The following is a 57,671-nucleotide window of genomic DNA, read 5'->3' on the forward strand; positions in this document are numbered from 1 at the left end:
TTCAATCTTTAAAACTGGCTTACGTACACTCAAAAAAATTTCTTTTCTTGACTGTGTAAGCACTTATTTCTTTGCAGACCCGAAGGTCTTTGTCCGAAACAAGCACTCACACTTATCGGTTGTTCGTTTGTTAAAGAGCAGTTGCAACCAACTTCAAACTTTCGTAAACTCAGCGATTAATCGCTTCGTTTCGTCGTCTGCGTCAGCAGCAGAGGTACGAACTATACGCACTTCAGCCAGCATCGTCAACACCTCTCTGCAAGTTTTCTGACAGACAACCCAGAAAAAACAACCAAAACACCGGTAAGCCTTTGTTTGTAAAAACGAAATTTAGTTAGCAACCTAAATTTTAGTGGCACAACAAAAATCTGACCATCCTGCCTCAGTAGAAGAAAAAGCATTTATCCAGGCAACAAGACACTCGAAAGCGCGGCTTTCAGGCTCTCCAGCGTGAAGGGTTTTGCCAATAATACGGCGGACTCAGGCAAACTGAAGCGCTCGGCCAGCATATCTGCGGGCAATCCGGACATCAGCAGGACGGGCATCTGCGGATTCATCGCCAGGATTTGGTCTCTGAGCATGACGCCATTGCCACCCTGGCCCAGATCGACATCTGACAGCACGCAATCAAACCAGGTGTTCTCCAATAGCCGAAGCGCTTCTTCTACTGTCGATGCGGCCACTACCTGCATATTCATCTCGGCCAGAATATCGACCAGCGCCTCGCGGACATCGGCCTCATCTTCTACCAGCAAGATGCTGGAGGCGGGAACTTCATGGGGGGTAGGGACTGCACTTCCTTGCTGGGCAGGACGCTCCTCTTGATACCAAGGCAGTAGCAGGCTAAAACATGTGCCCTGCCCGGTTTGTGAATGCAACTGGATATCCCCGCCCGATTGCTTGATAAAGCCGTAGATAATAGAGAGGCCGAGGCCGCTGCCAGAACCGGCCTTGGTGGTGAAGAACGGTTCAAATACCCGGTCCCGGATCGACTCGGGTATACCGGTACCCGTATCCACCACATCCAGGCGGATCATGCCTTGATCGTTTAGCACATGCGTTTCGAGCGTCAGTTTGCCTACCTGACCCATTGCATCGCGTGCATTGAGCGCCAGGTTGAGGAGTGCATTCTCGAGCTGACCTCGATCTAGCCAGGCACAGGCGCTACCTGCCTGTAATTTGAGCTCCAGCTGGATGCCCGTACCGATGCTGTATTCAATCAAGTCGGCCAGCTCCTGCACCAGCCCGTCCACTTCCACGGCCTCCGGCTTCAAGGCCTGACGGCGGGCAAATGCCAGCAGGCGTTGGGTCAACATGCCGCCACGTTCGGCAGCTTGTCGCGCCCGTACCGTGTACTTCTGCAGCTTTTCATCCAATGCAGGGGTGTTTTCCAGCAAGTACAAGTTCCCCATGATAGCGGCCAGCAGATTGTTGAAATCATGCGCCACGCCACCGGTAAGCTGACCGAGCACGTCCATCTTTTGGGATTGCCTAAGCTGTGCTTCAACGGCACGGCGCTCGGTCAGGTCACTATATAAAGTAACAAAACCGCCACCAGGCATGGGATTACTTCTGAATTCAATGACCCGCCCGTCCGGATACGTCAGCTCGATCCGCTGGGAGTTACGTTGCCTTGCATCGTTGAGTGCATCCAGCGTAGGCAAGGCGGATGAAATATCCGGTGATGGCAACCAAGACTGGATGGTTTGCAGCGACACCCCGACCTTTACTTTGCTTTCCGATAATCCGAGCAGACTCACATAGCGCGGATTCCAGGTTAACAGGCAGCCGTCTTTGTCAAATACGGACAAGCCGTCATTAATATTCTCAAACACCGTCTCAAGGAGTTTACGCTGGGCCTTGAGATCGTTGGCCATTCGTCGAACCGCCAAGGTGTTATCCCTGAATACCTGGAATGCGCGCGCCAGTGCACCCAGCTCATCTTTCCGGCTCAAAGAAGGAACCGCCTGCTCGGTATCCCCCTCTGCCAACCGGCTCATGACTCGGGTAATCGCGCCCAAGGTCTTGACCAGCCGGTTGGCGACGCCCGCACCAAAGGCGGCCACCAGTACACACAACAGTGTCAGCACGCCAATCCCGAGGATACCCGACTGCACGGTTCTGCTGACGGAGACCGCCTGTCTATCGACCAGTTGCCCGACAGTGACTACATAGTGATCGACTTGCTGACCAAGACGCGCCGCCTCCGCCCGGGTCAAGGCCAGCAGGAATGCTTTTTTCTCGTGCAACTGAAACTGTTGCCTGCGAAGCCCGAAGATCCCCCTGTCGCCCTGAATATGCGGGTTCAATTCATTCAGGATATCCTGCTGCGCTGCCGGTATTTGCGCCATGACACTATTCACGTCTGCTTGCAGCATATCCAGCACGGCAGCATCCGACACACTTCCGGCGGCCTGCAAGTCGCGATAAATCACATCCAGCGGGGATTTTTGCGGCAAGGTCTTCCAGCCGTTATGCAACCGGTCGAGCTGATACAGATGCTCCCGCAGGTCTTCTCGCAAAAACAGGTCTTTTCGAGTGACTGCAATCAGTTCTTCAATGGCATGGTCCAGCGCCTCTAGCGCCGGCTCAATCTCCAGTCGCTCCGGGCCTTTTTGTGACAGGCCGCGCGCCAGTTTGGCGGCTTCGTATAGCCGGGCACGCAGCGCATCTGCTTCTGTTTGTAACTGGAACGGCAGGTTGGTTTCGGCCACATAAGGCGCCATGGCCGCCAATGATGATGTCCGCTGCGCCATTTCAAGCGAGCGGGCAATATCCGGCAGGACACGGGACTGGAAATCCTTTAAGGCATCCCGGGTATCCTTCATGCCCCACCACCCCACCAGCGCCAGCGCCATGGATGACAGGAACATGACCAGGAAGGCCAGTAGCAGGCGAACGCGAACGGTTTCTGGCAACCAGGAAAGCAATGATTTGACCGACCGCATGTAAAGCCCTTTGGTTAGATCGCTAAACGGTGTCTAGACCGGGACACTGCGTTTGATTTCAGGTGTAAATATATAACCAAGTCCGCGCTCGGTCCTGATAAGGGTGGGCTGCTTGGGATTGGGTTCGATTTTTCTGCGCAGCCGCACAATCAGAACGTCGATGGTGCGATCAAACACTTCGGTATCACCTCCGCGCGTCAATTCCAGCAACTGATCCCGACTGAGTACGCGGTGCGGGTGAGACAAGAAAGTTTCCAGCAGCAGAAACTCCCCCGGCGTCAGCGCACAGGTCTGTTGCTGTGCATCTTTTAATTCCCGTGCCGTCATGTCTGCCGTCCAGCCGGCAAAATAGTAGCAGTCGTGCGAGGAATCGATCACGCTTTCCATCGGCACATTGAGCTGCGTGGACCTTCTGAGCAAGGCACGAATCCTAGCCAGCAATTCCCGAGGATTGAATGGTTTCATGAGAAAGTCGTCGGCGGCGAGCTCCAGCCCCAGAATACGATCTGTTTCATCCCCTTTGCCCGTGAGGATCATGATAGGCACATTGGATTGCTGGCGCAGCGCGCGCGCCAGCGTCAGCCCATCTTCGCCTTTGAGACGCAAATCCAGAAGAATCAGGTCATATCTGGATTGACCAAGCTCAGCGAGCATGGCCTCGCCTGTCGCAACCGCGGTTGCAACAAAGCCACTACTCTCTAGCAAGTCAACCAGCATTTCTCTCATGGACACTTCGTCATCCACAATCAGAACTGACTGGGTCACCGGCTGCGTCATACATCCTCCAGACGTCAAAAAAACAAACTGCCACTCTGACACATATATATTCGTTATTTGATGAGATATGCCCACTCACGTTTGATACCCGCTATCTCATAACAGGAAATATGTCGTACATGATTTCAATTGTTTCAAAACTAGCAGATAAACGCGAAAAAAGCAGAACTTCTGTTGGCGCATATGCAAAACCCCCTTAAGCCAGCAGCTTAAGGGGGTTTTGCAAGGCAGGCGGATTGTGCAAATGGCTTATGCTGCCCGCCCCAAAATACCGCCCGACTCCTGATTCAGGATGCCATATACTTCTCGCAAGACATTATCCAGATTGGCTTGCTGCTCTTGGATTGAAGTCTCGACGGCTTCCAGCTCCAGCACGCGCTCTTCCAGAGTATCGGTTGCCTTGTGAATGCGCTTGACGTTCTCCAGCCGGCGACGCAGTTGCAACTGATGTTCTCTGACCTGGGTTTCCATGGGTGCCATAATGGCCTTTAACCATGCGTCTACATCCCGGTTGGCGATATCAAAAACATACACCACATTGTTGGCAATGGTTTCAAAGAATTTCTGGGTCAGCGTTTCCTGGCGGGTGGTCAGCATGGTGCCCAGGCTGGCAAAGTGGGCACGATACACTTTCTCCAGACGACTGATTTCCTTGTGGTACTTCAGTGTAGAAAAGGGAGATGGCGTCACTTTGGCCAGCCCGTGTTCCTGACTGAACTTCTGATACATGCCACCCATCATGGCCTGAATTTCGGTTACTTGTTCAGCCGCTTTGGCAAGACGCTGATTCACGGAACGGAAAAACTCATTCATGGCAGATGACAAGCCGCTGGACAGCATGCTTTTCTGCATGCTTTCACGGACAGTGTGAATCTCGTTTCTGAGGGCATCTTTGCCAAGGTGGCTGAACAGGATGTTGGTTTGCTGCGAGAATACGCTTCTCAGGGCCTGAAATTGCGCCAGGCCTTTTTCGAAACGCTGTTTTTCCTCGGCAATCTTGTCGAGCATGCTGACGATGGTATCTCTGTTTTTGCCTTTCAGTGCCCGCAGTTCTTCCAGTTGCTCTTGGATGCCATGGTTTCTGGCCTGCAGAATACTCCGCACATCACTCACCATGATCTCGATTTCATTCTGGGTAGAGTCACGCACGATATCCTGCTTGGCAGGAATCAACCCCTCGGCAATCGCCGCTTCCAGGGCTGGCATACGGCTTTTCACCAGCAGATTGGCATCGCCCTGGATTTTGGCAACCAGTGCTTTCTGTGCTGACACAGGAAATACCTGGCTGGTTTTTAAACCCAGCATTTCTGCACTGTTATTCACCTGTTTGGTAATTTCGGCGTCAATTTCCTGCTCGGTTTTCAGGGCATCCCACAAACCATCAATCTTGTTCAGCACCACGACCCGGCCGCCTGAACGCCCATGTCCAGCCACGTACTCTTTCCAGATATCCAGGTCGGATCGGGTCACCCCGGTATCCGCCCCCAGAATAAATACGATTGCATGGGCAGAAGGCAGCATGGACAACGTCAATTCCGGTTCCGCACCAATTGCATTTAGGCCCGGGGTATCCAGAATTACCAAGCCTTGTTGCAGCAAGGGATGCGGGAAATTAATGATGGCATGGCGCCAGCAAGGAATATCCACCGTACCATCCGAATGCACGGTGACCAGGCTGTCTTCGTCCGACTCGTTGAACAAGCCGTATTTTTTGGCCACATCAACCGGCACACGCTTGGTTTCCCCAACACGCTGGAATGCAGCCATCATGGCATCCGGAGAATTCAGATCCAGCGGGATGGTCAGCCATTCTTCAGGGTAACGTTTGTATTCTGCCGTGGTTGTTGCTCCGTCACGGGTTTCGATCGGCAACAGTTGAATGGCCACCGGGCGCATGGAGTCATACATCAACTCGGTTGGACACATGGTGGTGCGGCCTGCAGAGGATGGCAGAATGCGCTGTCCGTAACCGGCAAAGAAAATCGAGTTGATCAGTTCGGACTTGCCGCGTGAAAACTCGGCCACAAACGCGATGTTCAGTTTGTCATCACGCAGGCGATCAATCAGTTGCTGACTGCGCAACGCCAGCTGGGCATCGTTAAGATCCTGTTCGGTCAGCCAGCGCTGCAATTGACTTACGGAACGGACAATCTGCTCGCGCCAGTTATGATAGGCATGCAAGTCTGCCGTTAAAGCATCCTGGGTCACGATTGAGCCTCCACACATTGGTGTTGTTGTACTGCATTACGCTGTGAGCGATCGATTAGACGACTGACGATCTGTGCACGACAGTGCAATGAATATATTAGATGGGTTTGCAACGATGTTGGCATAACGATGCCGGCCTGTAAACACCGGCTATCGCGTAAACACGCCTTCCAGTCAACTTAGCTGGCAGTTTTCACAGAAAAAACTGCTTCGCTGTCCGATTTTCAGCGTCGAAACGGGTGTACCACAGACACGACATGGCTTGCCCGCCTGATCATACACATACAGCTGTAACTGGAAATAACCAGTCTCACCATTGCTGTTCAGATAATCCCTTAATGTACTGCCGCCGCTTTGCAGGGCAGATTCAAGCGTCGCCTTGATGCACGACACCAGTCGCTCACAGGCAGAAAAGTCCAGCTGGCCAGCTGGTGTCAGCGGGTGAATGCCGGCATGAAACAAGGATTCGGACGCATAAATATTACCCACCCCCACCACCACTTGCTGATCCATGATGACTTGCTTGACAGGCTGTTTGCGGCCTTTTAATGCGGACTGCAACGCCTGTGCCGTGAACGAGTCCGACAAGGGCTCCGGACCCAACCCTTTCAATAACGCATGTTCGCGCCAGTCATCCGGAATCCAAAGCATGCAACCAAACCGTCGCGGATCATGATAACGAAGCGTCACACCACCGGCATCTGCTCCGCCATCAAACTCAATATCGATATGGTCGTGTTTCTTCTCCGGCATGGGTTCGCTTAGCACCCTCAGAGAGCCAGACATGCCCAGATGACACATCAACCATCCGGCGCCCAGATCAAACAACAGATACTTGGCACGACGCTCTACCGCTTTCAGCACCCGGCCGACCATATAGTCAGCCAGCAACTCCGGCACTGGCCAACGCAAGCGGGCCTGACGCACGATCACCCGGGTGACCTGCCGTCCCTGAATATGCGGCAATATGCCTCGCTTTGTCGTTTCTACCTCGGGTAATTCCGGCATGATTTCAATACACCTGCTGAGTCAATTGAATGTGTTAGATATGAAGAATATTGGTCAGAACACGGGCTGCGCCAAACCCGCAGTGACAAAATCAATGATCAAACGGCAAAATTTCACGCATCACAGCACGTTTCAGAACCATTTACTTGTAAACTTCTCTAATATAAAGCTTGGATACCGCCCGACTTAGTATAGCGTGCCTGCTTGCATGCCTGTATCACAGCTCGGTCGTTTTTGCCTATTCACTAGATTGATACACTTTCATTGTTTCTGTTACCAGGTCGCGAAAGGACGTTTTGAATGAACCGGTTTGCACTTGCACTCGCCAGCTGGCTGGCCATACAAGGCGTAGCTACCGCCGCAGGTGCGGATAAAACGCCGCCAACACCCACGGCGGCCCCGACACGCCTCAGTGCGACCTACCTGCAGTCCGTTTATCGCTACCTGATCGCCGAAGTAGCAAAGCAGCGCGGCCAGGGTGATCTGGCATTACAGCTTTATAATCAATTACTCAAAGACTATCCCGATCCGGTACTGGCGAAAATCGCAGTGGAAACAGCGGCTCGCCAGGGACACTTGGGCAACGCGCTGGACTATGCCGTGCAATGGAACGCCATTTCACCCGCAGACCCGATCGCACAACAATGGCTGATCAGCCTGGCGTTGAGAAGCCCATCTCCCAGCAACTACAGCGACGACATCCAGCGCATCCTTCGTCAAGCGGGCCCCCGACTGGCAGAGACCTGGTTAAGCATTGCCGCAAGGGCTGCAGAAGGACAGCAAAAACTGGCACTCGCCAACCTGATTGATGAATGGGCCGCACCGTATGGCGATGTGGCTGAAGCCTGGTGGGCCAAGGCACTGGCTGCCCAAAACAGAGGTCAGCAAGAAGCTGCGCTGAACGACCTTGGCAAAGCCATGTCGCTCAAACCAGACTGGGAAGCCGCCGCCGTACAGCATGCCCGCCTGACGGCACAACGTGCCCCGGCCGACGGTCTGGCCGAGCTGCAGAAGTTCATCAAAACGCATCCGAATGCTAATGAAGCCAAACTGGCCAATGCACGCCTGCTGGTTGCTGATAAACAATACCCGGCCGCAAAAAGTGCCTTCATGGCACTACGCAAAGACATGCCAGAGAATCCGGATATCCCATATGCAATCGGCGTGCTGGCCATTCAGGATGCAGACGACAAGACGGCAGAAGCCGCCTTTAAGGATGCCTTGCAGCTTGGTTACGGTGACACAGATACCATTTACCTGATGCTGGGCGAACTGACCGAAAAGCGTGGGGCACTCAATGATGCCATCGAGGCCTACCAGAACGTGGATGGCAGCAGTTTTGCCATGGCACAACTGCGGATTGCCGACATCCTGAATAGCCAAAACCGGTTTGACGAGGCTTTGGCCAATCTGGATCAGGCCAGTACACAGCAACCCGCCATGCAAAACCAGTTTCTGGGCGCCAAACTGGTGGTCCTGCGCAAAGCCAAGCGCTATCAGGCGGCTTATGACCTGTTAACGGCCCGCCTGGCAATCGACAAGAACAATCCCGGCCTGCTGTACGAGCGCGCGATGATGGCCGACCGTCTCGACAAGCTCGACCTCTTGCAAAAAGACCTGCAAAGCGCACTCAAACTGGACCCGAACCACGCACAATCCCTGAATGCACTGGGTTATACACTGGCCGATCGTCTCGACAAAGCTGCCGAAGGCCTGCCAATGATTCAGCGTGCGGTGGACCAGGAGCCGGACAACCCGGCATTTATAGACAGCCTGGGCTGGGCCCAATACAAGCTGGGAAAACTGACAGAGGCTGAGGCCAGCCTGCGCAAAGCGTACTCAATCGATAGCGATGCTGAAATCGCAGCACACCTTGGCGAAGTGCTCTGGGTAACCGGCAAACATGAGGAAGCCTTGAGTATCTGGCATGATGCCCAATCAAAAGAACCGGAACGGCAAGAAATCAGTGCCACCATGAAGCGGCTTCAGGCTCAATGATTCGCGCCCAACCGCATTGCAACGCACGTGCACTTGGCAAAGGCATACTGGCCATGGTGGTCTTGGTGCTGACCGGGTGTGTGAGTGTCAATACCAGCAAACAGATGGATACCGGCCAGCTTGCCTTTGAAATCAACGGCCGGCTAGGCATCCGCTTTCAGGATCAGTCCGAACAGGCACAGCTTTACTGGCGCCATGGCGACAAAGGAGACTGGCTGAGCCTGGAAGGCCCATTGGGCCAGACAGTCGCCACCCTCTCCAGTAATGCCGACAAAACCGTCCTGATCACAACCGACAGGACCTGGGAGGCTGCTGACCCCGAAGCCCTCACGGAAGAAGCCCTGGGCTGGCGCTTGCCCCTTGGCGGACTGAGCCAATGGATTACCGGCACCCCGGATACGCGACGCACTTACGAATGGCAAACAACCGGACAGCCCGATCAGCGTACACTTCGGCAAGATGGTTGGGAAATACGCTACAGCACCTATTTTACAGATACACCGCAGCATTTGCCGCGCAAGCTGGAACTGATACGCGATGAGCTGCACCTGAAACTCGTGGTTGATCAATGGACAACCGGCCCGGCCATGGATACAAAACCCCAGACATTACAATGACCTCGCCCAATATTTACCCCGCACCCGCTAAAATCAATCTTTTCCTGCATGTAACCGGTCGCCGCGACGATGGCTACCACCTGCTGCAGACGGCATTTACCTTTATTGATCTGGCAGACAACATCCAGATATCCCTGCGGGATGACGGAGAAATCCATCTGGAAAACCCCATCCCGGGTGTTGAAGCCTCACAAGACCTGACGGTGCGGGCGGCCAAGCTGCTGCAAGCGCATACAGGCTGCCCTCTGGGCGCCAATCTCAAGGTCGACAAGCGTATCCCCATGGGAGGCGGCCTGGGTGGCGGAAGCTCCGACGCCGCCACCGTGCTGATCGCGCTTAACCACTTGTGGCAAACCAATCTTGACCGTGACACCTTGCAGATGCTGGGTTTGCAGCTTGGCGCAGATGTACCGGTCTTCATCTTCGGGCACAGTGCTTTTGCCGAAGGCGTAGGCGAAAAACTGACCCGAATCGATGTGCCAGCGCAGTGGTATTTGCTGGCGACGCCGTCCGTACAAGTACCGACTGCGAAAATATTTTGCGACCCCCTATTGACAAGGGACACGACTCCGATCAAAATGCCGGTCTTCCGAAAGAACTGTGAAACACCGCTTCGGAACGACTTACAGGCAGTAGCTTGCAGGTTGTATCCGGAAGTACAGTTCGCTGTAGATTGTTTAAGCCAGTTTGGCGAAGCCATCATGACAGGATCGGGTGCTTGTGTTTTTGTCGGGTTCGACACAAAACAGGAAGCAGAAGCAGCAAAGGCAAAACTGCCAACAGAATTGCCAGCTTGTGTAGTTTGTGGTTATAATACGCACCCTCTACACAGCATTGGCCAAGCAGCTTAAATGCTAAAACAACTGGGGAGTCGCCAAGTGGTAAGGCACCGGATTTTGATTCCGGCATTCGTAGGTTCGATCCCTACCTCCCCAGCCACCGGTTTAAAAATCAAAAAGCGTGAGCCAAGCGGCCACGCTTTTTGTTTGTTCTAGGCGCGCTATTTTGTGGGCATAAGGCGGAGAAACGATGATGGCATACAATAATCTGATGGTGTTTACCGGTAACGGCAACCCAGCATTAGCAGACGAGGTGGTGCATCATCTCGACATCCCTCTGGGTCACGCAACAGTGGGCCGTTTCTCCGACGGAGAAGTCACAGTCGAGCTGCTGGAAAATGTCCGCGGTCGCGACGTGTTTGTCTTGCAGTCTACCTGCCAGCCAACCAACGACAACCTGATGGAAGTGCTACTGATCGTCGACGCGCTGAAGCGCGCCTCAGCAGGCCGCATTACCGCCGCAATTCCTTACTTCGGCTATGCCCGCCAGGATCGTCGTCCTCGCTCTGTCCGCGTACCTATTTCAGCCAAAGTCGTTGCCAACATGCTGATCTCTGCCGGCGTAGACCGTGTCTTGACGGTCGACCTGCATGCTGACCAGATACAGGGTTTCTTTGACATCCCTGTTGATAATATCTACGCAACGCCGGTTCTGCTGGAAGACCTGCTCCAGAAAAACTATCCTAACCTGATGGTAGTTTCACCAGACGTTGGCGGTGTGCTGCGTGCCCGCGCCATGGCCAAGCTGCTGAACTCTGACTTGGCCATTATCGACAAACGTCGTCCTAAGGCCAACGTTGCCGAAGTAATGAACATTATCGGTGATGTAGAAGGCCGTACCTGTGTCATCATGGATGACATGGTAGATACCGCCAATACCCTGTGCAAGGCAGCCGATGCCCTGAAACAGCATGGTGCTGAAAAAGTGCTGGCATATGCAACCCACCCTGTACTGTCAGGCCCTGCGGTTGAGCGTATCTCTCAAAGCTCGCTGGACGAACTGGTGGTGACCAACACCATCCCGCTGAGCCCGCAAGCACAGGCTTGTGAAAAGATTCGTTCTTTGTCCATCGCCAAGCTGATGGCAAAAACCATCAAGCGCATTAGCAACGAAGATTCCGTCAGTTCATTGTTTGCTGAATAAGCAGATTCGAACTGGCAACAAGGTGGCATGCAGGGTTTCCTGACGGCCACCTTTGGGGAGGAATCCCCGCCAAAGCAGTTATCTGGTCGCGGATGGCTGCGTTTTATAAGACCTACTGATAAGGTAAACCCAAATGAAAATCGAAGTGATTGCACAAAGCCGTGCGCTACAAGGTTCGGGTGCGAGCCGCCGCCTTCGCCGCGCAGGCAAAGTACCAGCGATTGTTTACGGTGGTAATACACCAGCTGTCGCCATCGAACTGGACCACAACAACCTGTTCCACGCACTGCGTAATGAAGCTTTCCACAGCTCCATTCTGGATCTGGTCATTGACGGCAAATCTGAAAAAGTACTGTTGCGCGCCACCCAATGGCACGCATACAAACAGCAAGTTCATCACGTTGACTTCCAGCGCGTTGCTGCTGACCAGAAGCTGCACATGAACGTACCTCTGCACTTTGTTAATGCAGACATCGCTCCTGGCGTGAAAATGGGTGGCGGCATTGTTAACCACGTGCTGACAGAAGTTGAAGTATCTTGCCTGCCAGGCGACCTGCCAGAATTCATCGAAGTTGATCTGGCCAAGCTGGATGCAGGTAATGCAATTCACCTGTCTGAGCTGAAACTGCCTAAAGGCGTTGAGCTGGTTGCTAAAGCTGAAGATCTGGCTGTTGCAGCGATTGCAGCTGTTCGCGGTAGCACTGCTGCAGAATAATTTCTGCTGCTACTCAGCGACGTCTGTGAAAAACCCGTCTGGTCAGGTAACTGGCAGGCGGGTTTTTTATCATGTGTGCTTTCGTCACCTATCCTCATACACCGTGACGAGATGGCACATTGCCTTGCCCCCTGAACCATTTAGGGTAATACAGAGATGCCGATTAAACTGATTGCTGGCCTGGGAAATCCGGGCAGAGAATATGAAGATACACGCCACAATGCCGGGTTCTGGTGGGTGGACCAGCTTGCCAGGCGCGCAAGCGGGCAGTTTCGGCTCGAAGGCAAGTTTTTTGGCGAAGTCTGTCGGGTACGACTGGACGGGGAAGAGGTCTGGCTGCAAAAGCCGATGACTTACATGAATAAAAGCGGCCAGGCCGTTGGTGCGCTGGCCAAATTTTACAAGATTCAGCCTGAAGAAGTCCTGATTGTGCATGACGAACTGGACTTGGCCCCAGGTACTGCCAAGCTGAAACAAGGGGGCGGTCATGGCGGCCACAATGGGCTGAAAGACATTATCGCCCACCTTGGCACCCCTAACTTCTGGCGATTGCGACTTGGGATTGGCCATCCGGGTGACCGGGCACAAGTCGTGAATTTCGTCCTCAAGGCCCCTACCCTGAACGAACAGATCGAAATCGATAAATCAATGGATGCGGCAGCCGCCGTGGTTACCGAGATTGTCGCGGGCAATATGTCTGCCGCCATGCTGAAACTGCATACCAAGTAATCAGTACGGGATTCGCCCACAAAAAAGCCCGGCTTTTGCCGGGCTTTTTTGTGGGCTCCCTGATGCATCAGTTTGGTCGAAACGGTTTCCCGAGCGAAGCAGGGGCATGCAGCCTGATGGTTTGCGGATTGCGCGAGATCACCACCAGTACCACGATGGTTGCCAGGTACGGCAGCATGGACAGGAGGTAGGGAGAAATCGCAATCCCCAAGCCTTGCGCATGAAACTGCAGACTGGTCATGCCGCCAAACAGATAGGCCCCCAGCAGGATACGCGCAGGGCGCCAAGTGGCAAAGACTGTCAGTGCCAACGCAATCCAGCCGCGTCCGGCGACCATGTTCTCAACCCACATCGGGGTATAAACAATCGAGAGGTAGGCACCACCCACTCCGCACAGCGCACCGCCGGCCAGCGTAGCCAAATAACGAATCCGGACTACCGGATACCCGATGGCATGTGCAGAATCCGGACTCTCGCCCACCGCCCGCAACAGAAGCCCGGTTTTGGTCTTGTACAGTACTAGGCTGATCAGGGCAAATAGTGCGATAGAACCGTACACCATCATGTCTTGCTGAAACAATGCCCCGCCAAGCACCGGAATACTGGAAAGTAGCGGTATCGACACCTTCTGAAAACCGGTGACGGTCATGCCCAGCCAGGCTTTGCCGACAAAGGCCGACAAGCCAATCCCGAAAATGGACAATGCCAAACCGGTGGCGTACTGGTTTGCCATCAGGGTTAGCGTCAGTACGGCGAAAACCAGCGCCAGCAACATGCCAGCGAGGCCGCCGGCAATGACACCAGCCAGCAGGGAATTACCGCTGGCGACTGTGGCAAATGCGGCAATGGCGCCGACCAGCATCATGCCTTCCACGCCCAGATTGACGACACCGCTCTTTTCGGTAATCAGCTCGCCCAGCGCCGCATAAACCAGCGGCGTGCCAGCCGCCATGGTCGCTGCCAGTAATGCAGTTGTATGATCCAGCATTATTTTTGCCCCCCGGAGACTCGCACCAGACGCAGGTGGTAATTCACAAACACATCCGTCCCCAACAAGAAGAACAGTAACAGGCCCTGGAACAAGCCCGTGATGGCATTCGGCAACTGCAGGGCTATCTGGGCTGATTCCCCGCCCAGGTATAACAGTGACATCAACAAACTGGCGAGAACGATGCCCACCGGATGCAACCGGCCGACAAAGGCCACAATGATGGCAGCAAAACCGTAGCCAGGGGACACGGACGGCTGCAACTGGCCGATAGGGCCTGCGACCTCACCGACCCCGGCCAGACCCGCCAGGCCCCCGGACAGGAGCAGCGTCATCCAGATGGCTTTGGTTCTGGAAAAACCGGCATACACAGCCGCATCTTGCGCCAGACCGCTCACCCGGAGTTGGTAGCCGACAAAACTGCGCATCATCAACACCCAGACAAACGGAATGGCGAGCAAGGTGATCAGGGTGGAGGCATTAAGACGGGTACCCTCGATCAGCAACGGAAACAATGCGCTCTCGCCAAACAGAATGGATTGCGGGAAATTCTGACCATTCGGGTCCTTCAGCGGGCCATCCACCAGATACCCGAGGAAGAAAGTGGCGATATAGGTCAGCATCAAGGTCACGAGAATCTCGTTGGCATTGAAGCGACTGCGCAACAAAGCGGCAATGCCAGCCCAGGCCGCGCCGGCCACAAGGCCAGCCACCAACATGGCAGGCAACAGCCAGTGGCCGGTAGCCCCATCAAAATGCACGGCCAAAGCACCAGCTGCCGCTGCCCCCATGGTCAGCTGGCCTTCGGCACCAATGTTCCAGACATTCGCCCGGAAGCCTACCGCCAGCCCGAGCGCGATCAGGCACAGCGGCGATGCTTTCAGCAGCCATTCGGTGATCCCGTTCAAGTCTTTGATGGGGTCCACAAAAAATACTTTGAATGCCTCAACCGGGGACTTGCCCAGCGCATAAAACAGCACCAGCCCGGTCACTAACGTGAGCGCAGCGGCCAGTACAGGTGCCACATAGCGCATGGTACGGGACGCTACCGGACGTGATTCGAGTTGCAGTCGGAATGTCATCAGGCGGCCTCCCCTTCTTGCGCATCTACGCCACCCATGAGCATGCCGATTTCTTCGATCGTGGTCTCACTAACCGGTTTGGCTTCGGACAAAGTACCCCCCGTCAGTACCGCAATACGGTCACAGATTTGAAACAGTTCTTCCAGTTCTTCGGAAACCACAAGAATGGCGACACCTTTGGCTGCCAGGTCCAGCAGTTGCTGCCGAATGAACGTAGCAGCACCGACATCCACTCCCCAGGTGGGCTGAGCGACAATCAAGACGTGCGGGGATTGCAGGATTTCCCGCCCGACAATGAATTTTTGCAGATTCCCGCCGGAAAGGCTGCGGGCGGGCGCCTGCGGGCCTGCGCACTTCACCCCGAACGACGAAATGCACTGTAGTGCAAACTGGCGAATGCGGCCCATCGACAATAACGGACCTTGCACCAATGCCTGACGGTGGGCCGTCAGGACGGCATTTTCGGCCAACGACATGTCCGGCACGGCCCCACGACCAAGCCGCTCTTCCGGCACAAAACCCAGCCCCAGATTGCGACGGCTACCAGCATCCAGATGCCCGACTGGTTGCCCGTCCAGCAAGACCATGTGCTTGTCGGCCAGCGTTTGCTCGCCAGACAAGGCCGCCATCAGCTCTGCCTGCCCATTACCTGAAACACCGGCGATACCGACAATTTCCCCGGCATGGACGTCCAGCCGAACCTGCGCCAGCGAAACACCAAACGGGTCTTGTGTCTGGCGCGTCAAACGTTTTATCGCCAGCTTCACCTCCCCCGGTGTACGCGGCTGGCGTGACATTTCCGGCAATGACGTACCAATCATCAGTTGCGCCAGCGTAGCGGGAGTTTCTTCTGCCGGATTGGCTTCTCCGCTGACCTTGCCGGAACGCAGCACCGTGGCGCGATCACACAACTGGCGAATCTCGTCCAGCTTGTGAGAGATATACAGGATGGAACATCCTTCTGATGCTAATTGCCTCAATGTGATGAACAGGCGAATGACGGCCTGTGGCGTCAGCACGCTGGTCGGCTCATCCATGATCAACAATTTGGGATTCTGCAGCAGGCAACGCACAATCTCGACCCGCTGGCGTTCGCCGACCGACAAAGAATGCACATGACGATGAGGCTCGATAGACAGACCATAGCGGTCGGAGACGTCTTCAATGCGGCTGGCCAGGGATGTCAGATCAAACTTGCCTTCCAGCGCCAGCGCGACATTTTCGACAACCGTCAGTGTCTCGAACAGTGAAAAATGCTGAAACACCATGCCGATGCCCAGTTGGCGTGCGGCCATGGGGCTGGCAATCTGTACCGGATGACCATCCCAGAAAATCTGGCCGGCGTCCGGACGTACCGCGCCGTAGATCATTTTCATGAGGGTGCTTTTGCCGGCACCATTCTCGCCTAAAATCGCGTGAATCTCACCCGGCATCACGGTCAGGTCGACACTGTCGTTGGCGACCACGCCGGGATAGCGTTTGGTAATGCCCTGCAGTCTGAGCCTGGCATGTTGTTGCAATGCGATGGTCATGTTTGCGCTAGAAATCTAGAAATTGGTTGAAAAGTGTTTTACCGTTTTTTGGCTGATCCGCCAATCGTTTTGCACAAGATTCACGCCCAGCCTCCTGCTTATTGCTAAAAACATCGTCAAATGCATGGACATTACGCATGCAGTTTGCTAGCTTTAAAGTATGCCAACTAAATGGAGAACGACACATGACGACAAAACTTACCCTGATTGCTGCTTTGCTTGCAGGCCTGAGCGTTAGCCAGGCCTTTGCACTGGATGCCTTTTCCCGTCCGGAAATCGGTGCGGTATCCGTCAATCCGACAACCCCGGTGACTGGCGAACCAGCCACCATCAAGATTGACCCGGCCAAAAACGGCTCCATGGACTGTGCCATTGGCATTGATTTTGGCGATGGCAAGCAGGAATTCATCGAGGTGCATCAGGGCTTGCCCAAAGAAATCCAGCATACCTATGACAAAGCCGGTTCTTACACCGTCAAGGCCGAAGGGGTTGACCATAATGGCGTCAACAACTGTAAGGGCAAAGGGATGACGACCTTCAAGGTATCTGGCGTCAAAGCACCTTCATGCCCAAGCGGTTGGGAAATCACGCCCGGGTCCGTTAAAAAGAACGGGGCATTTGCCTGCCGTGCCTTGCCACCAGCAGAACCGCTGAAATGCAGCACCGGTCTGAAACCGTATGTAGCCTCCACCGGGCAAATCGGCTGTAAATAAGCCATCTGCCTGCTAGCGGCAATACAAAAGGCGGGGACATATGTCTCCGCCTTTTGTATTTTCAGAGGATTAGCTCAGCTGGGCAGCAAAACTGTCCGGATCAACCGGTTTTGGCAGCAGCGGCTGAAGCACTTGCAGCATCTGACCAAAGACGCGTGGCGTGCCGGCCAGTACGTTACCAGACGTCATGTAGCCTTCTTCACCTGTAAAGTCAGCCACCAGACCGCCAGCCTCCTGAATCATCAGGGCGCCGGCAGCGATATCCCAAGGGGCCAGGCCCATTTCCCAGAAGCCGTCAATCCAGCCGGCGGCCACATAGGCCAGATCCAGCGCAGCAGAGCCCGGACGGCGGATACCTTGGGATTTCAGAGTAAACTCCTTGAACATCGCCAGATAGTTGTCCAGATTTGACAGTTCGCGATACGGGAAACCGGTAGACAACAAGGCGTCTGACAATTGCAGTTTGCGTGAAACGCGGATACGGCGGCTGTCCAGATAAGCGCCTGCGCCACGGGATGCGGTGAACAGATGGTTTCGGTTCGGGTCGTAAATCACGGCCTGTGTCGTCTGGCCTTTGTATTGCAGGGCGATAGAGACACAGTATTGCGGGAAGCCATGCAGGAAATTGGTGGTACCATCGAGCGGGTCGATGATCCAAACGTAGTCTGACTCGCCAATGGCGCCGCTTTCTTCTGCTAGAATGGCGTGATCCGGATACGCTTCTTTGATGGTTTGGATCACGGTTGCTTCTGCTGCACGATCGACCTCGCTCACCAGATCATTGGGTTGCTTGGATTGCACGGTAAGGGTATCAAGGTTACGGCTTGCGCGGGTGATAACACCGGCTGCACGACGAGCCGCTTTCACCGCGATGTTGAGCATTGGATGAGATTGCATGAGTCAGACCTGTTTGTAAAAGAAGCAAAGATGCAGCAATATGGCGTAAACGCCTGTGAACGGCACCCGTTGAATAAAGAACGTAGCGATGCCACTGGTTTGGTGACATCCTGATTAACCGACATTATAAATAAAAACAAGCACTAACGTGAAATCGATTCTCGAAAAAATAGATATTTCGGCAGATTTGCCACTAACCCGCATCCGCGTGGTGTTATCGCATACCTCTCATCCCGGCAATATTGGTGCTGCAGCACGTGCCATGAAAAACATGGGGCTGACCAAGCTGTATCTGGTCAACCCCAAACACTTCCCGAACGAAGAGGCTACCGCCCGTGCCAGCGGGGCCGTGGACGTACTGGAAAATGCCATCGTGGTGGATTCGCTGGCCAAGGCACTGGAAGGCACTGTTGTGGCCGCAGCACTGACCAGTCGTCGCCGGGAACTGGGGCCGGAGCTGATGGATGCCCGTCGTTGCGCGCAACATCTGTGCGGTATTGCCCAGGATCAGGAAGTGGCGCTGGTGTTTGGCAATGAAACCAACGGGCTGTCGATTGACGAAGTCGCGTTGTGCAATCTGCTGGTCACCATTCCGACCAACCCGCATTATTCCTCGCTGAACCTGGCGCAAGCGGTGCAGGTGCTGACGTATGAATGCCGTATGGCGATTAATACCTCACTGGAAAATGTGGTGGAAACGCATCAAATGGCGAGCTTCGAAGAGATGGAGATGTTCTATACCCATCTGGAAGCGGCGCTGATTGATATCGGGTTCCTGAACCCGAACAACCCCAAAAAACTCATGCCGAGATTGCGCCGCTTGTTCGGGCGCAAGCAACTGGAAAAAGAAGAAGTCGATATCTTGCGTGGCGTGGTGAAAGTCATGCACAAAGGAAAGGGCAAGCATGGATTGGAATCATGAGGTTGCCAGTAGCCTGATCTGGCTGGCAAAAGCGTTTGTCATTACCCTGGTCGTTTTTTCTTTGGTCTGCTACACGCTGGCCAAAACCACGCGCTGGGGCAAGCAGATTTCGGAACTGGCGTGGCCTTATTTCTGCCCCAAACGCAGCTGGAAGCCGCTGGCGGCCGTGGCCTTGCTACTGCTGTTTACCCTGTTTTCTGTCCGCATGAACGTACTGTTTTCGTTCTGGTACAACGGATTTTATAGCGCGCTCCAGAAGGTGGACGGCAAAGCTTTCTGGCTGTTCATGGGGCTTTTCTCCATTCTGGCCACCATTCATGTGGTACGTGCCCTGCTGAATTTCTATATCCAGCAAGCGTTTCAGATCCGCTGGCGGGTCTGGCTGAATGAACGCTTTGTGGATCGCTGGGTCGACAAGCAATCCTACTTCCGTACCCAGTATCTGGAACAGGATGCAGACAACCCGGACCAGCGTATCCAGCAGGATATCAACAGTTTTACTGACAGTACCATGAGCCTGTCACTGGGTCTGGTCGATGCCGTGGTCTCGCTACTGGAATTCACAGTCATTCTGTGGGGGCTGTCTGGTGCGCTGACGCTGTTCGGTATTGAAATCCCGCGGGCCATGGTGTTTCTGGTGTACCTGTATGTATTTGTCGCGACCATTTTTGCGATTCGCATCGGGCGACCACTGGTACGATTGAACTTCCTGAACGAGCAACTGAACGCGAACTACCGTTATGCCCTGATCCGCTTGCGGGAATATGGTGAAAGCGTTGCCTTCTTTAAAGGCGAAGCGGTCGAAAAAGGCACCCTCTTCAAGCGATTTGCAGATGTGATCAGCAACGCGTGGGCGATTGTGTTCCGGTCGATCAAGTTTCAGGGCTTTAACCTGACCATCAGCCAGGCTGCGGTGGTGTTTCCGTTTATCGTGCAGGCGCCCCGCTTTTTGAAGAAGCAGATTTCACTGGGTGATGTCATGCAGACGGCTCAGGCATTTGGGCAGGTTCAGGATGCGCTGTCTTTCATCCGGACCTCTTACGACAACTTTGCCAACTACCGTGCAGTCATCAACCGGTTGACGGGGTTCTCTACAGCGATCAATGAGGCCGACAAATTGCCTACAGCAGCCATTTCACACCAGCCGGCCCAGGTCTCTGCCCAGCAGTTGACGGTGTTGTCACCAGCCCAGCAACCGCTGCTATCACACCTGAATCTTCGTTTGGCCCGCAGCGAGTCCTTGTTGATCAAAGGGCCTTCCGGTGCAGGTAAGACCACCCTGCTGCGCAGCATGGCTGGTTTGTGGCCGTTTGCAAGTGGTGATGTCATCACCCCTGCTCCGGACAAGCAACTATTCCTGTCGCAAAAGCCTTACATGCCGCTCGGCACGCTCAAAGCGACCTTGTGCTATCCGGCTAATGAACAAGCCTTTGATGACAAGGAAGCCATGGCGGTACTGGACAAAGTCCAGTTGGCCCACCTGGGGGCACGATTGCATGAAGAAGCTGACTGGACACGGATTCTGTCCTTAGGGGAACAGCAGCGTCTGGCCTTTGGCCGTGCCTTGCTGGCCAAGCCGGAAGCGATTTTTCTGGATGAGGCTACATCGGCCATGGATGAAGGGCTGGAGCATGCGATGTATACCCTGCTGAAGCAGCAGTTGCCCGACGCGATTATCGTCAGCGTCGGACACCGCAGCACCCTAAAGCAATATCATCAGCAGGAGCTGGTACTGGAAGGTGCCGGCAAATGGCACCATCAGGCCGCCAGCGTGCCAGCATGATGCTGCTCAGTTAATACTGACTATGCTCGACGGCGGAAAATCAAACCGCTGTCGAGCCATAACTCGTCTGCCGCCAATGCTGCCTCCTGCTTCATGGCGACACGCTCGAAGTCATACCATATCCCTTTGTAGCTGACCGCTGCCGGGATGCTCTGCCCCTGATAGTTCCCCACCACATCGATGGCCATTTCCACCTCTCGCGCAGCGACCGGGCGCAGGCTTGGTGCAGGTGCGGCATCTGGCGTACTTGCCGCACTGGTTGCCGGAATATGGCTGGTTCTTAGCAGGTACCACATCAGAAACGCATGCGGGATATGCAGCTTGATCACCTGTTTGTCAGGCGTAATCATGCAATCGACCGGAAAGCGGGTCCCGCAGGAGGCGCAAGTAGCATTGGCCGACAGCAAGGCTCGGTCTGCCCTGAGCTTGACGATACCTTCCATGTGCTTGAGCTCTACCCATTCGCCGCAACGAACGCAGGGCTTGGCAAACCGTTTGACAACGTTGCCGCCAGGGAACTTGATCGGGAAAAACAGGGTAAGGGGAATAGGTGATTTTTTGGCCATGCGGGCATTTTACCTGAACTCAACAGACTCGCGGGCCTTTCACACCTAGCGATTCATCGTTGCCGGCCACGATGCGTTTCCGGGATAAAAAAAGCCGGGGCAAAAGCCCCGGCCAGTCTCAACGCGGAGAGAGGTGTTGCGTTAAACGTATTAGCCTTCACCACCCATGGCCAGCAGGCTGGCATTGCCACCCGCCGCTGTGGTGTTGACGGAAATGGCGCGTTCTACAGAGAACCGCAGCAGGTAGTGCGGGCCGCCAGCCTTGAAGCCGGTACCGGACAGGCCTTCGCCACCGAATGGCTGGGTACCGACCACGGCACCAATCTGGTTACGGTTAACATAGATGTTACCGATGCGGGCGTTTTTCTTGATCCAGTCGATGTGGGCATCGATACGGCTGTGGATGCCCAGCGTCAGGCCATAACCGGTCTTGTGGATGGCGGCCAGCACATTTTGCAGGTCGCCCGCTTTCCAGCGGATCACGTGCAGTACCGGGCCGAACACTTCGCGCTCTGGCAATTGGTCCAGGGTGATTTCAAACGCAACGGGTGCCACGAAGTTGCCACGAGAGGCATCTGCTGGCAGTGGTGCGGTGGCGATTTCTTTGGCTGTCTGGCGCAGATTGGCCACGTAACGATCCAGTTCCAGCTTGGAGTTCACGTCGATCACCGGACCGATATCGCTTTCGATCAGTTGCGGGTTGCCCAGACGCAGTTCGGCCATGGCGCCTTTTAGCAGCTTGATCGTGCCATCGGCTACATCGTCCTGCACAAACAGCAGGCGAAGCGCGGAACAACGCTGACCAGCGGCGTTGAAGGCCGACATGATCACGTCAGCTACCACTTGCTCTGGCAAGGCAGAACTGTCCACGATCATGGCGTTCATGCCACCGGTTTCGGCCACCAGCGGCAGAATGGCGCCATCACGATTGGCCAGGCCACGGAACAGTTGCTGAGCCACTTCGGTAGAACCGGTAAATACCACACCATCCAGACGCGGGTCACTGATCACCTGACGGCCGATTTTGGAACCGGAACCCGGCACAAAGTTCAGCACGCCGCCCGGGATACCCCCTTCGAGCAGCAATTCAACGGCACGGTAGGCCACCAGCGGTGTTTGCCCGGCAGGTTTGGCCACAACGGCGTTACCGGCTGCGATGGCAGCGGTCAGCTGGCCCAGGAAAATGGCCAGCGGGAAGTTCCATGGCGACACGCAGAAGAACACGCCACGACCGGACAGGATCAGCTGATTGTCTTCACCCGTCACGGCTGGCAGCTGGATTGGTTGCCCCATCAGACGACGGGCTTCATTGGCATAGAAACGGCAGTAGTCGATGGCTTCGCGCACTTCGCCCAGTGCATCGTTCAGCGTCTTGCCGCCTTCGCGCACCAGCAGGGCGATCAGTTCGCTCTGGTGTTCTTCCAGCAGGTTGGCACCACGGTACAGGGCTGCAGCACGTACTTCTACCGGTGTTTGGCACCAGGCTTCAGCTGCTTCGTCGGCCACTTGCAAGGCTTTTTCAACTTGTGCTTCGTCGGCAGAGACCACCAGACCGATCACTTCGCTCAGGTTGGCCGGGTTAAATGCCTGTGCGGCATCGCCGCCCTGACGCTCGCCACCGATGATCGGGGCCGCTTGCCATTGGCGGGCATAGTGAGTTTTCAGTTCAGATTGCAGTTTGTTTAATACGTCCAGGTCTGCCATGTTAAGCCCTTTGGAATTTGGTCGATCATCGCCAAAAATATCGATTGGCAATGCAATTTTGCTGTGTCCGGATAAATCGGTTGCTTCCACTTTTTTCACTGGGTCAGCCACCACGTCTTCGATTGGCAGGCTGGCATCGCCCAGGCGGTTCACAAACGAGCTGTTTGCACCGTTTTCCAGCAGGCGACGAACCAGATATGGCAACAAGGTATGGAAAGAACCTACCGGTGCATACACACGTACCGGCACGTTAAAGCGTTCCATTTGCGCGCGGTGCAGCATTTCGCCCATGCCGTGCAGACGCTGGAATTCGAACGCAGCGCCTTTGAACTCGGCTTGATCGCCGCGTGTCAGGGTCAGGAAATACGCAACCGTGTGGGCGTTATGGGTAGCAAACTGCGGGTAGAACGCATTGCCATGCGACAGCATGCGGCGGCCACAGGCCATGTAAGAGACATCGGTATGGGTTTTCTTGGTGTAAACCGGGAAACCTTCCAGACCTGCCAGCTGGGCACGCTTGATTTCGGCATCCCAGTACGCGCCTTTTACCAGGCGGACCGGAATGGTCTTGCCGTGGAAACGGGCACGCTCTGCCAGCCAGTCGATCACCAGCGGTGCGCGCTTCTGGTAAGCCTGAACCGCCAGACCCAGGCCATCCCAGCCTTTAAGGCTCGGTGCGCCCAGCAAGGCATCCAGCAATTCCAGAGACAGCTCCAGACGGTCGGCCTCTTCCGCATCCAGCGTCAGCAGGATATTGGCATCACGCGCTTGTTCGCACAGGCGCAGCACCATCGGCACCATCTCGCTCAGTACACGGTCACGCTTGGTGTAGTCGTAACGCGGGTGCAGGGCAGACAGCTTGACCGAAATACTGTTGCGGCCGAAAAAGTCGCTTTGTGGTGCGCATGCCAGCGAGGCAATGGCGTCCTGATAATCTTTGTAGTAGCGGGCGGCATCTTCGGCCGTAAACGCGGCCTCGCCCAGCATGTCGTAAGAGTAGCGGAACTCCGGCAGCTCGGCAGCTTCCTTGAGCGCGTCGGTAATGGTTTCACCAATCACGAACTCTTTGGCCAGAATGCCCATGGCGGTTTTCACGCCCTGACGCAAAGTCACATCCCCCAGCTTGGTGGTCAGGCGGGAGATAATCTGGCTCGGTGCATTGGTCCAGCTCAGGATCTTGCCAGACAACATCAGGCCCCAGGTAGAGGCGTTGACCAGCCATGAAGCACTGCTGCCCATGTGCTTGTCCCACTCGCCTTTGGAGAGCAGGCCACGAATCAGTGCATCCTGGGTTTCGCTGTCCGGAATACGCAGCAGAGCCTCTGCCAGACACATCAGGATCACGCCTTCCTGCGTATCCAGACCGTACTCTTGCAAGAACGCATCCAGCTTGGTCAGCTTTTTGGTCCGCACATTGGCGACCAGTTGTTGTGCAGTGCTCTGGACTTGCGTACGTAACGCAGGTGCCAAAGTTGCCGCCTCCAGCAAGGGACGCAGGGCTGTTGCTTCATCCATCAAGAAACGTGGACGAATATCCGCCAGACCCTGCGTGACCGGAGGAACAGGAGAGGGTGTTGTAGTCATGTTCAAGTGTTCCGATCAAAATCATTAAACATCGGACAAGCAGGCCAGAACACCTCCGGATGGGGCCGGTACGTTGTCGGGATTGATCTCCAATACCAACGATGTCGAGTGTTCCTGATTCTCTGGATGGATAATCCATCTGGCCGCTTGTCGGCTTATTTATTATTTAACCGCCAGCCGTATTGACTGGCAGTGGTTGTACGCTTGGTATTACAGGCAGATATCTCTACCCGGCTTTTGAGCAGGGGTGGTCCATGTATCCGCATGGCCACCCCTTAGTTATAGACAACCTTTTGCTGCAAAAAAACCTTTGGATGGGGGCCAAAAATTTTTGTTCATAATATTCACGTTTTATCCAAATAGGGTTTTGATATTTTGCAATTTGGCCAAACTTAAATAATAATAAGTCAACTTTCACAAAATATTATTTGGCAACCTCATGTCACTTCCAATAGACAGAACCGATAGAGCCATTCTGAAAATGCTGCAAGAAGACGGCAAGATCACCAATGTGGAACTCTCCAAGCGGGTTCATTTATCCCCAGCGGCGTGTCTGGAGCGGGTCAAACGCCTGCAGCAGCAGGGATATATCCGCGACTACATGGCGGTACTGGACCCGAACCTGCTCGGGGTAGGTTTGCTGGTATTTGTAGAAGTCTCGCTAGACCGGACCACGCCCGAATCATTTGCCAGCTTTAAAGATGCCGCCCGGAAAATGCCGCAGATCATGGAATGCCACATGGTGGCAGGCGGGTTTGATTACCTGATCAAGGCACGGGTTAAAGACATGAATGCCTATCGGGTGTTTCTGGATGACCTGCTCAGCTCGGTAAAAGGGGTGCGCGAAACCCATACCTACGCGGTCATGGAAGAAGTCAAGAACACTGTCCGTTTGCCTATTTGAACGCAGACATCGCCGTGAATGGACTCCCCCTGAAAAAGCCATGGCATTTCCGGGGCAACCCTCTACTATTAAGCATGGATGGCATAGTAACCATATATCGACTTTATCGGCCGACGTTACCGCCATTGTTGTAGCGCATATCCCCTAACCCGCCGGATGATCCAACATGCGTACGCTTACCATCAAAACACAGTTAGTCGGTTTAGCCATTGTCAGTATTGTTTGCTGTCTTGCATTGGGTGTTGCTGCACAAAAGGGTTTATCGGATCTAAGCAGCAATGTGTCCGAACTCACGACCAGTCAGCAGATGATCCAGCGGCACATGGAGGCAGACATGATGCACGATGCAATCCGTGCCGATGTCCAGTCGATTTCCATCGCCACAAAAGAAGCTAACAAAGACAATCTGGCTGAAGCCAGCCAGGATCTGGCCAGCCATGCAAAGAATTTCCGTGACATGTTCAGCGCCAACCGCGGCACCCCGCATGCGGCCGTGGTCGAGCAACTATTCAACGAGATCATGCCGCTCACAGAAACCTATTTGTCGCTTGCCCAGGGTATTGCCAGCCAGGCGGGTAAAGGTCCCATCCCGGATGCACAGCTGAACGCCTTCAAAGTCAGCTTTTCTACCCTGGAAGGCAAGATGGCCGCGCTCTCCAAAGTGCTGGATGATCAGGCCAGTCTGGTCGAGCGAGACGCCAGAACTTCATTTACGCAAACCAGCTGGATTCTTGGCATTGTCACCCTGCTGGCGGCCGCCACCTGCCTGGGCATTGCATGGCGGGTGATCCGCAACATTACTCGTCCGCTGAATTTGCTGGTCCGTACGGCAGATACCGTCCGGCAGACCGGTGACTTGAATCAGCGCGTGCAGTATGCACAAGAAAATGAAATCGGCCTGGCAACCACGGCATTCAATGCCTTGATGGACTCCTTGCAGAAACTCGTACAACAGACATCCGCCGCCAGTCAGGCCATTGATCACAGCAGCAGGCAGCTACTGGCAGATACCCGGCGCGTCAGCCAAAACAGCGCCGCCCAGTCCGACTCGGCCATGGAAATGTCCGCCTCTATGGAGCAACTGTCAGAGGGCTTGACTGTTGTCGCCCAAAATACTGGCGAGACACTGGCCTTTGCCCGTCAGGCAGGTTCGCAATCCGCATCCGGCAGCCAGATTGTGCGGGAGGCGGCCGACAGCATCCAGCAACTGGTCACCACGGTGACACAGACATCTTCTACCATCGAGTCATTGGCTGCGGACGCACAGCAGATTGGTGCCGTCGTCAACATCATCAAGGAAATTGCGGACCAGACCAACCTGTTGGCGCTGAATGCCGCCATTGAGGCCGCCAGGGCTGGCGAACAAGGCAGGGGGTTTGCAGTCGTCGCCGATGAAGTGCGCAAACTGGCTGAGCGCACGTCACTGTCAACCCAGGAAATTGTGACCGTGATTCGTAATATTCAGAAAACAGCCCAGGTCGTGACGGAACATATTGACGAAAGCGTTGCCAAAGTAGAAACCAGTGCCGAACTGGCCAGACAAGCGGGTGAAGCTGTCGGAGAAATCCAGCGGATGACACTAGAAGCAGAAGCTCGGGTATCGGATACCAACAACGCCCTGCAGGAAGAAAGCCATACCAGCCAGCAACTGGCGATTACCGTGGAAAAGGTCGCCGCGCTGGCGCAGGAAACCAGCCATACGGTGAAGTCTGTGCACGCAGAGGCCACCTCGCTGACCGCGCTGGCAGGCGAACTGAAGTCCTCACTCAGTCATTTCAAGCTATGATGTCTGGTCAGGTTTTGGCTCACCCGACCGGACTATAAGCAACGCAAATAGTTTTATCAAGATTATTGATTTTACAAATCATTTCATCCCACCTAAGATTCACGACAACAGTTTCAAACTGCGTTGCCTGGCGGCGCAGTGGATCAATTGTGCAGCCTCCGGTCAGACTGACCAACGCAGACAGGAACACGTCGGAATCCGAACACACCGGCAAGAGGATGTAAGCCATTCTCGCAGTTTAGAGTATTACATCCACGTTCTCTGTTTGCCCGTTGGGAGACACCAACAGGCAGCCAGTGAAACGATTTATATTTCGCGGAGTTGCACACTATGACGATCAGCGTATTTGATTTGTTTAAAATCGGTATCGGCCCTTCATCCTCACATACGGTTGGCCCGATGCGCGCAGCATGGCGCTTTGTGAGCGTCATGGAAGAAGACGGTTTGCTGGACACGGTAGACAGCATCAAGGTAGAGCTGTTTGGCTCCCTGGGTGCAACAGGCAAGGGGCACGGCTCAGACACGGCCGTCTTGCTGGGTCTGGAAGGCGAGCTGCCAGACGTGGTGGATGTCGAACAGGTATCCACCAAGCTCGAACGCATCCGCGCAGAAGGCAATGTCCGTCTGATGGGCCACAAAGCCATCCGCTTTGTGGAAAAAGAACATCTGGTCATGTACAAGCGCCAGAGCTTGCCATACCACCCGAACGGGATGAAATTTACCGCACTGGACGCCAGCGGCAAAGAAATCCGTGCCAAGATTTATTACTCGGTTGGCGGCGGCTTTGTGGTAAACGAAGAAAACGCCGGCAAAGACCAGCTTAAAGAAGATGACCATGCCGTGCCTTACCCGTTCAAATCGGGTAACCAGCTGCTGGCCATGTGTAAAGAACATGGTCTGCGCATGTCAGACATCATGCTGGAGAACGAGAAAACCTGGCGTACGGAAACCGAAATTCGTGAAGGCTTGCTGAATATCTGGCGCGTCATGCAGGGTGCCGTTGAGCGCGGTTGCAAGACGGATGGCATTTTGCCGGGCGGGATGAAGGTCAAGCGCCGCGCCAAAGAACTGTTCCAGCAGTTGGCCTCACAGCCGGAAGCCGCACTGAAAGACCCGCTGACCACCATGGACTGGGTCAACCTGTATGCGCTGGCCGTGAACGAAGAAAACGCAGCCGGTGGCCGCGTGGTAACAGCCCCGACCAATGGCGCTGCGGGTATTATTCCTGCGGTGATGCATTATTATCACCGCTTTATCCCGGGCGCAAACGATGACGGTATTGTTCGCTTCTTGCTCACCGCCGGCGCCATTGGCATCCTCTACAAAGAGAATGCTTCGATTAGCGGTGCCGAAGTAGGATGCCAGGGAGAAGTCGGTTCTGCCTGCTCCATGGCAGCGGGTGGCTTGGCCGAAGTCATGGGTCTGACACCGGAACAAGTCGAGAATGCGGCTGAAATCGGCATGGAACACAATCTGGGCCTCACCTGTGACCCGGTTGGCGGCCTGGTGCAAGTCCCGTGTATCGAACGCAATGCCATGGCGTCTATTAAGGCAATTAACGCCGCGCGGATGGCCATGCGTGGTGATGGCAAACATTTTGTATCGCTGGACCGCGTGATTAAAACCATGCGCGAAACCGGCGCAGACATGAAACTGAAGTACAAAGAAACCGCCCGTGGCGGGCTGGCAATCAATGTCATTGAAGTACCGGTTAACGTGATCGAGTGTTAACCGAACGACTGTGACCTTGCTGGCTTGTCTGGTGTAGTACAACACATCACGCCAGACAAGCCGAGCCTCGCCATTGGGTAATCATGCATCTCCGCAGGAACGAGTCATCCTTGGGTCTGCGGATTTTTAACGTCAATCGACATGCTGGAGTGCCAAATGAGCGAAGCCCCTCTTCACCGTACCGCCCTTTATGACCTGCATCTGGAACTGGGTGCGAAAATGGTGCCTTTCGCCGGGTATGATATGCCCGTCCAATATCCGCTAGGTGTCCTCAAAGAGCATCTGCACACCCGTGAAAAAGCCGGTCTGTTCGATGTGTCTCACATGGGCCAGCTGAAACTGAAGGGCCCGAATGCGGCCAAAGCACTGGAAACCCTGGTACCCGTCGATCTGCTGAGCCTGACGGAAGGGCAGCAGCGTTACGCGTTCTTCACCAATGAAGAAGGCGGCATTCTGGACGACCTGATGGTCACCCACGCGGGCGATCATCTGTTTGTCGTCGTCAATGCCGGTTGCAAAGAACAAGACATTGCGCACATGCAAAAGCATCTGGCGGGGCAATGCGAGATCGAAATCCTAGGCGACCATGCCCTATTGGCCCTGCAAGGCCCGTTAGCCGCAGAGGCACTGGCCAAACTGTCACCAGACACCGATTTCAAGAGCTGGGTTTTCATGACCGCACGTACACTCACCCTGGCGGGCGTACCATGCTTTGTTACCCGTTCCGGTTACTCTGGTGAAGACGGGTTCGAGATTTCCGTGCCCAATGCAAAAGCCATTGAACTGGCCAAACTGCTGCTGGCCCAGCCAGAAGTGGCGGCAATTGGCTTGGGCGCGCGCGATTCACTGCGTCTGGAGGCCGGTCTTTGCCTGTACGGCCACGATCTGGACACCACCACCACCCCGGTTGAAGGCAGCCTGACCTGGGCCATCCAGAAAGTACGCCGCGCCGGTGGCGAACGTGAAGGTGGTTTCCCGGGGGCAGCTCGTATTCTGCAGCAACTGGCGGATGGCCCTGCCCGCAAGCGTGTCGGCCTGCTGGGACAAGAAAGAACGCCCGTGCGTGAAGGCGCTGAAATCGTGAATGCAGCGGGTGATGTCGTCGGTAAAGTGACCTCTGGTGGCTTTGGTCCTACCTTGGGTGGGGTATTGGCACTTGCTTATGTCGACACCGCCGTTTCGGCTGTCGGCACAGAACTGTTTGCGCTGGTACGCGGCAAGCAAGTGCCGATGCAAGTGGCCAAGACTCCGTTTGTACCGCAGCGCTACTATCGCGGTTAATTGCCTGCCATACCGCCAAAACAAAACCCCGCTAGATGCGGGGTTTTGTTTTGGTCACAGTGACTGTACGGCTGACGATGTAATCCTAACGCTCATCCACCTTCCGACCATTGACTGCCTGCACCGGGCGGGCATTAAACGGATAGAGCGCCGTAAAGGCAGCAAACTGCTTTGGCGACACCGATGCGGCATCCTTCATCACAAACCATTGCACGCCTTCGGTGCAGGGTGGTGTGGTCAGCGACCCTTCAAAATGATAATACGGTGCATTGGCAGCTACCAGCTTGCCGGCATCCAGTTTGCCTGAGGCAATCGGCCTCTCTGACCCTTCCTCTTTCGGCAGGTTGTCAAACACCGGTTTCAAAACCAGATTGTCTTTTCCCTTGTTTAACAAGACACCCACTACCAGCAGTTTACCGTCGTCAGACTTGTGCACCATATGCACAACCATGTCTGCCGCACGACCATTCACCAGTTCTTCGCTTGGCGTATGGAAATGCAATTGCACCAGATTGTAGCGTTTACCATACAAATCCACGCCACCCGCATCTTTCAGGTTGGCCTGTACCGTATGGCCGTTATTCACCATCGAGATCTCGCCCGGCTTATAGGCAAATTGCAGCGGCGGTGCGCCATGCTCGAACGACCCCACCAGATTGATCGGGGATTGCGCACGGCCATTGGCACACAATTTCCATTCCGGATTCAGTTTGGCCCAATATTCCGGACCTGATTCACCCGCATAACTCCAGTGTGGACCGGCATGTGCATCCGCAGGCTTGCCAGCAGCGGCGCCTGGCTCTGGCTTCGCACCGCTCAACCCCAGACACACGCGCAGTTCATCCATGCGCTTAGCAGGGTCTCCCGACAGAACACATTTTTTCTCGCCTGCACGGATCTGCTTCGCCCCCTCGGCAATCTTGCCTTTGTCCGACTCCAGCGTGGCTTTCTGCGCCTTCAAGGCTTCGATTTCCGATTTCAGCTTGGCAGCCTCGTCTGACAGGGTCAGCATTTCCGTCTGTTTCTGCACATCCCCCTGCAGCTTGGACACATCCTGCTTCAACCGTTCGGCCTCTGCCTTCAAAGCCACCTCATCCGTCGCGCCCCCCGCAGAGGCGGCACCCTCTGAGGCTGTGTGCTCTGCCTTGGCTGAATGCGCTTCTGCCGCTTCGACTTTTTTATGCGCAGGCGCTTCTGCATGGGCCGCTGCTTTTTTGGTGTCTGCCGCCCCGCCTCGTGACAATAGCCATCCGGCCACGGCACTGATCACGATCAGCAACACACCGCCGACAATCAAGCCAATCAACAGCAGCTTTTTCTTTTTGGAGGCCACAGCAACGACGGGACTCGCCTCTCCCCCTTCGGTTTCTGGCGCGGCTGGCGGTTGTTCAGACATATGGACTCCTGATAATAAAAACTGGCAACTCAGCGGCAGACATCATTCGGGTAAGTACGCACCTGCCGCGCTCCGCATTTAATGGCACTATAGTGCAGATTACAACGCAAATGCATCAAATGATCGTGAAAAGACCGTTTTTCAGGCATCCAGTCCTTCGTGGCGCGTCGTCAATGCCAGCCGGGCAGACATGAAATCAATCAAGCCCAGTACCGCACCATTAACCTTGCCCTGGTCATAATGCAGATGCACGCGAATATCCGGCAGCTTGGGCATTTTCTCGGCTGCCCCCAGAATTCTCAGCCCGTCCGGGACCGCACTGCGCGCAAGCACCGTGACCCCCAGGCCAGCCAATACCCCGGCCTTGATTCCGCCAAAACTTGGGCTGGTATACGCAATACGCCATGGCCTGCCCAACTGCTCCAGCGTTTCCAGTATGCGCTGCCGGTACACACAGCCAATCGGCGCCACAATGAGCGGCAGCGGGCTCTTGCTGTACACCGCATGCTGCGGGCTCCCCACCCACACCAGCTCCTCTGACCAGCCTTCATTGGTTGTCTTGACCTTGCGGGTTGCATGCAAACCGAAGACCAGGTCATATTCCCCTTTATCCAGTTTAGCCAGCAGATGGGTCGACAATTCGCACCCCACCTCCAGCGTGACATCCGGATAACTTTGCGAAAACTTGCCCAGGATGTCCGGCAGAAATGAATCTGCAAATTCATTCGGCACCCCCAGCCTAACCACCCCGGACAAACTGACCTTGCTTAACCTGGCCAGCACTTCGTCGTTAAGGTTCAGAATGGAGCGGGCGTAGGCCAGTAGCACCTGGCCTTCTTCAGACAACTGGAAACTACGGCTGGTGCGCTGAAACAGCGACACATTCACCAGCTCTTCCAGTCTTTTGATCTGCAGGCTGATCGCCGGCTGCGAGCGCCCGAGCAAGTCACCGGCATTGGAAAAACCGCCCTGGTCGATCACGGTCACGAAGGTGCGCAGCAAGTCTGTTGGCAGGTTTTTCATGTTCGCCTCGCATACATTTAGGATACTTATCCAAACATTATAACTATTGATTTGACTTATATATCACAAAGCCTTATTTTTCGCTCATGGAATTTTTTTGCTGTCCAACATAAAAAGGCGATCTCATGAGCATCCGTTTTACTGAAGACCACGAATGGCTTCGTCCAGAAGCTGACGGCACTGTGACCGTTGGTATTACTCACTATGCCCAGGACTCCCTTGGCGATCTGGTGTTTGTTGAATTGCCGGATGTTGGCGCAGCAGTCGCAGAAGGTGATGCAAGCTGCGTGATCGAATCCGTAAAAGCAGCTGCAGATGTTAAAATGCCAATCTCTGGCGAAGTGGTTGCGGTTAACGAAGCCCTGATCGACAACCCGGCACTGGTCAACGAAGACCCGCAAGGCGAAGGCTGGTTTGTTCGCTTGAAGCCAGCAGCAGATGCCAATCTGGATAACCTGATGGATGAAGCTGCCTACAATACCTTTATCGGTCAATAAAGTTTTCCGGATGCTTGTGCGGCATCCGGAGCATTAGCAAGAATCTGGAGCATCCAACATGCCTAACGCCCGCCCCTCTTTAGCAGAACTCGAACAACACGACGACTTCCAGCGCCGTCATATTGGCCCGTCCCGCAACGACCAGGCCAAAATGCTGAGCACGCTCGGCTTCGACTCCATCGACGCCCTGATGGAAGCCATCGTCCCGGCCAATATTCGCCGCGATGCCATGCCGTTGCCTGGTGCACGCACGGAAGCGGAAGTATTGGCAGAGCTCAAAGAGATTGCGGGCGAAAACCAGATTTTCAAATCCTATATCGGCATGGGCTATTACGGCACCCATACACCGGGCGTGATCCAGCGCAACATTCTGGAAAACCCGGCCTGGTACACCGCGTATACCCCATACCAGCCAGAAATTTCCCAAGGTCGCCTGGAAGCCATCCTGAACTTCCAGACCATGATTACCGACCTGACCGGCATGGATATCGCCAACGCCTCCATGCTGGATGAAGCCACCGCCGCCGCAGAAGCCATGACCCTGGCTCAGCGCGCCGGCAAGAGCAAAGCCAATGTGCTGTATGTCGCTCATGACGTACTGCCGCAAACCCTGGCCGTGATCCAGACCCGTGCTAAACCGATCGACGTAGAAGTCCGTGTATTCAGTGGCAACGAAGCACTGGAAAACGACTCGTTCGCCGTGGTGCTGCAATACCCAGGCGTGAACGGCGACGTACGTGACTACGCGGACTGGGTCAAACAGTACAAAGCCCGTGGCGGCATGGTCATTGCCGCTGCCGACCTGCTGGCGCTGACCTTGTTGACCCCTCCGGGCGAATGGGGCGCCGACATTGTCGTAGGTACCTCCCAGCGCTTTGGCGTGCCAATGGGCTTTGGTGGCCCGCACGCCGGTTACATGGCCACACGTGACGACTTCAAACGCCAGATGCCAGGTCGTCTGGTGGGCGTGTCTGTCGATAGCCAGGGGCAACCTGCCTACCGTCTGGCCCTGCAAACCCGCGAGCAGCATATCCGCCGTGAAAAAGCGACCTCCAACATCTGTACCGCACAGGTTCTGCTGGCGGTGATGGCCAGCATGTATGCTGTCTACCACGGTCCTAAAGGCCTGAAGGTCATTGCCCAGCGTGTACACCGCCTGACCAGTATTCTGGCAGCCGGCCTGACCCAGCTTGACCTGAACATTACCAACAAGACCTATTTCGATACCCTGACCGTCGCTACCGGCGCTCGCACCAGCCAGATTCTGGCCGCTGCACAAGCCCTGAAAATCAACCTGCGTCAGGTCGATGCAGACCATCTGGGCGTGTCGCTGGACGAAACCACTACCCGCAAAGACATTGAAGTCTTGTGGCATGTGTTTGCCCCGGCTAACGCAGCCCTGCCAGAGATCGACGTACTGGAACGCGATGCCAGCGATGCCTTCCCGGCCGCCCTGCAACGCCAAAGCGAATACCTGAGCCACTCGGTTTTCCACCTGTACCACTCAGAAACCGAAATGCTGCGTTATCTGCGCAGACTGTCCGACAAGGATCTGGCACTGGACCGCACCATGATCCCGCTGGGTTCATGCACCATGAAGCTGAACGCCACCACCGAAATGATTCCGGTGACCTGGCCAGAGTTCGGTCAACTGCACCCGTTCGCACCGGTCAGCCAGACCCAGGGTTACATCAAGCTGATCAAGCAACTGGAAGACATGCTGGCTGCCGCAACCGGTTACGCCGCTGTTTCTATCCAGCCAAATGCGGGCTCACAAGGCGAGTACGCCGGCCTGCTGATCATCCATGCCTACCATGAAAGCCGTGGCGAAGGTCATCGCAACATCTGCCTGATCCCGTCTTCTGCGCACGGTACCAACCCGGCATCTGCCCAGATGGCCGGCATGCAGGTGGTCGTGGTGAAATGTGATGATCAAGGCAACGTGGATATCGATGACCTGCGCGCCAAAGCCGAGCAGCACAGCCAGAATCTGGCCGCCATCATGATCACTTACCCGTCTACCCACGGTGTATTTGAAGCTGGCGTGCGTGAAATTTGTGACATCGTGCATCAGCACGGTGGTCAGGTGTATGTCGATGGCGCCAACATGAACGCCCAGGTTGGCCTGTCCGGCCCTGGCTTGTTCGGTGGTGACGTATCGCACCTGAACCTGCACAAAACCTTTTGCATCCCTCACGGCGGCGGCGGCCCGGGCGTAGGTCCGGTGGCTGTGGGGGGGCATCTCGCAAAATTCCTGCCGGGTCATCCGGAAATGGAAGCCAGTGCTACCCGTATTGGCCCGATTTCGGCCGCCCCATACGGATCTGCCAGCATTCTGCCAATCTCTTGGGCGTACATTCGCCTGATGGGGGCAGATGGCCTGAAATATGCGACCCAGAATGCCATCCTGTCAGCCAACTATGTGGCGAAGAAACTGTCACCACACTATCCGGTGCTGTACAGTGGCCCGGGCGGACTGGTCGCGCACGAATGCATTCTGGATGTTCGTCCTTTGAAAGACGCCAGCGGCATCAGCGTGGATGATGTAGCAAAACGCCTGATGGACTTTGGCTTCCATGCGCCAACCATGAGCTTCCCGGTGGCCGGCACGCTGATGATCGAACCAACCGAGTCCGAATCGCTGGAAGAGCTGGATCGCTTCATTGACGCGATGATCGCCATTCGCGAAGAAATCCGTGCAGTAGAAAACGGCAGCCTGCCTCTGGAGAACAACCCGTTGGTACACGCACCGCACACTGCGGAAGTCGTGCTGTCAGACAGCTGGGACCGTCCATATCCGCGTGAACAGGCGGCTTACCCGGTTGCCAGTCTGCGCAAGCAGAAATACTGGCCACCAGTGGGCCGTGTGGACAACGTGTACGGTGACCGTAACCTGTTCTGCAGCTGCATTCCGATGACAGACTACGAGTAACACCTGGTGGCGGGGGCTCATATGCCCCCACACCTTCACAGAAGAAAAACAAGGCAGATTGCAGTAAGTAGTATGAAGTAGGGGGAATGTTGGGCGTCTTCGGACGCCCATTTTTTTAGGGGTTTTCCTTCAGCACGCTGGCCACGATCTGATTGTAGCGTCCATCCGATACCAGCATGCCCAGCGCCTGGTTAAAGCGCGTCAGTAGCGGCCCCATATGCATGGACTTGGAAAAGGCCAGATACACAGGAGCTTCCCGCAGCGGCATCTCCGAAGCAACCACATCATTACTGTCATCCAGAACAATCTGGGCCGATTGCCCGATGCTCAGCATGACATCAATCCGGCCAGCCCTGAGTTTACTCATCCCGTTTGCATCACTGTCAGCCACGTCCACCATGAACTTGCCCTGCTTTCTGGCCAGATCAAATTCATCGCCATAGCTCCATCCGCGGATGGCACCTACACGCAAGCCGTACAAATCCGTGATGGTTTTATAAGGTCTGGGGTTCTTTGCCAATGAATACACCCACACCGTCTCAACAAACAGCGGGGCACTGAAATCCAGCGTGCGCAGGCGCTCAGAATTTTTGTAAATGCCGGCAATCCCCACTTTGTCCAGCCGCACCAGCATCAGCGCCCGTGTCCACGGCAGGGCAACAATGGAAAAATCAATACCTGCACTGGCAGCCACCTGTCGCACCAGCTCCGGATACAAACCCGCCGCCTTGCCCGCTCTTTCATACATAAAGGGAGGATTGCTGGTATCTACCGCCACGGTCACCGGTTCGGCCCAAACCACCGTACTCATGGACAGCCACAGAAGGGCAGCCCGCCCTATCCAATTCCGCATATGCCTTCCTCCTGTCACCATGCCAGTCATATCCATCGGCAACCAGATGGTTTCTCACTTTTACTATAGGATTCAGGGCAGAAAATGCCAGTGCAAGCACGCCCTACCGGACGCCGTAATACGTCAGCAGAGCGACTGACGGCGCTGGAAAGGTAAAACAGGCGGGGATCACGGCCATGCAAAACAAGGCCGGTTAACGCGCCTCCGCCATGGCATGCGCTGCAATGGCGGAGTAACTGCCATCCTGCTTTGCATCCGCCAAAGCTTTGTTAAAACGGGCCAGCAGATACGTCATTTTCAAGGACTTCGGGAAGGCGACATAAGTCGGGAATTCGGCCAGCGGCTTGCTGGATGCAATAATGTCCTGCGAGCCCCCCAGCACCAGCTGGGCAGATTGCTGGATGCTCAGCATGACATCAATCCGGCTGGCCCGCAGCATCGACATCCCCAGCTCATCACTATCGATTTCGCTGATGGTAAAGGCCTTTTGCTTTCTGGCAGCATCAAACTCATCGCCATAACTCCAGCCACGGATCACCCCGACACGCAATCCAGACAGATCGGACATGTTCCGGAAACGGTGCGGGCTTTTGCTCAGGGAATACACCCAGATACGCTCGACAAATAGCGGATCGCTGAAATCCATAACTTTCATCCGGGAGCTGGTCTTGTAAATGCCGGCAATGCCCATCTTGCCCGCATTTACACTGGCCAGCGCCCTTGGCCACGGCAACGGGACAATCAACACCTTGGTGCCCGTACGGGCAAAGATGTTCTGTACGATATCCGGATACAGCCCTTTGGCGTGTCCCTGACGGCCATACATGAAGGGTGGGTTATCCGTATCCACCGCCACCTGCAAAGGGGGTGCCGCCTGGCCAGTCAAAGACATCAGACCCAGACATACCGCCAATACAATTGCGAGAACCTTGCTCACAGACACCACCACAAACATCCCTTCACGTCACCGGATTCGATACCGGGTCAGCACATTGAAAAACACTGCAGTCGTTCATTGCTGATACTATAATCCCGTATCGACTCTTCATAAAACTTTCTATTTCCCTATCATGAAGCAACAGCAGACCCAACCCATCGGGGTTTTTGACTCAGGACTTGGCGGATTGTCCGTCCTGCAACACCTCAAGGCGCAACTGCCTGCTGAACACCTCATTTATGTGGCCGATTCTGCCCATGTGCCCTATGGCAGCAAGTCGGCAGAATTCATTTGCGCGCGCTCATTTCTGATCAGTGACTTTCTGATCGGGCAAGGATGCAAAGCACTGGTGATTGCCTGCAATACGGCTACCGCGGCCGCGGCCGGCCCTTTAAGAGCCCGCTACACCTTGCCGATCATCGGCATGGAGCCGGCCGTCAAACCGGCTGTGCAACACAGTAAAAACAAGATCATCGGGGTACTGGCCACAGAAGGCACCCTGAAGAGTGCCCAGTTTGCCGCTTTGCTGGACCGGTTTGGTCAGGATGTACACGTTGTGACACAGCCTTGCCCGGGCTTGCCGGAACTGGTCGAGGCAGGTGAACTGGATACGCAGACAACCCGCTCCTTGCTGCAGAGTTACATGCGGCCACTCACACAAGCCGGTGTAGACACCATCGTGCTGGGCTGTACCCATTACCCGTTTCTGGCCCCGCTGATTCAGGAAATGGCGGGGCCGGATGTCGTCCTGATTGACACCGGCACAGCGGTGGCCCGGCATACCAAAGACCGGCTAACGATGCTTGATCTGCTCAACCCGGGTACAACCACAGGTCAGGCCCGATTCTTTTCCAGCCAGGCCACGCCCGCAGCTCAGGCCGTGGTATCCCGCCTTTGGGGAGAGGCGGTTACCCTGTCGGCCCTGCCCGGCTAAAACACTCAAGCAGCTGGTCGGTGATGCGTCCGCAAACTGATCACCGGCCAGCCGTGCTGATCGGCATAGCGCTTCAGCATCGGATCCGGGTCCACCGCTACCGGATGCTTCACCAGCTTCATCAGCGGCAGGTCATTATGAGAGTCGCTGTAGAACCAGCTGTCATCAAATGATGACCAGTCCAGATTCTGTTCTGCAAACCACTGTTCCAGACGGGTAATCTTGCCAGACTGGAAACAAGGCACATTGAACGATTTGCCGGTATAACGGTTGTCGATCATTTCCGCTTCGGTCGCGATCAGGTGCGGCACACCAAAAGCGGCGGCAATCGGGCCCGTCACAAACCGGTTGGTAGCCGTAATGATCATCACCAGCGCACCGGCATCCAGATGCTGCTTCACCAACGCTTGTGCTTCTTGCGTCATCATCGGACGAATATAGTCACGCATGAAATCCTGATGCAAGGCATCCAGCTCCGCTTTGCTAAAACGTGTCAGTGGCTCTAATGCAAAAGCCAGATAGACCTCCATGTCCAGCGTTCCGGCACAATAATCCGCATAAAACTGGTCATTGGCGATTCGGGACGCTTCCGCATCCAGGATGCCGCGATCAATCAAAAACTGGTTCCAGGTCTTGTCACTGTCCCCGGCCAAAAGCGTGTTATCCAGATCAAATAAGGCAAGCGTTTTCATAAAGTCAGATCATCAAAGGTTGCAGGGTTTATTGGCCACTTTGCAGAGACTGCAGGTAGTGCCTGACAAATGGCAAGGTGATGGGGCGCTTCTGGGACAAGGACACTTGGTCCAGTTCGTCCAGCAATCGCATCAACGAGGGCAAGTCTCGCCGGTAGTGGTTGAGCAAATAGCCGCCCACTTCGGGCGACAGCATGAAGCCTTTTTCATGCGCGTGCTGCTGCAAGGCGGTGTTCTTTTCATCATCCGTTAAACCGACCAGACGGTACGTCAGCCCCCAACCGAGGCGAGTGACCAAATCATCCCGCAGCGTCAGCTGCACGGACGGCAGCGGCCCGCTCGACAACAGGGCGCCACCGCCCTCCTTCAGTCGGTTATACAAGGCAAATACCGCAATCTGCTGGCTGGCATTCAGGCGAGTCACATCATCCACGGCGACAAAGGCGTCGTCCGGCAGGGCATCCGCCTCCACTTCCAGCAGCAGGTCATCCTGCAAGTAGCAAGTGGTAAACCCCTGCTCGCTGGCGGCCATCAAGGCCGCTTGCAACAAGTGTGTCTTGCCGCAGCCTGATTCGCCCCACAGATAGATGAACCGGTCAGGGGCCGCATCTCTGGACCAGGCAGACACCATCGCCACAGCCTCCTGATTACTTCCGGTAACAAAGTTATCCAGACTGGCAGCGGCTTGCGGGGAAATATCCAGCGTTAATTGATGTAGTTTGATAGAAGCGGTCACGACTGGCGGTAAAAATCACTTTTAAGATAACGCTTGCGCGCATGGCGAATGCCTACCAGCACGCAGGCAGACAAAGGCAAGGCGAGCAACACGCCAGAGAATCCCAGCAACTGGCCAAAGGCCATCAAGGCAAATACCACCGCTACCGGGTGCAACCCGATCCGGTCGCCCACCAGCAGGGGCGTTACCAGAAACCCTTCCAGCAACTGGCCAGTACCAAACACGACCCAGACCGATACCAGCTGGGCAAAATGATCAAACTGCAATGCCCCAGCCAGCGTCGCCAGCATCAGGCCCGTGGCCATCCCGATATACGGAATAAACACCAGCAAACCGGCAATCAAGCCGATGGAAAAGGCAAAATCCAGCCCCGTCAGCCAGAGCGCCGCGCCATAAAAGGCCGACATCACCATCATGACAGACAATTGTCCACGCAAGAACTCGCCCAGCACCTGATCCGTTTCAGTGGCCAACTCGGTGACCACCGGCATCAACCGGCGCGGCACCAGCCCGGCAATACGCGCCAGCAAGGACGTCCAGTCACGCAAAAAGTAAAACATCACCAGTGGAATGATCGCCAGATTGGCCAGCGCCCCAAAAACGGCCACCGTGCCGGTCCGGATGGTCGGCAGCAATGACACGGCCAGACTGCGAATCTGTGCCAGATTGGCGGCAATCCAGTTCTGGATCTGCGCCGCATCCAGCGAGATTTTGGTCCCCAGCCATGAAGAGAGCATCGGGGCCAGGGTATTTTCTACCCACACGCCAAGCGCAGGCAGCATATCGATCAGCGCAGCCGATTGCCGGTACATCAGCGGTAAAATCAGCATCATCAGCGCCAGAAAAATCAGAATCACCAGCAGCATGACCATCAAGGTCGCCAGCGTTGGCGGCACTCGCAGAGCCACCAGACGATTGCAGGCAGGATGCAGAATATAGGCCAGAATGGCGGCAATCAGGAAGGGCGTCAGCACAGAACCCAGTAACCAAATCATCAGCACCAGTCCGACAAAGGCAACAGACATCCAGAAAGAGAAGGAAAGGACGGGACGATTAGGCCGCATTCGGGTACAATTCCGTAGCGAAATCACATGCTTAGATTAAAGAAGCGTTGATTATTCCATAGAACTGCCGGTTTGCGTGACATTAGATTGATAATCTTCGTGTAATTTATTGGCCTGCCGCCATATTACCCTTCGCAAGCCCCAACGTATTTAACCCATCCGGCACCAAGCAGACCGGACGGGTGATGTTTTTTATTGAATCGTGCTCTGGCGACAAGCACCTTTGAACACTTGGAAAGAGAGAACAACCTTGACCACCTCACTAACCTACCGCGATGCAGGCGTAGATATTGACGCAGGCGATCAACTTGTTGAAAACATCAAACCGCTGGCAAAACGTACCATGCGTCCGGAAGTACTGACGGACATCGGTGGTTTCGGTGCACTGGTCGAGATCAGCAAAAAGTACAAAGAGCCGGTCCTGGTGTCCGGTACCGATGGCGTGGGTACCAAGCTGAAGCTGGCCTTCGAACTGAACCGCCACGACACGGTGGGTATCGATCTGGTCGCCATGAGTGTTAACGACATTCTGGTTCAAGGTGCCGAACCCCTGTTCTTCCTGGATTATTTTGCCTGTGGCAAGCTGGATGTTGCGCAAGCCACGGATGTTGTCAAAGGCATTGCAACCGGGTGTGAGCAGGCTGGCTGTGCCCTGATCGGTGGCGAAACCGCCGAAATGCCAGGCATGTATCCATCCGGCGAATACGACCTGGCCGGTTTTGCGGTGGGCGTGGTAGAAAAATCCAAAATCATTACCGGCAAAACCATTGCTGACGGCGATGTGGTTCTGGGCCTGTCCTCTAATGGCGCACACTCCAACGGTTACTCGCTGATCCGCAAGATTGTGGATCACAGCAAGGCAGACCTGGAGTCCGATTTCTACGGCCGCACCCTGTCTGCTGCCATCATGGCCCCAACCCGCATCTACGTGAAACCAATCCTGAAGCTGATGGAAAACATCACCGTCAAAGGCATGGCCCACATTACCGGTGGCGGCCTGCTGGAGAACATCCCGCGCGTACTGCCAGAAGGCCTGACCGCCGAGCTGGTCGCGGGTAGCTGGCAGTTGCCAAAACTGTTTGAATGGCTGCAGAAAGCCGGCAACGTCGAGATGAACGAAATGTACCGCGTCTTCAACTGCGGTATCGGCATGGTACTGATCGTGTCTGCAGCCGATGCCGACAATGCGACCCGCATCCTGACCGAAGCCGGTGAAAGCGTATCCCGCATTGGTCGCATCCGTCCGCAGCTGGTTGGCGAAGCACAAACGCTGGTGGTATAAGCGCACAATGAAAAATGTAGTCATCCTGATTTCTGGCAGGGGCAGCAACATGCAAGCCTTGGTGAAAGCCAACCTGCCATGCAAGATTGCTGCTGTCATCAGCAACAAGGCCGACGCTGCCGGCTTGGCCTTTGCGGCCGAGCACGGCATCCAGACGGCCGTTTTGTCGCACAAGGACTTCGGCAGCCGGGAAGCATTTGATACCGCCATGGCCAGCCTGATTGACAGCTACCAGCCAGACCTGGTGGTACTGGCTGGCTTCATGCGTATTCTGAGCCCAGCCTTTGTGCAACACTACGAAGGCCGCTTGCTGAATATTCACCCATCCCTGCTACCTTCCTTCAAAGGCCTGCACACCCATCAGCAAGCTATTGATGCGGGGGTCAAACTGCATGGCTGTTCCGTGCACTTTGTCACGGCAGAGCTGGATCACGGGCCAATTGTCGCTCAGGCAGCCGTCCCGGTGCTCGATGGTGATGACGAAGATACCCTGGCTGCCCGGGTACTGACTCAGGAACATCAGCTATACCCTCAAGCAGTCCGCTGGTTTGTAGAAGACAAACTTCAGATTCTTGAAAACGGCACCGTCCGCATTCGTGCCTAGAAACGCATAAGGCTTATGTCGTACCTTAAGCAGCTCTGGCCTGCAGTTCTCCTGTCATTGCTTATCCATATCGGTTTGGTGGCAGGAGACTTGCTTACACTGCCGGACTGGAACACGCCAGAAACCCGCATTCTCAAAACACGCCTCCTGAAAAAAACGCCCAAGCTGGCCATCCAGCAAAGCAATCAAGCCAAGCATGGCATGGTGGCCAAGGTACCAACCGCAGCAACGCCACACTCCACCAAAGAAGGCAGTGCCTCTGCACCGGTCCAAGCAGGCAAGCAGTCTGGCAAGCATAAGCAGCAAGCAAACAGCGAAACGCCCGCCAGCATGAATGCGGAGCTGGCGGCGTCAACACCTCGCAAACTCGCGCAAGAGAATACGGCATCCAGCCTGCACCCTACTATTAAGGAAGCGGTTGCCTCGGCCAAGGCCACATCGGCACCGAAGCCGGCAGACAATCATCGCTTCCCCAATCAGGGACTGGCCATCTATCGCCAGAAAGGCTGGTCAGCAGATGCCCGCCAAACCTGGGCCATTACGTCATCCGGTTATAAAGTAACCATGCGCATGGCGCTCTTTGGCAAGAGCATCAATTATGAAAGTACAGGCAAGATCACACCTGATGGCATTGCACCGGACAGCTTCATCGACACCCGCAACGATGACCCGCAACCCAAGCATATCGCCACCTTCGATCGCAGCAAAAATGAACTGCGATTTGGCGACCCGAACGAACCGCAAACCATCCCCTTGCCTGCCAATGCACAAGACATTCTCAGCATGGGTTATCAGCTGGCCGTGCTACTGGATGCCGGCAAAACGGTGGACCTGACGCTGGTCACGGGAAAACGCATTTACAAAATACGGTTTACAGCCGAGAATGAAGAGGAGATTGAAATACCTGTTGGCACCATTCGTGCCGCACATGTCAAAGGCAAGGAACTGGACGGAACACGCGAGTTTGATATCTGGCTCGACCTGGACCATCAAAACTTCCCGGTTCGCCTGAAAGGCGTAGACAACACAGGCAAAACCTTGGACCTGGCACTGGTTGGACTCACATTCAACGACAAGCAGGTTTATCGTTATCAAGACTACCAGTATTCCGGCAGTAAAAAATAGCATTCATCATTAAAGACAACGACAATATGACGCCATACCAGTTTCAGCAAGCCGTACAGGCTCTCAGCATTATTCTGCCGCTTACACACCCGGCCGACGTCAACCTGAGTTACTTTTTTCGCAACAATGGCCAACTGGGTCAACAAGACCGCAGCTGGATTGCCGAAAGCGTGTTTGGCCTGCTCCGCCACAAAATCTGGATCGACTGGCGCATCGGCAAGGCCACCCCGCGCCAGCAGCTGATTGCCTATTTTCGCTTGGTAAAGGGCCTGCCCCAGCGTGAGTTGCAGGGCATCCTGAACGAATCAGACATGGCATGGCTACAGGGCATCATGTCCCAACCCGCGGGCGAAATGCCACTACATGTCAAGGCAGAACTGCCTGAATGGGTCAGTGAAAAACTGAAAGACCAGTTCAACGAAGAACAATTGATCGCACTGGGGCGTGGCCTAAAAGAAGCTGCACCACTGGATTTACGCGTCAACACCATCAAGGCGCAACGCCCGCAGGTACTCGCCGCTCTGCTAAAAAGCCAGTTCCCGGCAGAGATCAGCCCGCTCTCACCATTTGGCATTCGTGTGCAAGGCAAACCCGCCATCAACCGCCACCCCGTCTTCTTGTATGGTGAAGTTGAAGTGCAGGATGAAGGCAGTCAACTGCTTGGCGTGTTGCTGGCCCCCAAACGCCATGACATGGTTGTCGATTTTTGCGCTGGCGCCGGCGGCAAAACCCTGCTCTTGGGTGCCATGATGGCATCTCAGGGCCGACTGTATGCGTTTGATATTTCCGAGAAGCGCATCAACAACCTGCGTCCGCGCCTGAAACGTTCCGGCCTGTCCAATGTGCACCCGCAACTGATCAGTAGCGAAAATGACCAGCGCATCAAACGCCTGGCCGGCAAGATTGACCGCGTACTGGTGGATGCACCCTGTAGTGGCCTCGGCACCTTGCGACGCAATCCGGATCTGAAATGGCGTCAAACGCCGGACGGTCTGGCAGAAATTATTGCCCGTCAGCAATCCATTTTGCAAAGCGCTTCTCGTCTGGTCAAGCCAGGTGGTCGTCTGGTTTACGCCACGTGCAGCATCTTGCCCGAAGAAAACCAGCAGCAAATTGAACGCTTTCTGGAAAACAACCCAGCCTTCACCCTGACCCCGGTCAAGGAAATTCTGGAGCAACAGCATATCCCGCTTGAGATGGGTGACTACCTGCAGCTCTATCCGCATCTGCATCAAACGGATGGTTTCTTTGCCGCCGTACTGACTCGTACAAACACTGCCGCAACTGAAAAAGCGTCATAACAAACCGCTGATCTGACCACCAAAAAACAAAGCCCGGATCTCCGGGCTTTGTTTTTTCATACCTTAGCGTAACAACCGCTTACTCGGAGGCTGGCAACTCCGCCGGGGCGGGCGCAGCTGGCGCTGCAGGTGCTGCAGGTGCTGCACCATTTAACCCACCCAGCAACATGGGTAATGGAATTTCCTTGCCATTCACAAAGAGCTTGCCTGCTTTCCAGACCGCTTTGGTACTCAGTGCCTTGCCACTGCGAACCACAAACCCTTGGGCCAGCAAACCTTCAATCTGCTGCTCAACCATCGCAGCAGCATCGGTATTGCTATCCAGCCCCAGTTTCGCGCCCAGGCTCTTGGCCGCCAGGTCATGTGCAATTTTCTCCGGGAACACAATATCAATCCCTGCGTCCAGTTTTTGCAACAAGCTCATCGGCTGCTGAATTTCGCTTCCATCAAAGCCATTGATCTTTGCACGCGCAGAAATCTTGGCTTCACCTTCCGGCAATTGCAGGCTGATGCGATCAATACGGAACTCTGGCGTCTGTTTCAACAAAGGAATGCCATGCTGCATCAGCACACCGATCATCATGCCTTGCAGCTGCTCTGGTGCCACTTCCTGCTTCTGCAGATCATTCAGCGCATTTGACAGTTTAGACAAGGTCGGCCCGTGCAAGTGGTTCAGACTCACATCATAGTGTGCTGGGCCATAAGATTTGCCCATGACGGCAATCTTTTCAACACCCAGTTTCACAGCCACATCCAGAAAATCACCTTGAACCGTGGCATCGGCACTGTAGCCAATATTATCGACCTGCACATTCTGCTGCGGTGCGCGAGTATTGGCAAACGTGATGCCGGCAATATTAAAACCAGCCTTGCCAATCATCAGGTCATCAAATGCACGCTGGTTGTCACCGGTAAAGGTAATCTTGCCAACCTTCAGGGTTTCGCCATTTTTACCTGACGCATTCAGGCCTTCGCTCTCAAACAGGTACTGGTTCTTGCTGTAATCGGGTGCGTATGTGATGTTACCTTTCAAGCCAGTCCATTGGATTGTTGCCTCTCCATTTGGAATCTGCTTGGTAAAGGCCGGGCTGCTGACCTCCATCTTGCCTTCACCAGACAGACCGACAAGCGTATGAATCGTCAATGGCTTCTGGTCACCAAACACTTCTGTCAGGGCCTTTTTGACTTCGTCCGGCCAGACCACATCGGTATCAACAGATGCACGGCCAGGCATAAAACTGCCGGAACCGATCATCGGAAACGGGCCATGATGAATGGTTTCACGCACAGTCAGCTGCAGCGGAGGCGCTTCTGCACCATACGTCTGCAAAGCTTGACGATAGCTGTAGGCCAGGGTACCACTCAGTGCAACAGTCCATTCGCTGGTAGAACTGAACAAGCCGCGGTGGTACTCTGACTTGACCACTTTCAAATAAGCCTGCTTATTCAAAAAAGTACGGTAAGCTTCATTTTGGGCTTCAACCTTGCCACCCAACCACCATGCACTACCGGTATAGGCAACCGCTGCCGCGGCAACCACAACAACGGGTAATAATATTTTCTTGTTCATTGTCTACTGATCAATAGGTTAAGATAAAACAACATGTTATCAAATATATGCCCTCGCCACACGGGTATGACGATTATATTTTCAGATTAGCATCATCAATTTTACAAGGTAGCGCCAATGATCGAACCCTCCGAGATAGAAGCCCTCTGGCAAGATTTGTCCCTCGGACCTGCACAGGCCAGTCAGTTAAAACAGCTGGTCATCATTTTCCTGTCCCTGGGTCTGGCCTGGATGCTTCATCGCATCCTGCGACCCAAACAGCAAGCCGACCGGCAATGGCAATTTGGCGTAATGAGTTTTCATCGGGTGCTATTCCCGTTGAGCGCCCTTTGCGGTGTTGAGCTTGGCAAACACATCCTGCATCCGCATCAGTCGGTCCGGCTACTCAATGCCGCGGCATCCTTACTGATCGCATTGACGATTATCCGTCTGTCGGTTTACATCCTCAGGAACGTGTTTAGCGAGGCCCGCTGGCTGAAAGTATCAGAAAAAAGCCTGGTCGCCCTGATCTGGACGGGTTTTGCCCTGCACATGACCGGCCAATTGAGCTGGATCATCAACGCGCTGGACGAACTGGACTTCTCGATCGGCAAGCACCAGATTTCTGTGCTCATGCTGATCAATGGCGCCCTGTCCGTCACCATCACCCTGATGATTGCACTCTGGATCGGACGGGCCATCGAGCGCAAGATACTGGCTTCTGAAGTTCTCGACAGTAGCTTGCGCGTCATGCTGGCCAAATTAAGCCGGGCCTTGCTGGTAATTGTCGGCGTGATGATCGCACTGCCACTCGTTGGGGTTGACCTGACCCTGTTCTCGGTCTTTGGCGGAGCATTTGGTGTCGGTCTGGGCTTGGGCCTGCAGAAAATTGCCAGCAACTATGTGAGTGGCTTCATCATCCTGATCGACAGGTCCATCCGCCTGGGAGACTTCCTCACGGTCGATCACCGCTATGGCCAGGTAACCCGCTTAACCGCCCGCTATATGGTCCTGCAGTCATCAGATGGCACCGAAGCCATCATCCCTAACGATACACTGGTCACTTCGGTGGTGATCAATCACACCTACAGCAACCCGCTGATGCTGGTTCAAATCCCGATTATGATTACGCACGACAGCGACCAGCAAAAAGCTCGGGACATCATGCTGGCCTCAGCCAATACTGCTGCGCGCATACTTGTGGAACCAAGTGCCGTGGTGCTGATCAAAGCACTAACCCCTGAAGGCATCGCACTGGAACTGAATGCCTGGATTTCCGACCCTGAAAATGGCACCGGCCCGCTCAGGTCAGAAATTCTGGTACGTATTGATGAAGGCTTCAAGGCTAACGGTATACGGATACCCGCCATGGCCTATATGGCTGGCTCATTGCAAACTAAATAAGCAGACAGCCATTTTTTTCTGTAGAATCATTGGTTTATATTTTTTCGAAACAGGCACTAGCATACGTATGACATATTTGAATGGTCTGATTGACTTGCCTTGGTGGGGCTATATCCTTGTGGCACTGGGACTTACCCACATCACCATGGCGTCCGTCACTATCTTTCTGCATCGCCATCAGGCCCACAAGGCGCTGGATTTGCATGCTATCCCATCCCATTTCTTCCGCTTCTGGCTGTGGATGACCTCAGGCATGCAGACAAAAGAGTGGGCGGCGGTGCATCGCAAACATCACGCCCGCTGTGAAAAAGCTGAAGATCCCCATAGCCCTTGGGTATTTGGCATCAAGAAGGTCATGCTAGAAGGTGCAGAACTATATCGCACCGAGGCAAAGAATCAGGAAACCCTGGACAAGTTCGGCAAAGGAACACCTGACGACTGGCTAGAGCGCAATCTGTACACCAAATACAGCACCCTTGGCATTACCCTGATGTTCCTGATCAACATCACCCTGTTCGGGCCAAATGGCATCTGGATCTGGGCAGTGCAAATGGCATGGACGCCTTTCTTTGCGGCCGGCGTCATCAATGGCCTGGCACACTGGTGGGGTTATCGCAACTTCGAATGCGAAGACAAAAGCACCAATATTTTCCCATGGGGCATTTTGATCGCAGGTGAAGAACTGCACAATAATCATCACACCTTTGGGACTTCTGCCAAGTTGTCTTACAAATGGTACGAGTTTGATATTGGCTGGATGTACATCCAGATTCTGTCAGCATTAGGTCTGGCAAAAGTGCGTCGCACCATTCCGAAAATGGCAGAAGAACCCGCCAAACAAATTGTTGACCAGGCAACACTGGAAGCGATCATCACCAACCGCTACATCATTGCCTCTCGCTATGCCCGAAGCCTGAAGAGCATCTGCGCTGACGAACTGCAGAAACTACAGCAGTCCGCCAAGTTGTCTCATGAGCTGAAGTGGTCGCAGTTCAAACGTTGGCTGAAACAGGATGCCAAAGACACACCGCATGAAGAGCATACACAATTGAAGCATCTGCTCGCGCACAGTACGGTACTGGCAACGGTATACAGCATGCGTCAGGAGCTATCCGCACTGTGGGAAAGATCTTCCCTGACTTCCGAACAGTTACTGCAAAAACTGCATGACTGGTGCAACCGGGCAGAAGCAAGCAATATTGATGCACTCAAAGAGTTCTCAACACGTTTGCGGCGCACAGCCACCGCCTGACCTGCTTGTTAAGTTTTGCCAATAAAAAACCTCGCCATGGCGAGGTTTTTTATTGGCTGCCGACTCAACCTAACATCAAGACAGCACCTTATTCAGAACATCAGATGAAACATCATCCGTAATAAAGGCATTTGCCAAACCACGCATCATGATAAAGCGGATGCGACCTGCATCATTCTTTTTATCTACCTGCATTAGTTCAATGTAACGGGCAACGCCTAGGGATGGAGCGGCCACTGGCAGGCCTGCAGCTTCCAGCAGACGCTTGATTCGCGCCAGTTCATCAGCCCTTAGTAAACCCATTTCCTGCGACGCCGCTGCAGCCAGCATCATACCCGCTGCGACTGCCTCACCATGCAGCCAGACACCATACCCCATACCCGCTTCAATGGCATGCCCAAATGTATGCCCAAGGTTTAACAGTGCCCGTACACCACCTTCTGTCTCGTCTGCTGCCACGATCCGGGCTTTATTCCGGCAACACCAGGCAACCGCCTCTGTCAGGGTTGCAATATCCCTCGACATCAGACGTGCCATGTTCTGTTCAAGCCATTCAAACAAGGGCAAGTCATCAATCAGACCATACTTGATCACTTCAGCCAGACCTGCAGAGAACTCTCTGTCTGGCAAGGTCATCAAGGTAGAAACATCCGCAACAACAGCCTTTGGCTGATAGAACGCGCCAATCATGTTCTTGCCAAGCGGGTGATTGATACCCGTTTTACCGCCAACCGAAGAATCCACCTGGGATAATAGCGTCGTCGGAATCTGGATAAACGGAATGCCCCGCATATAGGTTGCCGCCGCATACCCCGTCATATCCCCAACCACACCGCCACCCAAGGCAACCAGTGTCGTCTTGCGATCACACCGGGCCGCTAACAAGGCGCTGTAAATCAGATCCAGATGCTGTGAGTCTTTATATTGCTCACCATCGGGCAGCACCACATGCGTCACCTCCATCCCCATCGCTTGCAATGCCCGGAGAACGGCTTCCAGATACAAAGGCGCTACCGTCTCATTGGTCACAATCATGGCGTGCTTGCTTTTAAACTTGCCTTTCAGCAACACAGGCAACTGCGCCAGGAGATCTTTACCGATCAGAATGGGATAACTGCGTTCACCAAGATCAAGATGGAGAGAGATATGTTCAGTCATGAATCAATGCTTCAAGCTTGGGTTCAATATGAGAGAGTAAGGTTGCAACCGTTTGCCGGCTGGTATCAATGACCATATCAGCAACCTCACGATAGAGCGGATCGCGCACGTCAAACAACTGCTGGAGTTTTGCACGTGGATTCGCCGTTTGTAGCAATGGACGATTTTTATCGAGCTTGGTCCGCATGTACAAATCATCAACATTGGCCCGCAAATAAATCACCAAGCCGCGTTGCTTGAGGCATTGCCGATTCTCCGGGTTAAGAATCGCACCGCCGCCTGTTGCCAACACAATGTTATTCAGGCCTGACAGTTCAGCAATCATGTCCCGCTCGCGTTCCCGAAACTTTTCCTCGCCCTCAATCTCAAAGATTGTCGCGATCCGGACACCCGTCCGAGCCTCGATCTCATGATCAGAATCATAAAACTGCTTGTCAAAGCGCTTGGCCAAAGCACGCCCTACGGTCGTCTTGCCCGCACCCATCAAACCCACCAAAAAGAAATTGCCCGTCATGTCTAGTGCCATGACGGGCATTGTAACGGATTTAGTGCAATTAGCGTACAGCTAAGCGGTCATCCAGAATACGAGGGGTAATGAAAATCATCAATTCAGTTTTGGTATCCGTTTTGGACTTTGTCTTAAACAACCATCCGAACACAGGGATGTCACCAAGCACAGGGGTTTTGCTTATATCATTCCGATTAACTTCTTCATAAATACCACCAATAACAGTTGTATCTCCGTTAGCCAGCAGCGCCTGAGTTGTTACCTGATTGGTATTTACGATATAACCGGCATCAGTCAATGCACCAAGCGTATCTTTATTAACCACAATCACAAGACTGACACGGTTATCAGGGGTAATCTGTGGTGTCACATCAAGTGATAACACCACATCCTTAAAGGAAGTTGTACACGTTACAGTCGTACCTGTACTACATACTTTATAAGGCACCTGAAAGCCTTGCTTGATCGTAGCCTTTGCCTGATCCAGAGTGACGACTCTTGGAGAGCTGATAATTTTCCCTTTATTGTCTAGTTCTAGCGCTGACAGCGCCAAACTCAATACTTCACCGGTAGGGCTATGAGTTAATGACAGCAGGAAACTTGAACCGCCATCAGTAGATGACAAAGACGGGGCACTTCCCCCACCCAAACCAGAGCCAGAGCTTATTGTCGTATCCTTGCTACCCCACAACCCTCTAGAACCAGTTGAAGATGGTTTATAAGACAACGCACCGCCAATCTTCCCAGAAAAATCCTGATCCGCGATCACAATCCGGGCTTCAATCATTACCTGACGGGTTGGCACATCAATTTTCGTCAACAGATCTCGAAACTCCTCCAGCTTGGATGGGATTTCTTTGAGGAAAATCTGGTTGGTCCGTTCATCGACAATCACGCTTCCGCGCTTGGACAGAAATGGATACTTTTCGTCTTTCAAAAAGTCATACACTACCTTGGCTTTTTGATAATTGATCTGAAAAACCTCCGTCTTTAGCGGTTCCAACTCTGTAATGCTTTGTTGGGTTTCTAGCTCCAGTTTTTCTTTGGTAGCCAACTCTTCGCGCGGAGCAACCAGCACTACATTGCCTTTCTTGCGACTGTCCAGACCTTTGGCTTGCAGCACAATATCAAAAGCTTGGTCCCAAGGAACATCTTTCAAACGCAAGGTCAAATTGCCGGTGACGGTATCGCTGGTAATGATGTTCATACCAGTGAAATCCGCAAGAACAGCAATCACGGAACGAACATCCACATTCTGGAAGTTAAGTGACAGTTTCTCGCCCGAATAGACGCGTGCCTGGGTAGGCTTGCGGTCGCTAGAAGCTTCTTTCAGCTCAACCACCAGCTTGTTATCAGTCTGATAAGATGAGTATTCCCAGTTGCCTTTAGGCTCAATCGTGATGCGGGTATTTGCGCCCACGTCTTTGGCTTCGACAAACTGGACTGGCGTACCAAAATCAGTCACATCCATGCGGCGACGAAGATTTTCAGGCAGTTTACCTTTACTGATATCGACCACAAGTAACTTGCCCTGCTGCCGAATGTCAACACCTGCACTGCCACGGGCCAAATCAATAATCACACGCCCTTCGCCCTGTTGGCCCTTACGAAATTCGATATCCTGAATTGCATCTCCTGTAGTAACTGGAGCAGCACTAGTTACAGAAGGAACCACGGTAGCTGTTACCCCTGCAGTTGCAGCCGTTGACGCGGTTGTAGCTCCAACAGGTGCAAGGGACACTAATACATCCTGTCCATCTGTAGCAACTTCATAAGGTGCATTTTGCAAGAGACTCAGCACCAAGCGAGTACGCCCACCGACCTCAACCAAATTCACCGCACGCAAATTACCCTGCGGGGCTGGCTGGCTACTAACAGGCACACCATTCGCAACATCCGCAAAATCCAGAGCAATACGCGGTGGTGTCGCCACAGAAAACCCCGTCGGTTTTGTCGCAGGCTTTTGCAAGTGAATTTTAATCAGGGTTTTATCACCCGGCAGAGCAGAAACATTGATGCTTTCAATGGTATTGGACGCTGCCATTACCATGGACGAATAACACCCGACAGCCACCATGATCAGGCTTCTGAACGCCGAATATTTTTGCAGCGTACGGTTTATCATTATTTTCGCTCCTGCTCAACGAGTTTTAAACTGGCGCCGCGTTCAGACCAGTCTCCATTACTATCTTCAACAAGCTCTTTAATTAATAAGCCAGTATCATCAATACTGGTAATTACACCAAAATTCCGGCCGATATGATTGCCCGTTTTGGCTTTGAACAACTCACCACTGGGGGCTTTAATTAAAGCCAGCATGCCTTCTTTTTTATTGTTCAGCGTACCGACCATCAGCAACTTATCAAGATCAAACTCTTCCAGCGCTTCTTTTTTCCAGTTGGGATCTGGGGAGTTTGCGCCCTTGCCTTTTATCTGCTGAATTTTTGAGCTCGAAAATGGATCAACCATATCATAGGCTTGATACACAAAAGGTGTATATGGCTGAATCGCTGGCACCGGGTCAATATGACTGCGAAAAGAGGCCGTCTCATTTTTCATCCACTCATCCAAATCCTCTGTACCAGAACCTGAACAAGCAGATAACAATAGAGTTCCCGGAAGAATCAAGAGCGTCACGCCTAAATATCTCATGGCTATTTCTTCCCTTCCGGTTTAGCGGCATCCATTTCCTGCGCATCCAGGTAACGGAATGTTTTGGCTGTTGTCGACATTGACATGACACCATCTTTGCCGTTAGTAATTTCTATATTATTCAGGTTTACAATACGCGGTAGCTGGGCAATGTCACTGGCAAACTTGGCAAAATCATGATAAGCCCCACTGATCCTGATTTCGATAGGCAATTCGGCCATTTCATTCGTCTTGATTTCATTTGCAGCAGGCTTAAACAAAACGAAGGTTAGACCACGGCCAACACCAGCCTGGTTGATATCAGTCAGTAGCGCATCCATCTCAGACTTTTTGGGCAATTGTTTGAGGAGCTCCCCAAGAGAGGAACGAATCTCTTCCAGTTGCTGCTTATAGGCAGGCAAGTTCACTGCCTTGCGTTTACTGTCCAGATATTCGGTCTTTAAAGCTTCTTCTTTTTCTTTTGCAGCTGTATGCTCGTCTATCTGGCTTTGCCAGAACAGGAAATATGCAGCCGTCTGAATAAGCACAAAAATAATCACAAAGACAGCTATCTTTGCAGGGAAAGGCCATATGCCAATCTCTTTGATATCCAGATTTCTATATTCGTCTAGGTCGATTGCCATCATTTCCCCTTCAGAGCCGTCGTTTGATCATCTGGCTCTCGCTTGATCTCTGCAGACATAGAGAACTCGTTTAGCTTTGCATCCCCTGATTTCTTGATTTCAATCAGTCGCGGCGAAACAAGGAAAGTTGAGTTCTCAATATTCCGGATGAAAGTGGACACACGGGCGTTAGACTGCGTCATCCCGGACAGGTCAATCCTGTTGTCACTTTGTTTGACCGAGGTAAGATAAATACCTTCAGGCGTCAGTCGTGTCAGTTGATCAAGTAACTGAACAACTTCTGAACGGCTTATTTGCAGTTTTTCTACAACCTGCTTTCTTGCAAGCAAGGAGGCACGCTCCTGCTTCAGGCCATCGATGTCTTTGATTTGCTTTTTCAGCATATCAATATTCGATTGCAGGTAATCATTTCTACGATTCTGATTTGCAATCAGCTCATCCAGATACTGAAACCCGCCAAATGCAAATATTAATGCACCCAGCAATACAAAGGTTATGGCAACATAAAACTGCCGGACTTGTTGAGCCTTGCGCAGTTCTCTATGAGGGAGCAGGTTTAGTCTTATCATGATTCGAACTTGCGTAGTGCCAGACCACAGGCGATCAAGAGCGCTGGCGCGTCTTGCAGTAACTGCCTAGGTTTGATCCGACTGGGTTGAGACATGCCAAGGAAAGGGTTGGCAATCAGTGTACTGACTTGGGTTCTGTTCGCAACCACTTCATCCAGCCCGGGAATACTACCGCAACCGCCACCCAGCAAAATGAAGTCAACCTGATTAAACTGGGTAGATGCAAAAAAGAACTGCAGGGAACGACTGACTTCTTGCGCCAGTGACTCCATGAATGGTTTCAACACTTCAGGCTCATAAGCCTCAGGTAAACCACCGCTCTTTTTGGCAATTTCTGCTTCATCCGGAGACAGATTAAACCGCCGCTGGATATCCTGTGTCAGCTGATTGCCACCAAAGGCCTGCTCGCGCAAGAACACTTGCTGGCCATTCCTGAGCACCATGATGTGCATCATGGTGGCGCCCACATCGACAACGGCAATGGTCTGGTCTTGCCCAGCACCAGGCAGTTGTCGCTGAATCAGCTCGAAGGCAGCTTGCGTCGCAAATGACTCGACATCCATCACAAGCGTTTTCAAGCCACCGGCTTCGGCAACAGCGACTCTGTCTTCAACTTTTTCTTTTTTGGACGCCGCGATCAGCACCTCAACTTCTGAAGGTGTCGCCGGTGAAGGTCCAATGATCTGGAAATCCAGATTGACTTCTTCCAGCGCAAAGGGAATGTACTGGTTGGCTTCTGACTCAACCTGCATTTCCAGCTCGCGATCACGCAAGCCGGCTGGTACGGTAATCTTCTTGGTAATAACGGCACCTGAAGGCAGGGCCAGCGCCGCATTGCGGGTTCTGCAGCCCAGCTTTCGCCATGCGCGTTTGATCGCCTCACTGACCACATCAAAATTATTGATGTTACCGTCAGCCATTGCTTCTTTGGGGAGGGGTTCTATCACATAACGTTCAATCGCCAGATTTTTGCCATTTTTACTAAGTTCAACCATCTTGATGGCAGCGGTGCTAATATCAACACCGATTAACGGGGGCGATTTGGGCTTGAAAAAATCCATATTAATGCCATTCTTCAAGGTAAATTTCCTCGAACATTAAATGAGTTACACACATTTTGTGTGAATTTACATGAGATGCTAGCAGTACGAGAATGTCAAGTAAAGCATCCATGCAGACATCATGTGTAGAATCGCAACATAAATTACAAATTCGTTTTAAAATAAGCACTCATTCCAGCAGGATTAAGATACCGATATGTCTCGAAAATGGATTTTTTACCCGATTCTAGGTTTATTTACGTTATTCCTGATCGGTGTGGCTGTATTGGCAATTGCCATTATGCTTACCTACCCTCGCTTGCCAAGTGTACAAGGTTTACAAGACTATCGGCCAGTCATTCCGTTAAAGATTTATACCGCTGATGGCGTCCAGATTGGTGAATTTGGCCAAGAGCGCCGGGATTTCATCAAGATCCAGGACGTGCCGCTCAAAATGAAACAAGCCATCTTGTCTGCGGAAGACGAGCGTTTTTATGAACATAGTGGCGTAGATTATCAAGGCGTTCTACGCGCATTGCTCGCCAACGTCATGCAAGGGCATACCGTATCCGGTGCCAGTACCATCACCCAGCAGGTCGCCAAAAATTTTTTCCTTTCTCCGGAAAGAACATTTGAGCGCAAATTCAAGGAAGCGCTCCTTGCTTTCAAGATAGAACAAAATCTCAGCAAAGACCAAATTCTTGAGTTGTATATGAACCAGATCAATCTGGGACAGCGTGCTTACGGGTTTGGGGCAGCGGCAAAAACCTACTTTGGTAAACCGCTACAGAATCTCAGTATAGCCGAAATGGCCATTTTGGCCGGCTTGCCGAAGGCCCCTAGCAAATTCAATCCAGTCGTCAATCCTGAACGCGCCAAACTGCGCCAGCAATATGTATTACGCAGAATGCGGGAATTGAATTACATCACGGATGATGAATTACAAGCAGCAAAAATAGAACCACTACATGTGCAAAAGTCTGTTGCAGATTTCCCTGCCCATGGAGAGTATGTAGCCGAAATGGCGCGTCAGTTCATGTTTGACCAGTTCAAGGACTCGGCCTACACACAAGGCTTTAAAGTG

The 57,671-nt window shown here is 53.8% G+C and carries 48 protein-coding genes and 1 tRNA gene (1 of these 49 running past the window's edge); 24 read left to right on the forward strand and 25 right to left on the reverse strand.

The window, feature by feature from the left end; all coding sequences use genetic code 11:
- Positions 1-401: 401 nt before the first annotated feature.
- The 4 genes from F552_RS0100875 to mutM all read right to left on the reverse strand — a co-directional run bounded on the left by F552_RS0100875 (position 402) and on the right by mutM (position 6,941).
- Positions 402-2,948 carry a PAS-domain containing protein gene (locus F552_RS0100875; RefSeq protein WP_018149823.1) on the reverse strand — a complete coding sequence of 849 codons (2,547 nt, stop codon included), beginning with the start codon at positions 2,946-2,948 and terminating at the stop codon, positions 402-404.
- A 33-nt stretch (positions 2,949-2,981) separates the two neighbouring features.
- Entirely contained in the window at positions 2,982-3,725 is a 744-nt protein-coding gene (locus tag F552_RS0100880; protein WP_018149824.1) for a response regulator, read from the reverse strand.
- Between the two features lie 249 nt (positions 3,726-3,974).
- Positions 3,975-5,933, reverse strand: coding sequence for a dynamin family protein (locus F552_RS0100885; RefSeq protein WP_018149825.1), 1,959 nt, complete (start codon positions 5,931-5,933; stop codon positions 3,975-3,977).
- 174 nt (positions 5,934-6,107) lie between these two features.
- Positions 6,108-6,941, reverse strand: coding sequence for a bifunctional DNA-formamidopyrimidine glycosylase/DNA-(apurinic or apyrimidinic site) lyase (gene mutM, locus F552_RS0100890; RefSeq protein WP_018149826.1), 834 nt, complete (start codon positions 6,939-6,941; stop codon positions 6,108-6,110).
- A gap of 300 nt (positions 6,942-7,241) precedes the next feature.
- Between mutM and F552_RS0100895 the strand changes: the two genes are divergently transcribed.
- From F552_RS0100895 to pth, 7 genes are all read left to right on the forward strand, one after another.
- Positions 7,242-8,939 (forward strand): tetratricopeptide repeat protein, encoded by a 1,698-nt coding sequence (locus tag F552_RS0100895; RefSeq protein WP_018149827.1) that lies wholly within the window; start codon positions 7,242-7,244, stop codon positions 8,937-8,939.
- Entirely contained in the window at positions 8,936-9,556 is a 621-nt protein-coding gene (gene lolB / locus F552_RS0100900) for a lipoprotein insertase outer membrane protein LolB (RefSeq protein WP_018149828.1), read from the forward strand. Before F552_RS0100895 ends, lolB begins: the two co-directional genes overlap by 4 nt.
- Positions 9,553-10,407 carry a 4-(cytidine 5'-diphospho)-2-C-methyl-D-erythritol kinase gene (ispE, locus tag F552_RS0100905; protein ID WP_018149829.1) on the forward strand — a complete coding sequence of 285 codons (855 nt, stop codon included), beginning with the start codon at positions 9,553-9,555 and terminating at the stop codon, positions 10,405-10,407. The genes lolB and ispE overlap by 4 nt, the downstream gene beginning before the upstream one ends.
- Positions 10,408-10,420: 13 nt before the next feature.
- A tRNA-Gln gene (locus tag F552_RS0100910) sits at positions 10,421-10,495 on the forward strand.
- A 90-nt stretch (positions 10,496-10,585) separates the two neighbouring features.
- Positions 10,586-11,539 carry a ribose-phosphate pyrophosphokinase gene (locus tag F552_RS0100915; RefSeq protein WP_018149830.1) on the forward strand — a complete coding sequence of 318 codons (954 nt, stop codon included), beginning with the start codon at positions 10,586-10,588 and terminating at the stop codon, positions 11,537-11,539.
- Positions 11,540-11,672: 133 nt separating this feature from the next.
- Positions 11,673-12,254 (forward strand): 50S ribosomal protein L25/general stress protein Ctc, encoded by a 582-nt coding sequence (locus F552_RS0100920; RefSeq protein ID WP_018149831.1) that lies wholly within the window; start codon positions 11,673-11,675, stop codon positions 12,252-12,254.
- Positions 12,255-12,410: 156 nt separating this feature from the next.
- The gene (gene pth / locus F552_RS0100925) at positions 12,411-12,983 is read left to right on the forward strand and encodes an aminoacyl-tRNA hydrolase (protein ID WP_018149832.1); all 573 of its coding nucleotides are present in this window, start codon (positions 12,411-12,413) and stop codon (positions 12,981-12,983) included.
- A 67-nt stretch (positions 12,984-13,050) separates the two neighbouring features.
- Here pth and F552_RS0100930 read toward each other — a convergent pair whose 3' ends face one another.
- Genes F552_RS0100930 through F552_RS0100940 form a run of 3 tightly spaced genes read right to left on the reverse strand, consistent with a single transcriptional unit; the run spans position 13,051 to position 16,585 of the window.
- The gene (locus F552_RS0100930; protein WP_018149833.1) at positions 13,051-13,971 is read right to left on the reverse strand and encodes an ABC transporter permease; all 921 of its coding nucleotides are present in this window, start codon (positions 13,969-13,971) and stop codon (positions 13,051-13,053) included.
- Positions 13,971-15,053 carry an ABC transporter permease gene (locus F552_RS0100935; RefSeq protein WP_018149834.1) on the reverse strand — a complete coding sequence of 361 codons (1,083 nt, stop codon included), beginning with the start codon at positions 15,051-15,053 and terminating at the stop codon, positions 13,971-13,973. Before F552_RS0100935 ends, F552_RS0100930 begins: the two co-directional genes overlap by 1 nt.
- Positions 15,053-16,585: an ABC transporter ATP-binding protein gene (locus F552_RS0100940; protein WP_018149835.1), complete on the reverse strand. Its 1,533-nt coding sequence runs from the start codon at positions 16,583-16,585 to the stop codon at positions 15,053-15,055. The genes F552_RS0100935 and F552_RS0100940 overlap by 1 nt, the downstream gene beginning before the upstream one ends.
- Positions 16,586-16,770: 185 nt before the next feature.
- On the opposite strand from F552_RS0100940, the gene F552_RS0100945 reads away from it, so the two are divergent.
- Entirely contained in the window at positions 16,771-17,298 is a 528-nt protein-coding gene (locus tag F552_RS0100945) for a PKD domain-containing protein (protein ID WP_018149836.1), read from the forward strand.
- 69 nt (positions 17,299-17,367) lie between these two features.
- Here F552_RS0100945 and F552_RS0100950 read toward each other — a convergent pair whose 3' ends face one another.
- Positions 17,368-18,195: an inositol monophosphatase family protein gene (locus F552_RS0100950; protein ID WP_051078234.1), complete on the reverse strand. Its 828-nt coding sequence runs from the start codon at positions 18,193-18,195 to the stop codon at positions 17,368-17,370.
- A gap of 148 nt (positions 18,196-18,343) precedes the next feature.
- Between F552_RS0100950 and F552_RS0100960 the strand changes: the two genes are divergently transcribed.
- Together F552_RS0100960 and F552_RS0100965 are read left to right on the forward strand one after the other, a co-directional pair.
- The gene (locus tag F552_RS0100960) at positions 18,344-19,117 is read left to right on the forward strand and encodes an RNA methyltransferase (protein ID WP_018149839.1); all 774 of its coding nucleotides are present in this window, start codon (positions 18,344-18,346) and stop codon (positions 19,115-19,117) included.
- Positions 19,101-20,900: an ABC transporter ATP-binding protein/permease gene (locus F552_RS0100965; RefSeq protein ID WP_018149840.1), complete on the forward strand. Its 1,800-nt coding sequence runs from the start codon at positions 19,101-19,103 to the stop codon at positions 20,898-20,900. The genes F552_RS0100960 and F552_RS0100965 overlap by 17 nt, the downstream gene beginning before the upstream one ends.
- A gap of 20 nt (positions 20,901-20,920) precedes the next feature.
- Here F552_RS0100965 and F552_RS19855 read toward each other — a convergent pair whose 3' ends face one another.
- Both F552_RS19855 and putA read right to left on the reverse strand, forming a co-directional pair.
- Positions 20,921-21,466, reverse strand: coding sequence for a hypothetical protein (locus tag F552_RS19855; protein ID WP_018149841.1), 546 nt, complete (start codon positions 21,464-21,466; stop codon positions 20,921-20,923).
- Between the two features lie 150 nt (positions 21,467-21,616).
- Positions 21,617-24,754, reverse strand: a complete 3,138-nt coding sequence (gene putA / locus F552_RS18145) for a bifunctional proline dehydrogenase/L-glutamate gamma-semialdehyde dehydrogenase PutA (RefSeq protein ID WP_033374407.1) — start codon at positions 24,752-24,754, stop codon at positions 21,617-21,619.
- A 439-nt stretch (positions 24,755-25,193) separates the two neighbouring features.
- Here putA and F552_RS0100980 point away from each other — a divergent pair, with 439 nt between their 5' ends.
- The 4 genes from F552_RS0100980 to gcvT all read left to right on the forward strand — a co-directional run bounded on the left by F552_RS0100980 (position 25,194) and on the right by gcvT (position 30,456).
- Complete coding sequence (locus F552_RS0100980; RefSeq protein ID WP_033374410.1) at positions 25,194-25,658, forward strand: Lrp/AsnC ligand binding domain-containing protein; 465 nt, start codon at positions 25,194-25,196, stop codon at positions 25,656-25,658.
- 166 nt (positions 25,659-25,824) lie between these two features.
- Positions 25,825-27,444: a methyl-accepting chemotaxis protein gene (locus F552_RS0100985; protein WP_018149844.1), complete on the forward strand. Its 1,620-nt coding sequence runs from the start codon at positions 25,825-25,827 to the stop codon at positions 27,442-27,444.
- Between the two features lie 330 nt (positions 27,445-27,774).
- Positions 27,775-29,175, forward strand: a complete 1,401-nt coding sequence (locus F552_RS0100990; RefSeq protein ID WP_018149845.1) for an L-serine ammonia-lyase — start codon at positions 27,775-27,777, stop codon at positions 29,173-29,175.
- 156 nt (positions 29,176-29,331) lie between these two features.
- Positions 29,332-30,456, forward strand: a complete 1,125-nt coding sequence (gcvT, locus tag F552_RS0100995) for a glycine cleavage system aminomethyltransferase GcvT (RefSeq protein WP_018149846.1) — start codon at positions 29,332-29,334, stop codon at positions 30,454-30,456.
- A gap of 85 nt (positions 30,457-30,541) precedes the next feature.
- Here gcvT and F552_RS20255 read toward each other — a convergent pair whose 3' ends face one another.
- Together F552_RS20255 and F552_RS0101005 are read right to left on the reverse strand one after the other, a co-directional pair.
- The gene (locus F552_RS20255) at positions 30,542-31,852 is read right to left on the reverse strand and encodes a carbonic anhydrase family protein (protein ID WP_018149847.1); all 1,311 of its coding nucleotides are present in this window, start codon (positions 31,850-31,852) and stop codon (positions 30,542-30,544) included.
- Positions 31,853-31,993: 141 nt separating this feature from the next.
- Positions 31,994-32,875 carry a LysR substrate-binding domain-containing protein gene (locus F552_RS0101005; protein WP_018149848.1) on the reverse strand — a complete coding sequence of 294 codons (882 nt, stop codon included), beginning with the start codon at positions 32,873-32,875 and terminating at the stop codon, positions 31,994-31,996.
- A 125-nt stretch (positions 32,876-33,000) separates the two neighbouring features.
- Between F552_RS0101005 and gcvH the strand changes: the two genes are divergently transcribed.
- Positions 33,001-33,372 carry a glycine cleavage system protein GcvH gene (gene gcvH, locus F552_RS0101010; protein WP_018149849.1) on the forward strand — a complete coding sequence of 124 codons (372 nt, stop codon included), beginning with the start codon at positions 33,001-33,003 and terminating at the stop codon, positions 33,370-33,372.
- 58 nt (positions 33,373-33,430) lie between these two features.
- Positions 33,431-36,304, forward strand: coding sequence for an aminomethyl-transferring glycine dehydrogenase (gene gcvP, locus F552_RS0101015; protein ID WP_018149850.1), 2,874 nt, complete (start codon positions 33,431-33,433; stop codon positions 36,302-36,304).
- 115 nt (positions 36,305-36,419) lie between these two features.
- Here the strand turns inward: gcvP and F552_RS19860 are convergent, their stop codons facing one another.
- Both F552_RS19860 and F552_RS0101025 read right to left on the reverse strand, forming a co-directional pair.
- Positions 36,420-37,115: a substrate-binding periplasmic protein gene (locus tag F552_RS19860; protein WP_026182263.1), complete on the reverse strand. Its 696-nt coding sequence runs from the start codon at positions 37,113-37,115 to the stop codon at positions 36,420-36,422.
- A 235-nt stretch (positions 37,116-37,350) separates the two neighbouring features.
- Complete coding sequence (locus F552_RS0101025; protein ID WP_245546633.1) at positions 37,351-38,094, reverse strand: substrate-binding periplasmic protein; 744 nt, start codon at positions 38,092-38,094, stop codon at positions 37,351-37,353.
- A gap of 133 nt (positions 38,095-38,227) precedes the next feature.
- On the opposite strand from F552_RS0101025, the gene murI reads away from it, so the two are divergent.
- Positions 38,228-39,028, forward strand: a complete 801-nt coding sequence (murI, locus tag F552_RS0101030; RefSeq protein WP_033374413.1) for a glutamate racemase — start codon at positions 38,228-38,230, stop codon at positions 39,026-39,028.
- A gap of 5 nt (positions 39,029-39,033) precedes the next feature.
- Here the strand turns inward: murI and F552_RS0101035 are convergent, their stop codons facing one another.
- From F552_RS0101035 to F552_RS0101045, 3 genes are read right to left on the reverse strand one after another with little or no spacing between them, the layout of a single operon-like run.
- Positions 39,034-39,720: a histidinol-phosphatase gene (locus F552_RS0101035; protein WP_018149854.1), complete on the reverse strand. Its 687-nt coding sequence runs from the start codon at positions 39,718-39,720 to the stop codon at positions 39,034-39,036.
- Between the two features lie 28 nt (positions 39,721-39,748).
- A complete protein-coding gene (gene hda, locus F552_RS0101040; RefSeq protein WP_018149855.1) occupies positions 39,749-40,456 on the reverse strand; it encodes a DnaA regulatory inactivator Hda in 708 nt (235 codons plus the stop codon).
- Positions 40,453-41,520 carry an AI-2E family transporter gene (locus tag F552_RS0101045; protein WP_026182265.1) on the reverse strand — a complete coding sequence of 356 codons (1,068 nt, stop codon included), beginning with the start codon at positions 41,518-41,520 and terminating at the stop codon, positions 40,453-40,455. The genes hda and F552_RS0101045 overlap by 4 nt, the downstream gene beginning before the upstream one ends.
- A gap of 250 nt (positions 41,521-41,770) precedes the next feature.
- On the opposite strand from F552_RS0101045, the gene purM reads away from it, so the two are divergent.
- The 4 genes from purM (at position 41,771) to F552_RS0101065 (ending at position 45,832) form a co-directional block, all read left to right on the forward strand.
- Positions 41,771-42,802: a phosphoribosylformylglycinamidine cyclo-ligase gene (purM, locus tag F552_RS0101050; RefSeq protein WP_018149857.1), complete on the forward strand. Its 1,032-nt coding sequence runs from the start codon at positions 41,771-41,773 to the stop codon at positions 42,800-42,802.
- Positions 42,803-42,809: 7 nt separating this feature from the next.
- A complete protein-coding gene (gene purN / locus F552_RS0101055) occupies positions 42,810-43,406 on the forward strand; it encodes a phosphoribosylglycinamide formyltransferase (protein WP_018149858.1) in 597 nt (198 codons plus the stop codon).
- A 90-nt stretch (positions 43,407-43,496) separates the two neighbouring features.
- Positions 43,497-44,531, forward strand: coding sequence for a DUF3108 domain-containing protein (locus tag F552_RS0101060; protein ID WP_169333553.1), 1,035 nt, complete (start codon positions 43,497-43,499; stop codon positions 44,529-44,531).
- 26 nt (positions 44,532-44,557) lie between these two features.
- On the forward strand, positions 44,558-45,832 hold the full coding sequence (locus tag F552_RS0101065) for an RsmB/NOP family class I SAM-dependent RNA methyltransferase (RefSeq protein WP_018149860.1): 1,275 nt from the start codon (positions 44,558-44,560) through the stop codon (positions 45,830-45,832).
- A gap of 79 nt (positions 45,833-45,911) precedes the next feature.
- Here the strand turns inward: F552_RS0101065 and F552_RS0101070 are convergent, their stop codons facing one another.
- Positions 45,912-47,402, reverse strand: coding sequence for a YdgA family protein (locus F552_RS0101070; RefSeq protein WP_018149861.1), 1,491 nt, complete (start codon positions 47,400-47,402; stop codon positions 45,912-45,914).
- Between the two features lie 117 nt (positions 47,403-47,519).
- On the opposite strand from F552_RS0101070, the gene F552_RS18160 reads away from it, so the two are divergent.
- On the forward strand, positions 47,520-48,785 hold the full coding sequence (locus tag F552_RS18160; protein ID WP_018149862.1) for a mechanosensitive ion channel family protein: 1,266 nt from the start codon (positions 47,520-47,522) through the stop codon (positions 48,783-48,785).
- Positions 48,786-48,852: 67 nt separating this feature from the next.
- A complete protein-coding gene (locus F552_RS0101080; RefSeq protein ID WP_018149863.1) occupies positions 48,853-50,037 on the forward strand; it encodes a DesA family fatty acid desaturase in 1,185 nt (394 codons plus the stop codon).
- Between the two features lie 75 nt (positions 50,038-50,112).
- On the opposite strand, the gene aroB is transcribed toward F552_RS0101080, so the two are convergent.
- From aroB to F552_RS0101115, 7 genes are read right to left on the reverse strand one after another with little or no spacing between them, the layout of a single operon-like run.
- Positions 50,113-51,195, reverse strand: coding sequence for a 3-dehydroquinate synthase (gene aroB / locus F552_RS0101085; protein WP_018149864.1), 1,083 nt, complete (start codon positions 51,193-51,195; stop codon positions 50,113-50,115).
- Positions 51,188-51,709 carry a shikimate kinase gene (locus F552_RS0101090; RefSeq protein WP_018149865.1) on the reverse strand — a complete coding sequence of 174 codons (522 nt, stop codon included), beginning with the start codon at positions 51,707-51,709 and terminating at the stop codon, positions 51,188-51,190. Before F552_RS0101090 ends, aroB begins: the two co-directional genes overlap by 8 nt.
- 40 nt (positions 51,710-51,749) lie before the next feature.
- Entirely contained in the window at positions 51,750-53,828 is a 2,079-nt protein-coding gene (locus F552_RS0101095; RefSeq protein WP_018149866.1) for a type IV pilus secretin PilQ, read from the reverse strand.
- Positions 53,828-54,355 carry a pilus assembly protein PilP gene (locus F552_RS0101100; protein ID WP_026182267.1) on the reverse strand — a complete coding sequence of 176 codons (528 nt, stop codon included), beginning with the start codon at positions 54,353-54,355 and terminating at the stop codon, positions 53,828-53,830. Before F552_RS0101100 ends, F552_RS0101095 begins: the two co-directional genes overlap by 1 nt.
- Before the next feature lie 2 nt (positions 54,356-54,357).
- A complete protein-coding gene (locus F552_RS0101105; RefSeq protein ID WP_245546634.1) occupies positions 54,358-54,981 on the reverse strand; it encodes a type IV pilus inner membrane component PilO in 624 nt (207 codons plus the stop codon).
- On the reverse strand, positions 54,978-55,547 hold the full coding sequence (locus F552_RS0101110) for a PilN domain-containing protein (RefSeq protein ID WP_018149869.1): 570 nt from the start codon (positions 55,545-55,547) through the stop codon (positions 54,978-54,980). Before F552_RS0101110 ends, F552_RS0101105 begins: the two co-directional genes overlap by 4 nt.
- On the reverse strand, positions 55,544-56,626 hold the full coding sequence (locus F552_RS0101115; RefSeq protein ID WP_245546635.1) for a pilus assembly protein PilM: 1,083 nt from the start codon (positions 56,624-56,626) through the stop codon (positions 55,544-55,546). Before F552_RS0101115 ends, F552_RS0101110 begins: the two co-directional genes overlap by 4 nt.
- A 178-nt stretch (positions 56,627-56,804) precedes the next feature.
- Here F552_RS0101115 and F552_RS0101120 point away from each other — a divergent pair, with 178 nt between their 5' ends.
- On the forward strand, positions 56,805-57,671 hold the 5' end (the start) of the coding sequence (locus tag F552_RS0101120) for a penicillin-binding protein 1A (RefSeq protein WP_018149871.1). The gene runs 1,422 nt beyond the window's last position; only the first 867 of its 2,289 coding nucleotides appear in the window; its start codon is at positions 56,805-56,807; the stop codon falls past the right edge of the window.

Origin of the sequence: Leeia oryzae DSM 17879, from assembly GCF_000376945.1 — a bacterium.
Classification (GTDB): domain Bacteria; phylum Pseudomonadota; class Gammaproteobacteria; order Burkholderiales; family Leeiaceae; genus Leeia; species Leeia oryzae.

Excerpts from the sequence above, each read along its gene's own strand:
- F552_RS0100875 (WP_018149823.1), bottom strand. The coding sequence starts at position 2,948 with ATGCGGTCGGTCAAATCATTGCTTTCCTGGTTGCCAGAAACCGTTCGC.
- F552_RS0100880 (WP_018149824.1), bottom strand. The coding sequence starts at position 3,725 with ATGACGCAGCCGGTGACCCAGTCAGTTCTGATTGTGGATGACGAAGTG.
- mutM (WP_018149826.1), bottom strand. The coding sequence starts at position 6,941 with ATGCCGGAATTACCCGAGGTAGAAACGACAAAGCGAGGCATATTGCCG.
- F552_RS0100895 (WP_018149827.1), top strand. The coding sequence starts at position 7,242 with ATGAACCGGTTTGCACTTGCACTCGCCAGCTGGCTGGCCATACAAGGC.
- lolB (WP_018149828.1), top strand. The coding sequence starts at position 8,936 with ATGATTCGCGCCCAACCGCATTGCAACGCACGTGCACTTGGCAAAGGC.
- ispE (WP_018149829.1), top strand. The coding sequence starts at position 9,553 with ATGACCTCGCCCAATATTTACCCCGCACCCGCTAAAATCAATCTTTTC.
- F552_RS0100915 (WP_018149830.1), top strand. The coding sequence starts at position 10,586 with ATGATGGCATACAATAATCTGATGGTGTTTACCGGTAACGGCAACCCA.
- F552_RS0100920 (WP_018149831.1), top strand. The coding sequence starts at position 11,673 with ATGAAAATCGAAGTGATTGCACAAAGCCGTGCGCTACAAGGTTCGGGT.
- pth (WP_018149832.1), top strand. The coding sequence starts at position 12,411 with ATGCCGATTAAACTGATTGCTGGCCTGGGAAATCCGGGCAGAGAATAT.
- F552_RS0100930 (WP_018149833.1), bottom strand. The coding sequence starts at position 13,971 with ATGCTGGATCATACAACTGCATTACTGGCAGCGACCATGGCGGCTGGC.
- F552_RS0100935 (WP_018149834.1), bottom strand. The coding sequence starts at position 15,053 with ATGACATTCCGACTGCAACTCGAATCACGTCCGGTAGCGTCCCGTACC.
- F552_RS0100940 (WP_018149835.1), bottom strand. The coding sequence starts at position 16,585 with ATGACCATCGCATTGCAACAACATGCCAGGCTCAGACTGCAGGGCATT.
- F552_RS0100945 (WP_018149836.1), top strand. The coding sequence starts at position 16,771 with ATGACGACAAAACTTACCCTGATTGCTGCTTTGCTTGCAGGCCTGAGC.
- F552_RS0100950 (WP_051078234.1), bottom strand. The coding sequence starts at position 18,195 with ATGCAATCTCATCCAATGCTCAACATCGCGGTGAAAGCGGCTCGTCGT.
- F552_RS0100965 (WP_018149840.1), top strand. The coding sequence starts at position 19,101 with ATGGATTGGAATCATGAGGTTGCCAGTAGCCTGATCTGGCTGGCAAAA.
- F552_RS19855 (WP_018149841.1), bottom strand. The coding sequence starts at position 21,466 with ATGGCCAAAAAATCACCTATTCCCCTTACCCTGTTTTTCCCGATCAAG.
- putA (WP_033374407.1), bottom strand. The coding sequence starts at position 24,754 with ATGACTACAACACCCTCTCCTGTTCCTCCGGTCACGCAGGGTCTGGCG.
- F552_RS0100980 (WP_033374410.1), top strand. The coding sequence starts at position 25,194 with ATGTCACTTCCAATAGACAGAACCGATAGAGCCATTCTGAAAATGCTG.
- F552_RS0100985 (WP_018149844.1), top strand. The coding sequence starts at position 25,825 with ATGCGTACGCTTACCATCAAAACACAGTTAGTCGGTTTAGCCATTGTC.
- F552_RS0100990 (WP_018149845.1), top strand. The coding sequence starts at position 27,775 with ATGACGATCAGCGTATTTGATTTGTTTAAAATCGGTATCGGCCCTTCA.
- gcvT (WP_018149846.1), top strand. The coding sequence starts at position 29,332 with ATGAGCGAAGCCCCTCTTCACCGTACCGCCCTTTATGACCTGCATCTG.
- F552_RS20255 (WP_018149847.1), bottom strand. The coding sequence starts at position 31,852 with ATGTCTGAACAACCGCCAGCCGCGCCAGAAACCGAAGGGGGAGAGGCG.
- F552_RS0101005 (WP_018149848.1), bottom strand. The coding sequence starts at position 32,875 with ATGAAAAACCTGCCAACAGACTTGCTGCGCACCTTCGTGACCGTGATC.
- gcvH (WP_018149849.1), top strand. The coding sequence starts at position 33,001 with ATGAGCATCCGTTTTACTGAAGACCACGAATGGCTTCGTCCAGAAGCT.
- gcvP (WP_018149850.1), top strand. The coding sequence starts at position 33,431 with ATGCCTAACGCCCGCCCCTCTTTAGCAGAACTCGAACAACACGACGAC.
- F552_RS19860 (WP_026182263.1), bottom strand. The coding sequence starts at position 37,115 with ATGAGTACGGTGGTTTGGGCCGAACCGGTGACCGTGGCGGTAGATACC.
- murI (WP_033374413.1), top strand. The coding sequence starts at position 38,228 with ATGAAGCAACAGCAGACCCAACCCATCGGGGTTTTTGACTCAGGACTT.
- F552_RS0101035 (WP_018149854.1), bottom strand. The coding sequence starts at position 39,720 with ATGAAAACGCTTGCCTTATTTGATCTGGATAACACGCTTTTGGCCGGG.
- F552_RS0101045 (WP_026182265.1), bottom strand. The coding sequence starts at position 41,520 with ATGCGGCCTAATCGTCCCGTCCTTTCCTTCTCTTTCTGGATGTCTGTT.
- purN (WP_018149858.1), top strand. The coding sequence starts at position 42,810 with ATGAAAAATGTAGTCATCCTGATTTCTGGCAGGGGCAGCAACATGCAA.
- F552_RS0101065 (WP_018149860.1), top strand. The coding sequence starts at position 44,558 with ATGACGCCATACCAGTTTCAGCAAGCCGTACAGGCTCTCAGCATTATT.
- F552_RS0101070 (WP_018149861.1), bottom strand. The coding sequence starts at position 47,402 with ATGAACAAGAAAATATTATTACCCGTTGTTGTGGTTGCCGCGGCAGCG.
- F552_RS18160 (WP_018149862.1), top strand. The coding sequence starts at position 47,520 with ATGATCGAACCCTCCGAGATAGAAGCCCTCTGGCAAGATTTGTCCCTC.
- F552_RS0101080 (WP_018149863.1), top strand. The coding sequence starts at position 48,853 with ATGACATATTTGAATGGTCTGATTGACTTGCCTTGGTGGGGCTATATC.
- aroB (WP_018149864.1), bottom strand. The coding sequence starts at position 51,195 with ATGACTGAACATATCTCTCTCCATCTTGATCTTGGTGAACGCAGTTAT.
- F552_RS0101090 (WP_018149865.1), bottom strand. The coding sequence starts at position 51,709 with ATGACGGGCAATTTCTTTTTGGTGGGTTTGATGGGTGCGGGCAAGACG.
- F552_RS0101095 (WP_018149866.1), bottom strand. The coding sequence starts at position 53,828 with ATGATAAACCGTACGCTGCAAAAATATTCGGCGTTCAGAAGCCTGATC.
- F552_RS0101100 (WP_026182267.1), bottom strand. The coding sequence starts at position 54,355 with ATGAGATATTTAGGCGTGACGCTCTTGATTCTTCCGGGAACTCTATTG.
- F552_RS0101105 (WP_245546634.1), bottom strand. The coding sequence starts at position 54,981 with ATGATGGCAATCGACCTAGACGAATATAGAAATCTGGATATCAAAGAG.
- F552_RS0101110 (WP_018149869.1), bottom strand. The coding sequence starts at position 55,547 with ATGATAAGACTAAACCTGCTCCCTCATAGAGAACTGCGCAAGGCTCAA.